We start from the raw sequence: 57,671 nt of genomic DNA on the forward strand, positions 1-57,671 counted from the left end.
AAACGCCCGGTTACATTCCGAACCCGGAAGCTAAGCCTTACAGCGCCGATGGTACTGCAGGGGGGACCCTGTGGGAGAGTAGGACGCCGCCGAACAATCATTGAGAGAGCTGGTCCCCGAATTTCGGTTCGGGGACCAGCTCTTTTTTGTTGTCCGTCACTTGGCGTTCACGTTGCGCGACGAGCATCCGCACCATGGGTACCGTTGGAATGCTCAAGGCGGCAGGCGTCGGAGTCGGTGACGAGGTGGTCGTGCCGGCGTTCGGCAACCCCGAGGTCGCCCAGGCAGTGAGCCTGACAGGGGCAGCGCCGGTCTTCGCGGACATAGACCCGCTGTCGTACTGCCTGGACGCGGCTGCCGTCGAAGCCGTGGTGACGTCGCGGACGGTTGCGGTAGTCGCCGTGCACCGCTTCGGTCGGTCGGCGGACATCTCGGCACTGCACCAAGTGGGGCAGCGGCACGGCCTGTTGGTGCTGGAACAAGGCGAGTCGCAGACGCCGTACAGCGAGGTCGGAGTGCGCAGGGAGCGAGCCGCGTACCTCAATACCAAGTTGAAGGGCGTACGGACGCCGGAGGGATGTGACGGGCACACCTTCCAGCAATACGTCGTACGGGTACCGGGCAACGGGCGGCCGGACCGGGACGCATTCGCGCGGGCCGTACGGGCCAAGGGAGTTGACTGCAACGTGCCGGTGAAGACGCCGGTGCACCGTATGCCGGGATTCCGGCGGGACATATGTCTGCCGGAGACCGAGCGGGCCGCTGACGAGACGCTCGCCTTGCCCATCGAAGGGGATATGTCACGGCGCGAGCTGCACCGCCTGGTGTCGGCCTGCAACGCCCTCGGTGGGCTGCTCCAGCCGGCGTTCTGAGGGCGGTGGCCGGGGCCGTGAGCTTGGTTTGGGAGCACGGCTCTGTTCGGGGTATGATCTATTCCGTTGCCGCGAGGGAAACCTCAAAAAGCCACAGGCCCCTATAGCTCAGTCGGCAGAGCGTCTCCATGGTAAGGAGAAGGTCAACGGTTCGATTCCGTTTGGGGGCTCAGCAAAAAGACCCCGCCCACCAGGGCGGGGCCTTTTTCATGCCCTCTCGGGTCGCCCGCCCGCTCAGTCCTTGTGCAGGCCCGGTACCCGCATCGCCAGGATGGCCATGTCGTCCGACGGGGCGTCCGAGGCGAAGCGTTCGACCGCGCGCATCACACGCGCCGCCACGGCGCCGGCCGTGAGGCCCGTACAGGTGGTGAGAACCTCGGTGAGGCCGTCGTCGCCCAACATGCGGGTACCCTCGCGGCGTTCGGTGACGCCGTCCGTGACACAGAGAAGGACGTCACCGGGATCGAGGGTGACCGTCTGCTCGTACAGCTCAAGGTCCTCCATGACGCCGAGGAGGGGCTGCGGCTCGGCGGCGGGCTCGACGGTGCCGTCCTGGCGAAGGCGGAGCGGGAGCGGATGCCCGGCGCACACGACCTTCAGTACGGCGCTGCCGTCCTCCTGGGGCCACAACTCGCCGTACAGGAGGGTCAGGAAGCGGCTGCGGGCGCCCTCGTCGATGATCGCCGAGTTGAGGCGTTCCAGGACCGCGGGGCCGCCGTAGCCCTCGCGCGCCAGGAGGCGCAGGGCGTGGCGGGCCAGTCCGGTGACCGCGGCGGCCTCCGGGCCCGTTCCGCACACATCACCGATGGCGAAGCCGTACGCGCCGTCGCGGATGGGAAAGAGGTCGTAGAAGTCGCCGCCCACCTCGTTGCCCTCGCCGGCCGCGCGGTAGATGACCTCCACCTCGACGCCCTCGATGTCGGGAAGCTCGGGCGGGAGCAGGCTGCGCTGGAGGGACTGGCTGATGGCCATGCGCTCCGAGTACAGGCGGGCGTTGTCCAGGGCGAGGGCGGCCCTGCGGGACAGGTCCTCGGCGAGTTCGAGGATCTCCTGGCGGAAGTGCTCGTCCGTGGGCTTGCCGAGCGTGAGCATGCCGATGACGCGGTTGCGGGCCACCAGGGGCAGCACGACCGTCTCTCCGCCCACCGCCGAGGCCGTCGCCAGGGTCGTGCCGATGCCCGAGCTGACCGTGGCCGGCTCGCCGAGGCCCAGGCTGCGCATGGAGGTGCGCAGGGCCGCGCGGTGGCCCGCTTCGGCGGGGGCCGTCCAGACGCGGGCGCCCGGGGTGGGGATCGGCTCGGGCGGCGGGATCTTGGAGAGGAGGGCCTTGAGACCGTCGATGAGGTCCTCGTCCTCGTGGAGCACGTAGGAGAGGTAGGGGTCGGAGGCCTGGTCGGCGATCGTGTAGACCGCGCACCAGGTAGCGAGGGTCGGAATGGTCATCTGGGCCATCAGGGCCAGGGTCTGGTCGCGGTCCAGGGTGCCCGCGAGGAGGTCGGAGGCCTCGACGAGGAACGACAGGGAGCCGCGGCGCAGACGCTCCAGCTCGCCCAGGCGGGCCGATTCGACGGCGAGGGCGATGCGGTCGGCGGCGAACTGGAGGCGCAGGGCCTCCTCGTTGGAGTAGCGGCCCGCGGCCTCGGCGGCGACGCCCAGGGAGCCGGTGAGGCGGCCCTCGACCTTGAGCGGGACGGTGACGACCGAGCGCATGCCCGTGCCGTTGAGCAGGGGAACGGCGCCGGGGACGGCCGCGAGGTCGTCATGGACGGCGGGCATGCGGGCCGAGCCGTAGCGGCCGGGGCCGGCCTCGACGGGGACGCGGGCGAAACGCTGGCGGGCCGAGGGGAGGCCGGTGGAGGCCCGTACCTCCAGCTCGGTCTCGTCATCGGTGGCGAGGAGCAGGAACGCGGAGTCGCCGTCGAGCATGTCGCGGGCGCGCTCCACCGTGCGCTGGAGGAGACCGTCGAGGTCGTCAGGGGCGGGGGAGCCGATGAAGACCTCGAAGGGGTCCGTGGCCTGGCCGCTGTCGCCGGAGCCGGTCGACTCGCCGGCCGGGACACGGATCGGGGTCTGCAGGACGGCGCGCTCGTGGTCCCGTACGAGCAGGCAGACCGTGGAGGGTTCGCCGGCCGTGTCGCGCACCCGGAGGTGGGAGGCGTAGACCGGCGTTACCCGGCCGCTGGCGCCGCGGATGCCGTAACTGCCCTCCCAGCGGGAGAGTTGGAGGGCCTCGGCGACGCCGGTGCTGGTGCCGGGGGTGTGCGGCCAGGCGGCGAGGTCGGTGAGGGGCTTGCCGATGACCTGGTCGGGGGCGTAGCCGAAGAGTTCCTCGGCGTCCTCGTTCCACGCGTTGATCGCGCCCGCGCGGTCGATCTGCACGACGGCGACGCGGACCCGGCCGTCGGCGAGAGGCAGCAGATCGGCGGGCAGGGAGGGACCGGCGGTGCGGGTGCCCACGGGGCGGTCGGGGAGGTCGAGTTGGAACCAGACCTGCTTGTGCGTGGGGGTGTACTCGACACCCCATCGGCCGGCCATCGCCGCGCACAGCTGGAGACCGCGGCCGCCCTCGCGGTCGGGGCTGCCCATGTTGACGGGGCTGGACTGGAGGGGGATCTCGCGCTCGGGGTATCTGTCGGCGACCTCGATGCGTACGCCGTCCTCCGAGCGCAGACACAACACGTCGGCGGAGGTGCCCGCGTGGACGACCGCGTTGGTGACCAGCTCGCTGGTGAGGACCACGGCGTCGTCGACGATGTCTGCGAACCCCCAGCCCTGCAGGGTGTCGCGGACGAACGAGCGGGCGGTCGCGACGGATCGCGAGACGGGCTCGAAGCTGGCGGCCGCGCGCGCGGTGATCACAGAACTCCTTGTCCGGTTCTCGTTGTGCGAGGACCCGCGACCGACCTCCTGCCTGGGCAGAGGCTGATTATCCGTCGGCCTGGGGTCCTGGGGGGCTTCCCCAGGATGCAGTCCGGTGGTCATGGTGCGGCCGCCCCTCCGATGCCTGCCCGCTCGTGCTCGTGCGCCACCGCCCAGGCCGGACGGGACCGGCATGGCTGGACAGCCGCATGCAAGGTTACTTACCTTCGCCGTCCATGCGGATGCCGGTCGTCTGTGTTTCCGTCCGTAGGTGTGCGGACCGTGTGCGAAGCTGCCGAACTGTTATGGCCTGGTTCAGCCATGGTGAAACACTGGGCAGGCTTCCAGGAGAAGGCCGGCTCGGACCGCGTTCTGCCAGGTGCGCCGGGGAGTGGTGTCCGGCTCACCGAGCAGAAGTACCCGCGTACGAAGTAGTACGAGTGGTACGAGCAGTGCGAAGCGTCCGAGTACGGCGAAGTACGTCCAGCAGGAATGGTCGACCCTTGCGGGAGGGACACAGTGGAGTCTGGCGCAGCGACGCGAGGCACTGAAGCGCGCGCGAAAGGCGGACAGTCCCGGAACAAGCAGCGCAAACCGCGCAATGGGACCACCACCGTGGACACGGCTGCCCTGGATCGGCTGCTGACGGCGCTGGAGGCCATGCGCGACGGCAACTTCCGCAAGCGGCTCACCGTCTCGGGTGACGGTGTCATGGCTGAGATCGCCGCCGTGTTCAACGAGGTGGCGGACCGCAATCTGCATCTGACCGGCGAGTTGTCGCGGGTACGGCGCATGGTGGGGCGCGAGGGGAAGCTCACCGAGCGGCTGGAGACGGGGGCGACCGAGGGGTCCTGGGCCGCCGCGATCGACGCGTCGAACGCGCTGGTCGATGACCTTGTGCGGCCGGTTTCGGAGGTCAGCCGGGTGCTGTCGGCCGTCGCCGAGGGTGATCTGTCGCCGCGCATGGAGCTGCGGACGCACGCGCCGGACGGGAGCGGGCATCCGCTGCGCGGGGAGTTCCTGAAGGTCGGGCGGACCGTCAACAACCTGGTCGACCAGCTGTCGACGTTCACCGACGAGGTCACCCGTGTGGCCAGCGAGGTGGGCACCGAGGGCAAGCTGGGCGGGCAGGCGCGGGTGCGCGGGATGTCGGGCTCGTGGAAGGACCTGACCGAGTCCGTCAACACCATGGCGTACCGGCTCACCGCGCAGGTGAGGGACATCGCGCTGGTGACGACCGCGGTCGCCAAGGGCGATCTCTCCCGGAAGGTCACGGTTCACGTGGCCGGCGAGATGCTGGAGCTGAAGGAGACCGTCAACACGATGGTCGACCAGCTCTCCGCGTTCTCCTCCGAGGTGACGCGAGTCGCCCGGGAGGTGGGTACGGAGGGCCAGCTCGGCGGTCAGGCCGAGGTGCCGGGCGTGGCCGGTGTGTGGAAGGAACTCACCGATTCGGTGAACACCATGGCCGGCAATCTGACGGCGCAGGTGCGCGGGATCGCCCAGGTCACCACCGCCGTCGCCAACGGTGATCTGTCACAGAAGGTGACCGTCCCGGCCCGTGGCGAGGTCGCCAAGCTCGCCGAGACGATCAACCAGATGACCGAGACGCTGAGGATTTTCGCCGACGAGGTCACCCGCGTGGCCAACGAGGTCGGTGCCGAGGGGCGCCTCGGCGGCCAGGCGCAGGTGCCGGGCGCGGCGGGTACGTGGAAGGACCTCACCGATTCGGTGAACACGGTCTTCCGGAACCTCACGATCCAGGTGCGGGACATCGCGGCCGTGACCACCGCCGTGGCCAACGGCGACCTCTCGCAGAAGGTCACCGTCGACGTGGCCGGCGAGATGCTGGAGCTGAAGAACACCGTCAACGGGATGGTCGACCAGCTGTCCTACTTCGGTGCCGAGGTCACCCGCGTGGCCAACGAGGTGGGTGCCGAGGGGCGTCTCGGCGGTCAGGCGAAGGTGCCGGGCGCGGCCGGTACGTGGAAGGACCTCACGGACTCCGTCAACACGGCGTTCCGGAATCTCACCGGACAGGTGAGGAACATCGCGGCGGTCACCACGGCCGTGGCCAACGGCGACCTCTCGCAGAAGGTCACCGTCGACGTCGCGGGCGAGATGCTCGAACTGAAGAACACCGTGAACACGATGGTGGACCAGCTGTCGTCGTTCGCCGACCAGGTGACCCGGATGGCCCGTGACGTGGGCACGGAGGGCCGTCTCGGCGGTCAGGCCCGGGTGGACGGTGTCTCGGGCACCTGGAAGGAGCTCACCGACTCCGTCAACTCGATGGCCGGCAACCTCACCTCCCAGGTGCGCAACATCGCGCAGGTGACGACAGCCGTGGCCCGCGGAGACCTCTCGCAGAAGATCGACGTCGACGCGCGCGGCGAGATCCTGGAGCTGAAGAACACCATCAACACGATGGTCGACCAGCTGTCCTCCTTCGCCGACCAGGTGACCAGGGTCGCCCGCGAGGTGGGCACCGAGGGCCGGCTGGGCGGACAGGCGAGGGTCCCCGGCGTCGCCGGCGTGTGGCACGACCTCACCGAGTCCGTGAACGGCATGGCCGGCAACCTGACCGACCAGGTGCGCAACATCGCCCAGGTCGCCACGGCGGTCGCCCGCGGTGACCTCTCGCAGAAGATCACCGTGGACGCGCGCGGCGAGATCCTGGAGCTGAAGAACACGCTGAACACGATGGTGGACCAGCTGTCGTCGTTCGCGGAGGAGGTCACCAGGGTCGCCCGCGAGGTGGGTACGGAGGGCATCCTCGGCGGCCAGGCCGAGGTGCAGGGCGTCTCCGGCACCTGGAAGGACCTCACGCAGTCGGTGAACGGCATGGCCAACAACCTGACCATGCAGGTCCGCAACATCGCCGAGGTCACGACCGCGGTCGCCAAGGGCGACCTGTCGAAGAAGATCACCGTCGATGCCAAGGGGGAGATCCTCGAACTCGTCACCACGGTGAACACGATGGTCGACCAGCTGTCGTCGTTCGCCGAGCAGGTGACCCGGGTGGCCCGCGAGGTGGGCACCGAGGGCATCCTCGGCGGCCAGGCGCACGTGCCGGGTGTCACCGGCATCTGGAAGGACCTCAGCGGCAATGTGAACCTGATGGCCAAGAACCTGACCATGCAGGTGCGGAACATCTCCCAGGTGGCCGCGGCCGTCGCCAACGGCGACCTCACCCGTACGGTGACGATCGAGGCGCGCGGCGAGGTCGCGCAGCTCGCCGACACCTTCAACAGCATGGTCAAGACGCTGAGCTCCTTCGCGGACCAGGTCACCAAGGTGGCCCGCGAGGTGGGCACGGACGGCATCCTCGGCGGGCAGGCGCACGTACCGGGTGTGGCGGGCACCTGGAAGGACCTCACCGAGTCCGTGAACTCGATGGCGTCCAACCTGACGGGGCAGGTCCGCAATATCGCGATGGTCACGACCGCCATCGCCAAGGGCGACCTCACCAAGAAGATCGACATCGACGCGCGCGGCGAGATCCTGGAGCTGAAGACCACCATCAACACGATGGTCGACCAGCTGTCCTCCTTCGCCGAGGAGGTCACCCGAGTGGCCCGCGAGGTGGGCACCGAGGGGCAGCTGGGCGGTCTGGCGCGCGTGCGGGACGTCGACGGCACCTGGCGGGACCTCACCGAGTCGGTGAACGAGATGGCCGGGAACCTCACCCGGCAGGTACGCGCCATCGCGCGCGTGGCCACCGCGGTGACCCGTGGTGACCTGAATCTCAAGATCGACGTGGACGCGTCGGGCGAGATCAAGGAGCTGCAGGACTACATCAACAAGATGATCGCCAACCTGCGCGACACCACGATCGCCAACCAGGAGCAGGACTGGCTCAAGGGCAACCTCGCCCGGATCTCCGCCCTGATGCAGGGCCGCCGGGACCTCGACGACGTGGCCTCCCTGATCATGAGCGAGCTGACCCCGGTGGTCTCCGCGCAGCACGGGGCGTTCTTCCTGGCGATGCCGCTGGTCGACGGCAAGGACCTCGGCCCGGACAACGAGGACCAGTACGAGCTGCGGATGCTCGGCTCGTACGGCTACTCGATGGGCTCGATGCCGACGTCGTTCCGGCCGGGGGAGGCACTGGTCGGGACGGCCGCGCAGGAGAAGCGCACCATCCTGGTGGAGAACGCGCCGAGCGGTTATCTGAAGATCTCCTCCGGGCTGGGTGAGGCGCCCCCGGCGCAGGTCATCGTGCTGCCGGTGCTCTTCGAGGGGACCGTGCTCGGTGTGATCGAGCTGGCGTCGTTCACGCCGTTCACGCAGATCCAGAAGGACTTCCTCAACCAGATCGCCGAGATGATCGCGACGAGCGTCAACACCATCTCCGTCAACACCAAGACGGAGGTACTGCTGAAGCAGTCGCAGGAGCTGACCGAGCAACTGCGGGAACGGTCGGACGAGTTGGAGAACCGGCAGAAGGCGCTCCAGGCGTCCAACGCCGAACTGGAGGAGAAGGCCGAGCTGCTGGCCCGGCAGAACCGCGACATCGAGGTCAAGAACACCGAGATCGAGGAGGCGCGGCAGGTCCTGGAGGAGCGTGCCGAGCAACTCGCCGTCTCGATGCGCTACAAGAGCGAGTTCCTGGCGAACATGTCGCACGAGCTGCGCACACCGCTCAACTCGCTGCTGATCCTCGCCAAGCTGCTCGCCGACAATGCCGAGTCGAACCTGACGCCCAAGCAGGTCGAGTTCGCCGAGACCATCCACGGGGCGGGTTCCGACCTGCTGCAGCTGATCAACGACATCCTGGACCTGTCGAAGGTCGAGGCGGGCAAGATGGACGTCTCGCCGACCCGGATCGCGCTCGTCCAGCTCGTCGACTACGTGGAGGCCACCTTCCGGCCGCTGACCGCCGAGAAGGGCCTGGACTTCTCCGTACGCGTCTCGCCGGAGCTGCCGGCCACGCTGCACACGGACGAACAGCGGCTGCTGCAGGTGCTGCGGAACCTGCTGTCGAACGCGGTGAAGTTCACCGACTCGGGGGCCGTGGAGCTGGTGATCCGGCCGGCCGGCACGGATGTGCCGGTGGCCATCAGGGAGCAGCTGCTGGAAGCGGGCTCGCTGAGCGACCCGGACGCCGACATGATCGCGTTCTCGGTGACGGACACCGGGATCGGCATCGCGGCCAGCAAGATGCGGGTGATCTTCGAGGCCTTCAAGCAGGCCGACGGCACCACGAGCCGCAAGTACGGCGGTACGGGTCTGGGACTGTCGATCTCGCGGGAGATCGCTCGGCTGCTGGGCGGCGAGATCTACGCCCAGAGCGAGCCGGGACGTGGCTCCACCTTCACGCTCTATCTGCCGCTGCACCCGAGCGAACTCCCTCCGCAGGGGTACGCGAGCAACGGGCCGTCCTCGCTGGAGGCAGGTGAGCTGCTGGCCTCCGAGGCGGAGCTGAGCGAGCCCACGGAGACGCCGGCCGAGGTGAAGTCGTACCGGGAGACGCAGAACGGGGCCGCCGCGCTCTTCAGGCGCCGGCGCAGGTCCGTGCCGGCCGGTTCGCCGTCCGCGCCCGGCCAGGGCGACGGGCGGGCGCAGGAGCACTGGGCGCAGCAGTCCGCACAGGAGGCGGCGCCCCAGGCACGCCGTGCCGCCCGGTTCGACGGTGAGAAGGTGCTGATCGTCGACGACGACATCCGCAACGTCTTCGCGCTCACCAGCGTCCTGGAGCAGCACGGTCTGTCGGTGCTGTACGCGGAGAACGGCCGTGAGGGCATCGAGGTCCTGGAACAGCATGACGATGTGACAGTCGTCCTGATGGACATCATGATGCCCGAGATGGATGGGTACGCGACGACCACGGCGATCCGTCGGATGCCTCAGTTCGCCGGGCTGCCGATCATCGCGCTGACGGCGAAGGCGATGAAGGGTGACCGGGAGAAGGCGATCGACTCGGGAGCCTCCGACTATGTGACGAAGCCGGTCGATCCGGATCATCTGCTGGCGGTCATGGAGCAATGGATGCGGAGTGAGTGACGGGGCGGGCCACGGGCGGTCACAACCAGGTGAGCGGGAAGCCCAGTTGTTGACGGAGTGTGCCCGAGGCCGTGTAGAAACGCGGAAATCGGGGAACCTTCTGGTCTCCTGCCGCGTTTCTGCTATGAGCACAGTGACATCACGGTGACAGGGTGTGGCGACAGGCGGGGTGCGGCTACGATGACCGGCACAAGGATGGGCGGCGCAAGGGAGTCGTCCCCTGGGGTGACGCCCGGCGGTGTCACCTCGGATCCTGAGGACAGGGGAGGCCCCAAGCCGGGGCGAGGAGGGCGGGCCATGGTGCAGAAGGCCAAGATCCTCCTGGTCGATGACCGGCCGGAGAATCTGTTGGCGCTGGAGGCCATCCTCTCCGCGCTCGATCAGACGCTGGTGCGGGCATCGTCCGGGGAGGAAGCGCTCAAGGCGCTGCTGACGGACGACTTCGCGGTCATTCTGCTGGACGTCCAGATGCCGGGTATGGACGGATTCGAGACGGCCGCGCACATCAAGCGGCGTGAGCGGACGCGGGACATCCCGATCATCTTCCTCACCGCCATCAACCACGGCCCGCACCACACCTTCCGGGGTTACGCGGCGGGCGCGGTCGACTACATCTCCAAGCCGTTCGACCCGTGGGTGCTGCGTGCGAAGGTCTCCGTCTTCGTCGAGCTGTACATGAAGAACTGTCAGCTCAGGGAGCAGGCGGCGCTTTTGCGGCTCCAGTTGGAGGGCGGCCCCAAGGGAGCGGCGGGTGGAGTGAAGGAGCCCTCCGGCGGCATCCTCGCCGAACTCTCCGCGCGGCTCGCGGCTGTGGAGGAGCAGGCGGAGGCCCTCTCCAAACAGCTCGACGACGACTCGGCGGACGCGGCGGCGGTGGCGACCGCGGCCCATCTCGAGCGCAAACTCACCGGGCTGCGCAGGGCGCTGGACGCCCTGGAGCCGGGCACGGGCGGACCCGCCTCGGTGCCCTCGCAGAACTGAGCGGAGACCCGCTGCCGAAACGGTCGGGTCCCAGCATCTGTAAGTGACCGGGTCCAAGGCGCGAAAGTGGCCGGGGCCCGGGCGGAGTTGTGCCCTGATGGGATCAGGACTGACAGGCCGTCAGGGTCGGTCAATCCGGCGGCTCCGGGTGTGCGACACGAACGGGTGAAGCAGTAGGCACACGTGTCGGCTGTGGCCTCCACCGGTAACCTCACACTCATGGCCTCACGTCAGTCCGCTGCGAAGAAGTCGCCCGCGAAGAAGGCGGCCGCTCCGACGAAGGCTCCGGCGAAGAAGGCCCCCGCGAAGAAAGCCGCCGCCAAGAAGGCACCCGCCAAGAAGGCGGCGGCGAAGAAGACGGCCCCTCCGAAGCCGGCGCCCAATCCGACCGGGGGCGTGTACAAGCTCGTACGCGCCGTCTGGCTCGGAGCCGCGCACGCCGTCGGTGCCGTCTTCCGCGGCATAGGGCAGGGCGCGAGGAATCTCGACCCGGCGCACCGCAAGGACGGCGTCGCGCTGCTGTTGCTCGCCCTCGCCCTGATCGTCGCCGCAGGCACCTGGTCCCATCTGCGCGGTCCCGTCGGCGACCTCGTCGAGATGCTCGTGACCGGCGCTTTCGGCCGGCTCGATCTGCTCGTGCCGATACTGCTCGCGATCATCGCCGTGCGATTCATCCGCCACCCCGAGAAGCCCGATGCCAACGGCCGCATCGTCATCGGCCTGTCCGCGCTCGTCATCGGTGTGCTCGGACAGGTCCACATCGCCTGCGGGTCGCCCGCCCGCAGCGCCGGCATGCAGCCCATAAGGGACGCCGGCGGGCTCATCGGCTGGGGCACGGCCACCCCGCTGACGTACACCATGGGCGAGGCGCTCGCCGTGGCCATGCTCGTGCTGCTCACCGTCTTCGGGCTCCTCGTCGTCACCGCGACCCCGGTCAACGCGATCCCGCAGCGGCTGCGGCTCCTCGGGCAGAAGCTGGGCATCGTCGCGGCCGACGTGGACGAGGCATACGGCGACGACGACGCGCGCTACGACGAACAGTGGCGTGAAGCGCTCCCCGCGCGCTCCCGCAGGGGCGGATCCGCCCCCCAGCCGTACGACCCCGACGACGCCGAGCAGGAGGCCCTCTCCAAGCGTCGCCCCAGGCGCTCCGCCGTGCGGCAGCCCGACCCCGACCGGCCGATGGACGCAGTGGACGTCGCCGCCGCGGCGGCCGCCGCCCTCGACGGGGCCGTGCTCCACGGGATGCCGCCCTCGCCGGTGGTCGCCGACCTCACCCACGGGGTGAGCGCAGGGGACCGCGAGGAGACCACGCCCGTACCCGCCGCGCGCACCAGGACGCCCCAGCAGAAACCCCCGGCCGGCAAGGCGGCCAAGGCCCCGCAGCAGGAAGGCCTGGTGCCGGACCTCACCAAGAAGGCCCCCGACGAGCCGCGTGACCTGCCGGCGCGCGCCGAGCAGCTCCAGCTCTCCGGCGACATCACCTACGCACTGCCCTCGCTCGACCTGCTGGAACGGGGCGGCCCCGGCAAGACCCGCAGCGCCGCCAACGACGCCGTCGTCGCCTCGCTCACCAACGTCTTCACCGAGTTCAAGGTCGACGCCGCCGTCACCGGATTCACCCGTGGGCCCACGGTCACGCGCTACGAGGTCGAACTCGGCCCCGCCGTGAAGGTCGAGCGGATCACCGCGCTGACCAAGAACATCGCGTACGCCGTCGCCAGCCCGGACGTACGGATCATCAGCCCGATCCCCGGCAAGTCGGCGGTCGGCATCGAGATCCCCAACACCGACCGCGAAATGGTCAACCTCGGTGACGTCCTGCGCCTCGCGGACGCGGCCGAGGACGACCACCCGATGCTGGTGGCGCTCGGCAAGGACGTCGAGGGCGGCTATGTGATGGCCAACCTGGCGAAGATGCCGCATGTGCTGGTCGCGGGCGCGACCGGCTCGGGCAAGTCGTCGTGCATCAACTGTCTGATCACGTCGATCATGGTCCGTGCGACCCCCGAGGACGTGCGGATGGTCCTCGTCGACCCCAAGCGCGTCGAGCTGACCGCGTACGAGGGCATCCCGCACCTCATCACGCCGATCATCACCAACCCCAAGCGGGCCGCCGAGGCGCTCCAGTGGGTCGTACGCGAGATGGACCTGCGCTACGACGACCTCGCGGCCTTCGGCTTCCGGCACATCGACGACTTCAACGAGGCCATCAGGAACGGCAAGGTCAAGCTGCCCGAGGGCAGCGAGCGCGAGCTCCAGCCCTATCCGTACCTGCTGGTCATCGTGGACGAGCTGGCCGACCTGATGATGGTCGCGCCGCGGGACGTCGAGGACGCCATCGTGCGCATCACCCAGCTGGCCCGCGCGGCCGGCATCCATCTGGTGCTCGCCACGCAGCGGCCGTCGGTCGACGTCGTCACCGGTCTCATCAAGGCCAACGTGCCGTCACGCCTCGCCTTCGCCACCTCCTCGCTCGCCGACTCGCGCGTCATCCTCGACCAGCCCGGCGCCGAGAAGCTGATCGGCAAGGGTGACGGACTGTTCCTCCCGATGGGTGCGAACAAACCCACCCGAATGCAGGGCGCGTTCGTGACCGAGGACGAGGTCGCCGCGGTCGTCCAGCACTGCAAGGACCAGATGGCGCCCGTCTTCCGTGACGACGTCACCGTGGGCACCAAGCAGAAGAAGGAGATCGACGAGGAGATCGGCGACGACCTCGACCTGCTGTGCCAGGCGGCCGAACTCGTCGTCTCCACGCAGTTCGGCTCCACCTCCATGCTCCAGCGCAAGCTGCGCGTCGGTTTCGCCAAGGCCGGACGGCTCATGGACCTCATGGAGTCGCGGGGCGTCGTCGGACCGAGCGAGGGCTCCAAGGCGCGTGACGTGCTCGTGAAACCGGACGAGCTGGACGGAGTGCTGGCGGTGATCAGGGGGGAAACTGAGGAGTAGGGACTCGTTCCGAAAGGCCCCCATGCGGGTGGAAGACGTAGGGAACACGGGTGGACTCACGGCATCCGGGTATTCGAACGTGACCCAGCCGTAAGGAAAAAGTGAGCAACCGTTTCCCCTCGGCGTACGTCAAGTTGGAGGAGGGGAAAGCACCGTGCCCCACCCTCACCACCAGCAGGATGACCGGCCATTCTGATGGCGTACAAACACTCACCGCCCGGTTGCCCCACCCTTTCGCACCCCCCCTAGACTGAACTTCCAGCACAGGTGGCTACACGCTCGAAAGGCGCCCCCGTGTCCATCGGCAACTCCCCTGACGGCAACTTCCCCGAAGACGAGCGTCCGTTCGAAAACGACCGAGATGAACGTGCGGCGGAACGACCCTCGATCGGCCATGCCCTCCGGCAGGCGCGCATCGCGGCCGGGCTGACCGTCGACGACGTCAGCACTGCCACCCGGGTGCGCATCGCCATCGTGCAGGCGATCGAGAAGGACGACTTCACCACCTGTGGTGGCGACGTCTACGCGCGCGGTCACATCCGCTCGCTCGCGCGCGCGGTGCGCATCGACCCCGCCCCGCTGCTCGCCCGGTACGACGAGGCGCACGGCGGGCGTCCCGCGCCGACCCCGGCGGCCCCGCTGTTCGAGGCGGAACGCATCCGCCCCGAGCGCCGCGGCCCCAACTGGACCGCCGCCATGGTCGCCGCGATCGTCGCGGTGATCGGCTTCGTCGGCTTCACCGCGTTCGACGGCGGGCAGGACGACGCCTCCACCCAGGCCGTCGAGGGCTCCACGGCGACCGCCGGCAAGTCCCCCTCTCCCACGCCCAAGGCCGACAAGCCCGAGGCCGACCCGAAGCCGGACCCCTCCGACAGTGCCATCGCGGCCGCACCCCGCGACAAGGTCACCGTCCGGGTCAGCGCCTCCGACGGTCGCAGCTGGATCTCCGCCAAGGACCACAACGGTCAGCTGCTGTGGGACGGCCTCCTCCAGCAGGGTCAGTCCAAGACCTTCCAGGACAGCTCCAAGATCGACCTCGTGCTCGGTGACGCCGGTGCCGTCCAGCTGTACGTCAACGGCAAGAAGATCGAGGACGACTTCCGTCCCGGCCAGGTCGAACGCCTGACGTACACGAAGGGCGACCCGGAGGTCGGCTGACCGACCTGTGCGCCGCGGCGGAGCCGTCCGGTCCGCCCGCAAGGCCCCGTCCGGTCCGCACAGAAGGCGCAGAGGGAAACGCACGCACGGGGTTGGCCAGGATCGGCCAACCCCGTCGACGTGGGCTGTCACTGGGACGAAGTAGTCTTGAGCCCATGCCTGAACGCCGTACCGTCGCACTCGTCACTCTTGGCTGCGCCCGTAACGAGGTGGACTCGGAGGAGCTCGCAGGCCGTTTGGAGGCGGACGGCTGGGAGCTCGTCGAGGACGCCGAGGAAGCGGACGTCGCGGTCGTCAACACCTGTGGCTTCGTCGAAGCCGCCAAGAAGGACTCCGTCGACGCGCTCCTCGAGGCCAACGACCTCAAGGGCCACGGCAGAACCCAGGCCGTCGTGGCGGTGGGCTGCATGGCCGAGCGGTACGGCAAGGAACTGGCCGAGGCCCTGCCCGAGGCCGACGGCGTGCTCGGCTTCGACGACTACGCGGACATCTCCGACCGTCTCCAGACCATCCTGAGCGGCGGTGTCCACGCCTCGCACACCCCGCGCGACCGCCGCAAGCTGCTGCCGATCAGCCCGGCCGAGCGCCAGGACTCGGCGGCCGAGGTCGCGCTCCCCGGGCACGCCCCCGCCGATCTTCCGGACGGACTCGCCCCGGCCTCCGGCCCGCGCGCACCCCTGCGCCGCCGGCTCGACGGCTCGCCCGTCGCCTCCGTGAAGCTCGCCTCCGGCTGCGACCGCCGCTGCTCCTTCTGCGCCATCCCGTCCTTCCGCGGCTCCTTCATCTCCCGCCGCCCCTCGGACGTGCTGAACGAGACCCGCTGGCTCGCCGAGCAGGGCGTCAAGGAGATCATGCTGGTCTCCGAGAACAACACCTCGTACGGCAAGGACCTCGGCGACATCCGGCTGCTGGAGTCGCTGCTGCCCGAGCTCGCCGAGGTCGACGGCATCGAGCGGGTGCGCGTCAGCTACCTCCAGCCCGCCGAGATGCGGCCCGGCCTCATCGACGTCCTCACCTCCACCCCCAAGGTCGCGCCCTACTTCGACCTGTCCTTCCAGCACTCCGCTCCCGCCGTGCTGCGCTCGATGCGCCGCTTCGGCGACACCGACCGCTTCCTGGAACTGCTCGACACCATCCGAAGCAAGGCCCCCGAGGCCGGTGTCCGGTCCAACTTCATCGTCGGCTTCCCCGGCGAGACCGAGGACGACCTCGCGGAGCTGCAGCGCTTCCTGAACGGCGCCCGGCTGGACGCCATCGGTGTGTTCGGGTACTCAGACGAGGAGGGCACCGAAGCGGCCACCTACGACAACAAGCTCGACGAGGACGTGGTGGCCGAGCGCCTTGCGCACGTCTCCCGGCTGGCCGAGGAACTGGTCTCGCAGCGCGCCGAGGAGCGCGTCGGACAGACGGTCCGCGTCCTGGTCGAGTCGGTCGACGGCGACGAGGGCGCCTACGGGCGCGCCGCCCACCAGGCGCCCGAGACGGACGGCCAGGTGCTGTTCACGAACGGCGAGAACCTGACGGTCGGCCTTATGGTCGACGCGAAGGTGGTCGGCACCGAAGGCGTCGACCTGGTGGCCGAGGCGCTTCCGGGCTCCCTCGCGTGTACTGAGGAGGCGGCCAGATGACGGGTGTCCCGGCATCCGCGGCGGGCGGCTCCCCCGGTGCCAAGAGCGCCCCGAGTGCCCCCGGCGCTCCCGGCGCCCCGGGCATTCCCGGAGACGCCAGGCCCGTGCGTGGCGGGAAGCTCGGCGCTGCCGCCGTCAACCAGGCCAGCCTCTGGAACATCGCGAACATCCTGACCATGGTCCGCCTGGTTCTCGTCCCCGGCTTCGTCGTGCTGATGCTCATGGACGGCGGATACGACCCCGTGTGGCGTGCCTGGGCCTGGGCCGCTTTCGCCGTCGCCATGATCACCGACATCTTCGACGGCCATCTGGCCCGGACCTACAACCTCGTCACCGACTTCGGGAAGATCGCCGACCCCATCGCCGACAAGGCGATCATGGGCTCGGCGCTGATCTGTCTGTCGTACCTCGGTGATCTGCCCTGGTGGGTGACGGCGGTCATCCTCGGCCGGGAACTCGGCATCACCCTGCTGCGCTTCGTCGTCATCCGGTACGGGGTGATCCCGGCGAGCCGCGGCGGCAAGCTGAAGACGCTCGCCCAGGGCACCGCCGTCGGGATGTACGTCCTGGTCCTGGAGGGCCCCCTGGCCACCCTGAGGTTCTGGATGATGGCCGTGGCGGTCATTCTCACCGTCGTCACCGGACTCGACTATGTGAGACAGGCCATTGTGCTGCGCCGGCGCGGAATCGCCGAGCGCCAGGCCGCGGCGGAGGGAGCGGAACGGTGACGTCCACAGCCGCTGACGTGCTGCGACTACTGAAGGTGAGGGGCGAGACGCTCGCCGTCGCCGAGTCGCTCACCGGCGGTCTGGTCGCGGCCGCGATCACGGACGTCCCCGGCGCCTCCCAGGCCTTCCGAGGCTCGGTGACCGCCTACGCGACCGAGGTGAAGTACCAGCTGCTGGGCGTCGACGCCACCCTCCTGGACCAGCGCGGAGCGGTGGATCCGCAGGTCGCGGCCCAGATGGCGGACGGCGTACGCAAGGCGCTCGGCGCCGACTGGGGAATTTCGACCACCGGGGTCGCGGGCCCCGAACCACAGGACGGACAACCCGTCGGCACGGTCCACGTAGCCGTCGCGGGGCCCCTCAGCGCGGGTTCGGGCGCATTCAATGGCGGGAAAGTGGCGTCGTTGAGGTTGAACGGCGGCCGGGCGGAAATTCGTATGGAGAGTGTACGGAGCGTGCTCGCACTCCTCCTCCAGGAGCTCGCGGGCGAACAGACCGGGAATGAGCGGGCACAGGATACGGAACAGAACGGGGGGACTTGATGTTTGCAGCCCTGAGTGAACACAACAGCGCTCCCCGCACGGCCGCAGCGCGAGGCGGTACGGTGGGGCGTGAAGGATGCGGCTACACGGTCCGAGGAGGGAGCCACCGATGATTCTGCTCCGTCGCCTGCTGGGTGACGTGCTGCGTCGGCAGCGCCAGCGCCAGGGCCGTACTCTGCGCGAAGTCTCCTCGTCCGCCCGAGTCTCACTCGGCTATCTCTCCGAGGTGGAGCGGGGGCAGAAGGAGGCTTCCTCCGAGCTGCTCTCCGCCATTTGCGACGCGCTGGACGTACGGATGTCCGAGCTCATGCGGGAAGTGAGTGACGAGCTCGCCCTTGCCGAGCTGGCCCAGTCCGCAGCGGCCACCGAGCCGGTGCCAGCACCAGTGCGTCGACCCATGCTCAACTCCGTGTCGGTGGCCGGTGTGCCACCGGAGCGGGTCACGATCAAGGCGCCCACCGAAGCGGTGGACGTCGTGGCGGCGTGACTGCCGCAGGTGTGTGCGTGTGAGGTTGGGCGTGCACCGCTGAAGTAGTAGAAGCGAAGCGGAAGCCCCGGGCGGGGCCCCCAGGGAGACCTGGGGGTGCCGACCGGGGCTTTTGTGTTGCGGCGCCGGAGGGGAAGGGGCGGCGGCCGCTGGTGTGGGAGGCGCGCCCGGTCCCCCGCGGGGTACGGAGGATGTTCCCGTTTGCCGGGGTGGTGGTGTGCGGTCATGGTGGAGGGGCGGGCTCGGGGGCGTGCGCGCGAGATGTTCGTGCGTCCGCACACTGTCGCCAGGGGGCGTACGGCCGGCCAGGTCGTACGTCCGTACGTCCCATCGAGAACCGGAGCGTGCCGATGTACGTCGTGAAGAGCCCGCTGTCCGACGCCGATCTCAGAACCGTCTCCGAGGCTCTGCAAGGCGCCCTGGTCGATCTCGTGGACCTGTCCCTCGTGGCCAAGCAGATCCACTGGAACGTCGTCGGGCCCCGTTTCCGTTCCGTCCATCTGCAGCTCGACGAGGTCGTGGACACCGCGCGACTCCACTCCGACACGGTCGCGGAGCGAGCGGCCACGCTCGGGGTCTCGCCGGACGGTCGGGCCGCGACGGTGGCCGGGAGCAGCGGCATCGGCAAGGTCCCGGACGGCTGGGTCAAGGACACCGACGCCGTCGGGACACTGGTGGACGCGCTCAGCGCGGTGATCACCCGGATGCGGACGAGAGTGGAGAGCACCGCGGAGGCGGATCCCGTGAGCCAGGACATCTTCATCGGGATCACGGCGGATCTCGAGAAGCACCATTGGATGTTCCAGGCGGAGAACGGGTAGCGCCGTTGCGGCGGCGGGGGCGTCGTGCCCGGCCTGGCGGTTGGGATTGCGCTTGCGGTCGAGGTTGTGGCTGCGGTCCCTGCCGTAGTGGTTCCTGGAGCCCCGGCGGGTGCGGTCGGGTGGGTGCGCCGGGTGCGTGCGGGGAGCGGTGTGAGGCTGCGGGGCGCGCCGGGCGCCGTGTGGGTGCCGTCCCCGTGAGTGAGTCGTGCGTCCCTGTGCCGGTGGTGCGCCCTCCCGGCCGTGTCGAGGGCCGTCTAGCGTCGTTCTGGTGGGGCCCGAAGGCCTGGAGGTGGCGGCTATGCGGATAGTGCGCTGGGGGGCGACTCTGGGGCTGGGTGCGCTGTGGTGGTGGGGTGTGCTGCGACTCGCTGTCGCGCCGGATGCCGGCGCGGTGGAGGGGGCGGTCGTGGCCGGGGGGTGGGGGTTGAGTCTCCTGCCCGTGCACTGCGTGCCGAAGGGGTGTGGGGGCGAGGGGGCGGGTGAGGAGCGGGGCGGGGGCTCGGGCGGGGATGCACAGGGCGGTACGGGCGATTCGGAGCTCTAAGTCGGAGAGGGTGTTCGGCTGCGCCGGGGCGCGCCGCTGAGCGGGGCGCGTGGCGGGGGCGGTTGGGCGCGTGGATGGGGCTCCTACCGGGGGCGGGCGGTCGCGCGGCCGACTCCTTGGCGGCCTCCGAGTCACCAGGGCATCGCGACACCGCCGTTCGGGCGGATGATCTGGCCCGTGGTGAATGACGAGGCGTCGGAGGCGAGGTGCAGTACGGCGTGTGCGATGTCGTCCGGCTCGCCGACCCGGCCCAGCGGTGACAGGCGAGCCATGAAGGATTCCGTCCGTGCCTGAGCCTCACTGTCATGCCGGTCGGTCATGGGGGTGCGGGTCCACCCGGGTGCCACCGCGTTGACGCGGATGCCGTGCGGGCCCACCTCGGTGGCCAGGGTCTTCGTCAGTTGGACCACGGCCGCCTTGGCCACGCCGTAGCAGAGAAGTCCGGGGCCTCCGGTGTCCACCGCGCCGGAAGCCATGGTGACGATGCTGCCCCGTGTCCCCTTGGCGATCATGAGGCGGGCCGCCGCCTGGCAGGCGTACAGCACTCCCTTGAAGTTGACGCTCCACAACCGGTCGAGGTCCTGGTCGTGGGTCTCCAGGACCGGGCTGCTGTGCATGATCCCGGCGATGGCCGCCATCACATGGAGGTCCTCGCAGGAGGCCACCGCTTGTGCGAGCCGGGCGCGGTCGGTGACGTCGAGGGGGTGGGTGTGGGCGGTACCGCCCGCTTCCTTGATCGACGTCGCCGTCTCGTGCAGGCCCTGTGAGTCGAGGTCGGCGCAGTGCACGGTGGCTCCAGCCTCGGCGAGCAGGACGGCCGAGGCGCGGCCGATGCCGCCGGCGGCGCCCGTGACGAACACGGTGCGGCCGGTGAGGTCGTACGCCTGGAGGGGCATGAGGAGACGGTACGAGCGTTTCTGACGGATCGTCAATTAGTTGTGATGGGGGGCGTGGAGCCGGCGTGGGGTCGCATGGGCTGAGGGTGCGGGGTGGGGCACGTGGTCAGTTGGGTGTGCGGCGCTGGGGGCGCGGGCGGGCTGCTCGGGGGGTGCCCGGTGCCGGTGCCGGGCCCTGCTGGCAGGTCGGGCACCAGTAGGTGGGGCGTTCACGGGACCCGTCGCCCTGGTCGCCGGCCCGGATGGGGGTGTTGCAGCGCAGGCAGGGGCGAGATGCGCGGCCGTACACGAACAGGTCGTGGAGGCGGAGGCCCGTGGTGCTGCGCATCGGGCGGTCGCGGTTGGCTTCGAGGAGCTTCTTGGCGAGGGCCGGAAGCTTGGCGGCGCGGTCCTGCGGGAGCGCGCCGACGGGGAGCCACGGAGTGACGCGGAGCAGGAAGCAGAGCTCGCTCTTGTAGACGTTGCCGATGCCGGCGAGATTGCGCTGGTCCAGAAGGGCCTCGCCGAGGGGGCGTGCGGGGTCGCTCCGGAGATTGGCGAGGGCCAGGCCGGGGTCCCAGTCGGGGCCGAGGAGGTCGGGGCCCAGATGGCCGACGGCACGGTGTTCGTCGGTGGTGCGGAGCAGTTCCAGTACGGGGAGGCGGTAGCCGACGGCCGTGCGGTCGAGGGTGCCCAGGATCGCGCGGATCTGGTGCGCCGGGCCGCCGGTCCAGCGTTCGCCGTTTCCGTACACCTTCCAGGAGCCGTCCATCCGCAGATGCGAGTGCAGCGTGAGGCCGCCCTCGATCCGGGTCAGAAGGTGCTTGCCCCGTGGAGTGACGTCGAGGACGGTGCGGCCGGTGAGGTCGGCCGTGGCGTACTTCGGCACGCGCAGGTCGGAGCGGTACAGCACCTTACCGGCGAGGGCGGCGTGCAGCCGCTTCGCCGTCTGCCAGACGGTGTCACCTTCGGGCATGGGTCAAGGGTGGCACGAGGGAGGGGGTGGGGGTGGTCCTGAGGCACGCCATCGAGGTTCAGGGTGGTTGATCGGGGGCCCGCCGGTTGATCGGTGGCCCGCCGTGGTGGCTCAGGCGCGGATGCGCAGACCGCGGGGGGTCGCGATGAAGCCTGCTCCTTCCAGGAGGGGGCCGTGAGGGGACGTGAGGGCGGAGGTGCCGTTCACGCGTTCCACGGTGACTGTGCCGAGGGAGCCGGCCCGGGCGGCGGCGGCCAGGGCCTCGGCGGCCGGGCGGAGGCGTGGGTCGTCCAGTGGCCTGGCGTCCGGGTCGGCGGGCCAGGCCAGGAGGGTCTTGCCGCCCCGCTCCATGTAGAGGGTGAGCTCGCCGTCGACGAGAACGACCAGTGAGCCCGCCTTGCGACCCGGCTTGTGCCCGGCGTCGGTGGGCGGGTCGGGCCAGGAGAGGGCGGCGCCGTAGGCGTTCGCCGGGTCGGCGGCGGCCAGGACCACGGCTCGGGGGGAGGGGGTGCTGCGGGTGCGGTTCGGGGGGCCGTTTCGGCCTTGCGGCCCTTGGGTGCCGTAACTGCCGTACCCGCCATGGCCGCCGTAGCCGTCGGACGACGGGAAACGGGAGGCGGAATCCAGAGGTGGCGGGGGCTCGGAGGGGGCGGCCCCGGTGGAGGTCGTCCCGGTCCCGAAGGTGTCGTCCATGGTGGGGAAGGCGTCGTCGGTGAGCCAGTCGGGGAGGCCCGGGTCGGCCGGGGCGGTGAGGGAGCCGGGTGCCGGGGTGAGTCCCTGGGCGTGGCCGTTCGGGCCCGTGCCCGGGAGTGCCTCGCCTCTTTCGCGGGCGTTGGCCACCGCGCGCAGACGGTCCACCGCGCCGTCCATGGCGAACTGGGCCGCGCCGAGTCCCTCGACCACATAGCCGCGGCGGGCCTGGCCGCTCTCCTCGAAGACGGACAGGACGCGGTACGCCGCCGAGAAGCCGCCCTCGACCCCCTCGGCGGAGACGGCGCCCCGGGTGACCACGCCGTGCCGGTCGAGCAGTGTGCGGGCGAGGGCGTGGGCGCGGACGGTGGGATCGGGCTCGTGGGCGGGGAGCAGGGACCAGCGACCCGCGACGGTGGGCGGGCCCGTACGGGACTGGTGGCGGGCGGCGGCCGCCAGGGAGCCGTAGCGGCCGCGCGGGACGGTGCGCTTGGCGCGGTGAGCCGTGGAGCCCGCCGTTCGGCCCGAGCCTAGCAGGGAGCGCATCGGGGCGAGGGTGTCGTTCGTGAGGCGGCCGGACCAGGCCAGGTCCCAGATGGCGTCGGCCAGTTGAGGGTCGGTGGCGTCCGGGTGGGTCGTGGCCCGGACCTGGTCGGCGATTTGGCGGAAGAACAGACCGTAGCCCCCGGACAGGGCGTCCATGACGGCCTGGTGAAGCGCGGTCAGCTCCAGCGGGTGCGGGGACGGCAGGAGCAGCGGGGCTGTGTCCGCCAGGTACAGCGACACCCAGCCGTCCTTGCCGGGGAGAGCGCCGGCGCCCGCCCACACCACCTCGCCGGCGGCCGTGAGCTCGTCGAGCATCGCGGGGGCGTAGTTGGCGACCCGGGACGGAAGGACCAGCTTCTCCAGGGCGGACGCCGGCACGGAGGCGCCCTGCAACTGTTCGATCGCGCGAACCAGGCCGTCGATGCCGCGCAGCGTGTGTCCGCCGCCCACGTGCTGCCACTGGGGCAGGAACTGGGCGAGCGCGGCAGGTGGCACCGGCTCCAGCTCGTGCCGCAGCGCGGCGAGGGAGCGGCGGCGCAGTCGGCGCAGCACGGCCGCGTCGCACCATTCCTGGCCGATGCCCGCCGGGTGGAACTCGCCCTGCACGACCCGGCCGTTCGCGGCCAGCCGGTGCAGGGCGCCCTCGGTGACGGCCACTCCGAGGCCGAACCGGGCGGCCGCCGTGGCGGAGGTGAACGGCCCGTGGGTGCGCGCGTACCGGGCGAGGAGGTCGCCGAGCGGGTCCTTGACCGGTTCGGTGAACGCCTCAGGTACGCCGACGGGAAGGGCTGTGCCGAGCGCGTCGCGCAGGCGGCCGGCGTCCTCGATCGCCGCCCAGTGGTCGGCGCCCGCGATCCGGACCCGGATGGCGCGCCGGGCCCCGGCCAGCTCCCGCGCCCACTGCGGCTCGGCGCCACGCTCCGCCAACTCGGTGTCCTGGAGCGGCCCGAGCAGACGGAGCAGGTCCGCGACGCCCTCGGCGTCCTTGACCCGCCGGTCCTCGGTGAGCCACTGAAGCTCCTGCTCCAGCTCGGCCAGCACCTCGGCGTCGAGCAGCTCGCGCAGCTCCGCCTGGCCCAGCAGCTCCGCGAGCAGGCGGGAGTCCAGCGACAGGGCGGCGGCGCGACGCTCGGCGAGTGGTGAGTCGCCCTCGTACAGGAACTGGGCCACGTAACCGAACAGGAGCGAGCGGGCGAACGGCGACGGTTCCGGGGTGGTGACCTCGACGAGGCGGACCTTGCGGGACTCGATGTCGCCCATCAGCTCGGCGAGGCCGGGGACGTCGAAGACGTCCTGGAGGCACTCGCGGACCGCCTCCAGGACGATCGGGAACGAGCCGAACTCGCTCGCCACCTGGAGCAGCTGGGCCGCACGCTGCCGCTGCTGCCACAGCGGGGTGCGCTTGCCGGGGTTGCGGCGGGGCAACAGGAGCGCCCGGGCGGCACACTCACGGAAACGGGACGCGAACAGCGCCGAGCCGCCCACTTGGTCAGTGACGATCTGGTCGACCTCGCTCTTGTCGAAGGCGACGTCCGCCGCGCCGACCGGCGCCTGCTCGGAGTCGTACTCCGTGCCGGCCTTCATGGGCTCCATGTCGAGGAGGTCCATGCCCATCAGATCGGCGTCCGGCAGTCGCAGCACGATGCCGTCGTCGGCGTGCATGACCTGGGCGTCCATGCCGTACCGCTCGGACAGGCGGGCCCCCAGGGCGAGCGCCCACGGAGCGTGGACCTGGGCCCCGAACGGCGAGTGGACGACGACCCGCCAGTCGCCCAGCTCGTCCCGGAAGCGCTCGACGACGATCGTGCGGTCGTCCGGGACATGGCCGCAGGCCTCGCGTTGTTCGGCGAGGTAGGAGAGGACGTTGTCCGCGGCCCAGGCGTCCAGGCCGGCGGCCAGCATGCGCAGTCGTGCGTCCTCCTGGGACAGGGATCCCACCTCGCGCAGGAACGCGCCCACCGCGCGGCCCAGTTCGAGCGGGCGGCCGAGCTGGTCGCCCTTCCAGAACGGCAGACGGCCCGGAACACCCGGTGCGGGGGAGACCAGGACCCGGTCGCGGGTGATGTCCTCGATACGCCAGGAACTGGTGCCCAGGGTGAAGACGTCCCCGACCCGCGACTCGTACACCATCTCCTCGTCCAGCTCCCCGACCCGGCCGCCGCCCTTCTTGGGGTCGGCACCGGCGAGGAAGACGCCGAAGAGGCCGCGGTCCGGGATGGTGCCCCCGGAGGTGACCGCGAGGCGCTGGGCGCCGGGGCGGCCGGTGACGGTGCCGGCGACCCGGTCCCACACCACGCGCGGGCGCAGCTCCGCGAAGGCGTCGGACGGATAGCGGCCCGCGAGCATGTCGAGGACCGCCGTGAAGGCCGACTCCGGGAGCGAGGCGAAGGGCGCGGCCCGCCGGACCGTGGCGAGCAGGTCGTCGACCTGCCAGGTGTCCATCGACGTCATGGCGACGAGTTGCTGGGCGAGTACGTCCAGAGGGTTGCCCGGGATCCTCAGGGACTCGATGGAACCGGTGCGCATCCGCTCCGTGACGACGGCCGCCTGCACCAGATCGCCGCGGTACTTCGGGAAGACCACGCCCGTGGAGACCGCGCCCACCTGGTGCCCCGCACGCCCCACGCGCTGCAGCCCGGAGGCGACCGACGGCGGCGACTCCACCTGGACGACGAGGTCCACGGCACCCATGTCGATGCCCAGTTCGAGACTGGACGTGGCCACCACGGCCGGCAGCCGGCCCGCCTTGAGGTCCTCCTCGACCAGGGCACGCTGCTCCTTGGAGACCGAGCCGTGGTGGGCGCGGGCGAGGACCGGGGGCGCTCCCTGGGCCGCCCCCGACCCGCCCATCAGCTCGGCCGGGGCGTGGTGCTCGTCCAAGGGCTCGCCGGTGGCCCGCTCGTATGCGATCTCGTTCAGCCGGTTGCACAACCGCTCCGCGAGGCGGCGGGAGTTGGCGAACACGATCGTGGAGCGGTGGGCCTGGACCAGGTCGGCGATCCGCTCCTCCACATGGGGCCAGATCGACGGGCGTTCCGCTCCCTCGTTGCCGTCGGCGACCGGGGAGCCGCCCAGCTCGCCCAGATCCTCCACCGGGACGACCACGGAGAGGTCGAACTCCTTGCCGGACGGGGGCTGGACGATCTCCACCCTGCGGCGTGGGGAGAGGTAGCGCGCCACCTCGTCGACGGGACGCACGGTGGCGGACAGGCCGATGCGGCGGGCGGGCTTCGGCAACAGCTCGTCGAGCCGCTCCAGGGAGAGCGCCAGATGCGCGCCGCGCTTGGTGCCCGCGACCGCGTGCACCTCGTCGAGGATCACCGTCTCCACGCCCGTCAGGGCGTCGCGCGTGGCCGACGTCAGCATGAGGAACAGCGACTCGGGGGTGGTGATCAGGATGTCGGGCGGACGTGTGGCCAGGGCGCGGCGCTCGGCGGCCGGGGTGTCGCCCGAGCGAATGCCCACCTTCACCTCGGGCTCGGGCAGTCCCAGGCGGACGGACTCCTGGCGGATACCGGTCAGCGGACTGCGCAGGTTCCGCTCCACGTCCACCGCGAGGGCCTTCAACGGTGACACGTACAGCACCCGGCAGCGCTTCCTCGGGTCCGCCGGGGGTGGGGTCGACGTCAGCTGGTCCAACGCGGCGAGGAACGCGGCCAGGGTCTTGCCGGAGCCGGTCGGGGCCACCACCAGCACGTCCGAGCCCTCGCCGATCGCCCGCCACGCCCCGGCCTGGGCCGCGGTGGGCGCGGAGAAGGCCCCCGTGAACCAGCCGCGGGTCGCGGGGGAGAAGCCGTCGAGGGCTCGATCTGCGGAGCTGACCATGCCCCCATCCTGCACCCGCCCACTGACAATGACGCTGACCTGCGGAAACGGCGGCGCCGCGGGATGACCGCACCGTCGAGCGAGCAGCGCACAAACCCTGTCTGACCTGCACATGTCGACGAGGGCCGGGTGCCGCACGACGCAGAATGGAGGCATGGCGGATTCGAGGGAGCGGGCACGGCACTGGCAGTACGCGGAACTGCCCGGTGTCGACCTGCTGCGCGCCCGATACGTCGAGAAGAGGTTCGTCCGGCACACCCACGAGAACTTCGTGATCGCTGCCATCGCCGACGGGCTCGAGGTCTTCCACCACGGCGGCGCCGATCAGTACGCGGGCCCGGGTGCTCTGGCCCTGGTCAACCCGGACACCCCGCACACGGGCCGAGCGGGCGGACCCGAGGGCTGGCGGTACGGCGCGGTCTACCCGTCGCCGGACGTCGTGGCCGAGATCGCCGCGGAGACCACCGTGATCCGCGGTACCCCCGGCTTCACCAATCCCGTGCTCTTCGATCCCTACGCCGCCGGTCTGGTCCACCAGGTATTGCGGGCGGCCGACGAGGGCAACGCCCTCGCCGCCGACACCCTGCTACGGGTCGCCGTGACCCGGCTGCTGCGTCTCAACGGAGGCCCGCTGCCCCGCCGTACCGCCCGCGCGGCCGGTGGCTCCGTAGCGGCACGCGCGCGTGCGGTGCTCCAGGAGCGGATGACGGACCCACCCACCCTGGAGCGACTCGCCGCCGACCTCGGCACCAGCCCCTTCGCCCTCCTGCGGGCCTTCCGCAACGCCTACGGCATGCCTCCGCACGCCTGGCTGACCGACGCCCGCGTCCGCCGGGCCAGGGTCCTGCTCGACGCGGGCACCGCGCCCGCCGAGGCAGCGGCCGCCGTCGGCTTCACCGACCAGCCGCACCTCAACCGCCACTTCAGCCGGATCGTGGGCGTACCTCCGGGTGCGTACCAGCGGGAACGCAGAGGTGGCACCGACAACCCGCGGGGACGTGAGGGCGGCTAGGGACACGAGGCAGGGGTCAAGGGGGCCAGCCAAGGGGGCCAAGGGGGCGAAGGGGGTCAAGGGGGCGACGGGAGCGAGGGGGGGGCGCCGAGGCCACGTGCACGAGCGCAAGAACGTACAAGATTCCCAGGGGCCGCCGGCCCTACCGTCCGAGGCGTGGCAGAACAGACAGCTTTCGCAGGCACACACCACGAAGGGGGCGTCAAGCCCGACCGGGCCGTGGTCCGGGACGCCCTGGCGGTCGGGGTGGCCGTCGGGCTGTCCGGGTTCGCTTTCGGAGTGACCTCGGCCGGCAGCGGGCTCAGTCTGCCCCAGACCTGCGCATTGAGTCTCCTCGTGTTCACCGGAGCCTCCCAGTTCGCGCTGGTGGGCGCGCTCGCGGCCGGCGGCAACCCGCTCACGGCGGCGGCCGGGGCCTTCTTCCTGGGGGTGCGCAACGCGTTCTACGGACTGCGCCTGTCACAGCTGCTGGCCCTCCCGCGTGCGGTACGGCCGTTCGCCGCGCAGTGGGTCATCGACGAGACCACGGCCGTCGCACTCGCCCAGTCCACGCGCCGGGCCGCCCGGATCGGCTTCACCGTCACCGGCCTCAGCCTCTATCTGCTGTGGAATGTCACCACGCTCCTCGGCGCGCTCGGTGCGGAGGCCATCGGCGACACCGAGGCATGGGGACTCGACGCGGCCGGGCCCGCCGTCTTCCTGGCGCTCCTTGCCCCCATGCTCAAGGCCACCGGAGAGCGGGCCGTGGCCGGCGTCGCGGTCCTCCTCGGGCTCGGTCTGCTGCCCGTACTGCCCGCCGGAGTGCCGGTGCTCGTGGCCGCGGCGGCCGCTCCGGCCGTCCTGTGGGCGCAAGGGCGCCACAAGGCCGGCGACCGACAGAACGGCCCGCACGACGTCTCCGCGAACCACTCTCAGCGCGTCCCAGAGCACGGCCTGCAGGAGGAGGACCGATGAACGTCTGGATCGCGATCGGCGTGACCGCCGTCGGCTGCTACGCCGTCAAGCTCATCGGTCTGCTGGTTCCCGAGGGTGTTCTGGAACGCCCGCTCGTCCAACGCCTGGCCGCCCTGCTTCCCGTCGCGCTGCTCGCCGCCCTCACGGCCCAGCAGACCTTCGCCGACGGACGCGCGCTCGTGCTGGACGCGAGGGTGGCAGGAGTCGCCGCAGCCGCTGTCGCGCTCCTCCTGCGCGCCCCGTTCCTGCTCGTGGTTGCCGCCGCGGTGATCGTGACGGCCGGGGTGAGGGCGTTCACGGGCTGACGCGGCCATACGCGTACGCGCGCGTGGATGTGGAAGCGGGTGGCCCGGGCCTCCTCAGCCGATCGGCCGCCCGTACGCCCGCAAGGTGCGCAGTGCCTCGATCGTCACGATCGGCCGGCTCTCCAGGGCGGTTCCCGGTGCCCACTGGCGCCAGCGGACCGGCCAGCCGCCGTCGTCGCGCTGCTCGCTCTGAAGGAAGTCGAGCGAACGGGCCATCTCCTCGTCGGTGAACCACGCGCGAGCGAGCGACTCCGGCGCCCGCGCGAAGTCGAACGGGAAGTGGTGCTCACCCGGTGCGTAACCGGGTGCCACCGGATACGCCTCCAGCCGCTCGGGATCCAGCGCCGCCAGCCGGTGTTCGCGCACCAGCCGGCCGAGCCGGTCGGCGGCCGACTGCGCACGCGGGCGGTCGGGCACGGAGTCCAGGAACGCCACGGCGGCCTGGACCTCGTACGGGTGCGACTTCTCCAGGGACTCGACCGCCTGCCAGCAGAAGTCGGTCGCCCGGAACAACCACGCGTGCCACACATGGTTGCGGTGCAGCAACCCCACCACGGGCCCGGTGGACAACAGCTCGCTGGGCGGGTCGTCGACGATCGGTACGAAAGGGGCCGCTGGATAGCCGCGCTGACCGGGGTGCACGGCGGGCAGGGCGCCGTCCGGGTTCGACACCGACGTCAGATAGCGGCACACGCGCTCCACCCGCTGTCCGGAACACCGCCCGATCGAGTCCAGGACCCGTAACGCGTGCGCTGTGTGCAGCGGCTGGCTCACCGGCCCGCGCAGATCCGGTTCGAGCGCGTGCCCGTACCCTTCGTCGGCGGTGCGGTAGGCGGCCAGCGCGGCCTCCACCGCGTCGGCGCTCCCGCCCAGGAAGTGATACGCGAAGCGGCGCTGCTCCAGCACCCGCGCGGTCAGCCAGACGAACTGCTCGGCGCGGGCGAGCGGAGTGTGCGCCGGGGGCGATGAGGGGAGTGGGGATGCTCCGTTTTCGGCCATGCGTCAGACCGTAGGGCGGAAAGCGGTATCGACAAGCCGTCCCGGGCGGGCCCACCCCCTGGGGCGGGATACTGGGGTCATGCGGTTGACGGTCTTCTGGCAGCGGATGGCGGAGCACTTCGGTGAGGGGTACGCCGAAACCTTCGCGCGCGATCATGTGATGTCCGAACTCGGCGGACGGACGGTGCACGAGGCGCTGGACGCCGGCTGGGAGGCCAAGGACGTGTGGCGCGTGGTGTGCGCGACGATGGGCGTTCCGGCCGAGAACCGCTGAAATCGGCCGTACGCTTCGCGCGGCCGGCGGCTGCCTGCGGGACCGGAAGGTGCGGGCGTGGGACCGATTGTCGGTGGTGTGGGCGAAACTTGGTCCGTGGCCCCCTCAGACGAGACCGCGCAGGTCGAGCCCCAGGCATCCCCCTCCGGTACGGCGCCGCCCACCGGGCCCCCGGTCGGCACCACGCCGAGTTCGGGCATGCCCCGCTGGCTGCCGCGCGCCATGGTGCTGGCGCTCTCACTGGTCGCCGTCTTCCAGCTGGGCAGTTGGGCGTTCCACCAGCTCATCGGGCTGCTGGTCAACATCCTCATCGCGTTCTTCCTGGCGCTCGCGATCGAGCCCGCGGTGAGTTGGATGGCCTCGAAAGGGCTGCGCAGGGGCTTCGCCACCTTCCTCGTCTTCCTGTTCACACTGATCGCGGCCGCCGGCTTCGTCACCCTCCTCGGTTCGATGCTCGCCGGCCAGATCATCAAGATGGTCGAGGACTTCCCGGCGTACCTTGACTCGGTCATCAGCTGGATCAACACCACCTTCCACACCGAGCTCAGACGCGTCGACATCCAGGAGGGGCTGCTCCGCTCCGACTGGCTGAAGAGGTACGTCCAGAACAGCGCCACCGGCGTCCTGGACGTCTCCGCACAGGTCCTGGGCGGCCTGTTCCAGATGCTGACGATCGGCCTGTTCTCCTTCTACTTCGCCGCCGACGGCCCCCGGCTGCGGCGGGCGCTGTGCTCCGTCCTGCCGCCCGCCAAGCAGGCCGAGGTGCTGCGCGCGTGGGAGATCGCCGTCGACAAGACCGGCGGTTATCTGTACTCCCGCGGTCTGATGGCCATGATCTCCGGCATAGCCCACTACATCCTGCTGGAGTACCTGAACGTGCCGTACGCCCCCGCACTCGCGGTCTGGGTCGGCCTGGTCTCCCAGTTCATCCCCACCATCGGCACCTACCTGGCGGGCGCCCTGCCGATGCTGATCGCCTTCACGGTGAACCCCTGGTACGCGCTGTGGGTCCTCGTCTTCGTGGTCATCTACCAGCAGTTCGAGAACTACGTGCTGCAGCCCAAGCTGACCGCCAAGACCGTGGACATCCACCCGGCCGTCGCCTTCGGGTCGGTCGTGGCGGGTACCGCCCTCCTCGGCGCCGTCGGCGCGCTCATCGCCATCCCCGCCGTCGCCACCCTCCAGGCGTTCCTCGGGGCGTACGTGAAGCGGTACGACGTCACGGACGACCCCCGCGTCCACGGCCACCGCAGACGCGGTTCCGGCAACCTCCTCGCCCGTCTCCGGAACCGGCCGCACGCGGCACGGGACGATGACGGTTCCGGCGGCGACATCCTCACGCGCATGCGCGAGCGGCTGGAGCACACGTGGGGCAGGAAGCGGCCGTCGGACGACGCCACGCAGGAGAAGGGCGGTTCGCAGGGGCCGCGACGGGACGCGGGTTCGGAGGGGAGCGAGGGTTCGGAGGGGAACGAGGGTTCGGAGGGGAACGGCGGGTCCGAAGGCGGCCACCCGCAGGACTGAGGTCCCGCTCCCGGAGCTCCGCCAACCCGTGCGGGCCCGGTGACGAGCTCTGTCTCCCCGCCGTCGTCGGCGAACTGAATCCGGCCTTCCGGAAGCCACCGGAGACCATGCGGCGAGCTTGACACCAAAATCGAACATCCATTCTTATGGAGGCTCCGGCGGGCCCCTCGGCGGGGAGTTCGACAGGGTTTTCGTGGAGAAACACCCGAGTTATCCACAGGTCGGACGGGCGTCGGGGCCCATTGTCAGTGGCAGGCGCTAGCGTCTTTCACGTGAAGCGATCGACTCAAGCAAATCGGGTGGAACCCATGGCAGGAACCGACCGCGAGAAGGCGCTCGACGCCGCGCTCGCACAGATTGAACGACAGTTCGGCAAGGGCGCGGTCATGCGCATGGGCGAGCGGTCGAAGGAGCCCATCGAGGTCATCCCGACCGGGTCGACCGCGCTGGACGTGGCCCTCGGCGTCGGCGGCCTGCCGCGCGGCCGAGTGGTGGAGATCTACGGCCCCGAGTCCTCCGGCAAGACGACCCTGACCCTCCACGCGGTGGCGAACGCGCAGAAGGCCGGCGGCCAGGTCGCGTTCGTCGACGCCGAGCACGCCCTCGACCCCGAGTACGCGAAGAAGCTCGGCGTCGACATCGACAACCTGATCCTGTCGCAGCCGGACAACGGCGAGCAGGCCCTGGAGATCGTGGACATGCTGGTCCGCTCCGGTGCCCTCGACCTCATCGTCATCGACTCCGTCGCCGCGCTCGTCCCGCGCGCGGAGATCGAGGGCGAGATGGGCGACAGCCACGTGGGTCTGCAGGCCCGACTGATGAGCCAGGCCCTGCGGAAGATCACCAGCGCGCTCAACCAGTCGAAGACCACCGCGATCTTCATCAACCAGCTCCGCGAGAAGATCGGCGTGATGTTCGGCTCGCCGGAGACCACGACCGGTGGCCGCGCGCTGAAGTTCTACGCCTCGGTGCGTATCGACATCCGTCGCATCGAGACCCTCAAGGACGGTACCGAGGCGGTCGGTAACCGCACCCGCTGCAAGGTCGTCAAGAACAAGGTCGCGCCGCCCTTCAAGCAGGCCGAGTTCGACATCCTCTACGGCCAGGGCATCAGCCGCGAGGGCGGCCTGATCGACATGGGCGTGGAGCACGGCTTCGTCCGCAAGGCCGGCGCCTGGTACACGTACGAGGGCGACCAACTCGGCCAGGGCAAGGAGAACGCACGCAACTTCCTCAAGGACAACCCCGACCTCGCCAACGAGATCGAGAAGAAGATCAAGGAGAAGCTGGGCGTCGGCGTGCGGCCCGAGGAGCCCACCGCCGAACCGGGCGCTGATGCCGCGGCCTCCGCCGCACCCGCCGACGACGCGAAGACGGTTCCGGCCCCCGCTGCGAAGACCGCCAAGACCAAGGCCGCGGCGGCCAAGAGCTAGTCCGTGACACGCAGAACGGACTGGGGCGAGTACGCATACCCCACTGCCCCTGAGAGCCGGGGGCGCGGGGGTACCGGGGGATCCGCCGCAGAGAGGTTCGGGCCGTACGCCGGCGACATCGGCGACGAGGACAGCACCGGGCGACCGGAGGAGGGCCGGCCCTCCGGTGACGGTTCGCCGCGCGGCGGGCGTCGCCTCGGTGGCGACGCCTCACGGGGCGCGGCCGCTGAGGCTCGTGGCCGACGAGGGCGCGCAGGGCGACGGCGCGGTTTCGGAGAGCCGGTCGACGAACCGCATGACGACGGGGGGCCACAGGACGGGGGTTCGTCTTTCTCGTCGAGGGCCGAGAAAGGGGAGTCCTCAGGGGACCCGGCTGAGCGGGCACGGGCGATCTGCCTGCGCCTGCTCACCGGGACCCCGCGGACCCGCAAGCAACTCGCCGACGCCCTGCGCAAACGCGAGATCCCTGACGACGTGGCGGACGAGGTGCTGTCACGGTTCGAGGAGGTCGGACTGATCAACGACAGCGCGTTCGCGGATGCCTGGGTGGAGTCCCGCCACCACGGCCGGGGCCTGGCCCGTCGGGCCCTCGCCCGGGAGCTGCGCACCAAGGGCGTCGACTCGGCTCTCATCGACGAGGCCGTCGCACAGCTCGACTCCGACCAGGAGGAGGCCACGGCGCGCGAGCTCGTGGCCCGCAAGCTGCGCTCCACTCGGGGCCTCGACCGTGACAAACGCCTTCGCCGTCTCGCGGGCATGCTCGCCCGCAAGGGCTACCCCGAGGGCATGGCCCTCCGCGTGGTCCGGCAGGCGCTGGAGGAGGAGGGCGAGGACACGGAGGGGCTGGAGGAACGGTACTGAGCGGAGGCGCGACAGTGCTCAGCGGTCGCTCCGCGGCGGTTCGAGCGGGTGCTCACTGCCAGTCCTCCGGGCGTTCGACATGCTCGAGGCGCAGTACCCGCCCCGTGCGGCTGTAGCGGCGGATGCGGGGCAGGGGCGGATAGTAGGCGTGCACCGAGATGGCGTGTTCGCCGGCGGACTCGTTGAGCACTTCATGCACATGGTGGCGGCCGAAGGAACGGCCCTCGCCGCCGGGCAGCCGACGTTCACGGTCGACGCCTTCGGTGAGTTCGAGAGTCTTCCAGCCGTCGGTGGGCAGCCGGGCGGCGAGGGAGTGCTCCTTCAGCTCACCCGCGGCGGTGACGAACGCGCCCACCGAGTCGGCGTGGTCGTGCCAGCCGGTGCCGGAGCCGGGCGGCCAGCCGATGAGCCAGGCCTCGCTGCCGCCGGGCCCCTCGAGCCGCACCCAGGTGCGCCCTTCGAGGTCGAGCGGAAGCGAGGCGATCAACTCGGCGTCGGCAGCCGTCCGGCGCGCGAAGTCGAGCAGCTCGGACTGCGTGGGAGCGGAAGAATCCGGAGCGGGGGAAGCCGGTGCGGAGGCAGCGCGGCAGAGGGAGACAGCGGGTACAGCGGACACGGGGACCGTCCTGACGAGGGTTCGCGGGAGCGCGCGCAGCACACCGGCGGCGCGCGGGAAAGGGAGATGCGAATCAGCAGGACGGACGACACACGCAGCCCGCGTAGCGGACGAGGTCCATGTGGACCCTCCGCCACAGGCGCGTAGAGGTGTCGATCACGGTCGGGAGTACACCACGACCGCCCGGACCGGTCAACCGACCGTCACTATGTGGACACAGTGACGGTCGTCCCCGGGAGCGGCCGGACAAGAGCCCGCCGGCACAGCGACTCAGCGCGAAGCCGCGGTCGCCTCCGTGGTCTCGGGCTGCTCCTTCGCCCCGCCCAGGGCCGCCTCAGCCGCCGCGTACAGGTCGGCCGGGCGCACCCCGCTGAGCGCGGTGACGAGGTGACCGTCGGGCCGTACGAGAAGCACGGTGTGGGCGGCCGCACCCGGGTAGCTCTCGGCGACCAGCAGCTCCGCGGAGTGCGGCAGGGCGGACACGGCGGCCGCGAGCCGGGGCATGATCCCGGCGCTCACCCAGTGCTTGCGCTCCCACACGCCGGTACCCGGCGCGATCAGCACCACCAACAGCGCCCCGCGCCCGAGCCGGTCCCGCAGCGGTACGAACGTGCCGTCCTCGGCGGTCACCTGGACATCGACGACCTGGGCACCCGGCAACGTGTCGACCGGTGCCTCGGAAGCAGCGGGCGGAGCCATGAGCGGCGAATCGGTGTACGCGCCCGGCGCGCCCAGCGGGCCGCGCCCGAGGTGCCCGTCGGCGAGCAGCGCGTCGTGGCCCCGGCCGGAACCGGGGACGTACGAACGCAGCCCCTTGCCGCCGCGCAGCAGGGGCAGCGCCTGGTCGGCGGCGCGCAGCCGGGCGGCGACGACCGCGCGGCGTTCCGCCTGGTAGCTGTCGAGCAGCGCCTCGTGCGGGCCGTGGTGCCAGGCCAGCGCCAGTTTCCAGGCGAGGTTGTCGGCGTCGCGCAGCCCTTCGTCGAGACCCTGGGTGCCGAGCGCGCCGAGCAGATGGGCGGCGTCACCGGCCAGGAAGACGCGGCCGACCCGCCACCGCCGGGCGAGCCGGTGGTGAACGGTGTGCACACCGGTGTCCAACAGGTCGTACGGCGGTGTGGAACCCCCCGACCAGCCTGCGAGGGTCTCCCGGACGCGGGTCACGAGGAGTTCGGGGGTGACGAGGTCCTTGCCCGGCGGCAGCAGCCAGTCCAGGCGCCACACCCCGTCGTCGAGCGGCCGGGCGGCCACCTCACCGCCGGAGGGGCCCGAGGTCCGCCACGGCGGCATACGGTGCAGCAGCGCTTCGCCGGGCCAGGGCAGTTCGACGCGCAGGGCCGCCACGGCATGCCGCTCCACGGCCGTACGGCCCGGAAAGCGGATGTCCTGGAGTTTGCGCACGGTGGAACGCGGTCCGTCGCACCCCACCAGGTAGCTGCCCCGCCACCAGGTGCTCTTGGGGCCGCGGGTGTGGACGGTGACCCCCGACGCCTCCTGCTCGATGGCGTCCACGCGGCTCTCCACGGCGACCTTGACGAGCCGTTCCCCGGCGATGGCGTCGCGCAGCGCGGTGGTCAGGACGTGCTGCGGGATGTGCAGCGGGGGAGGGCCGGCGAAGCCCTCGACCGTGTCCTCGACGCCGTTGCGGGAGCCCCTCGCCCCGTCCCGGGCGGAGCCGTCCGTCTCGTCGGAGCCGACTTCCCCGAACGTGACCTGACGCACCGTCTGCTTGCGCCGCATCGACCGCCATCCGGCCCAGCGATGTCCCACTTCCGTGAGCGGGACGCCGGACAATCGTTCCAGCAGGGCTGTCGTGTCCTCCTGCAGTACGACCGTGCGCGCGAGCCGCTGCTCGTCCTTCCCCGGTCCCTCGTCGAGGACCACGGAAGGCACCTCCTGACGCGCCAACGCCAGCGCGAGCGCAAGCCCCACGGGCCCCGCCCCGACAATGATCACCGGGTCCACGGCGCGGCGCCCCCTGCCCGCAGCGGCGTCCCGGAGGACGTAGGTGAACAAGAAGTTGGAGCAGGGTGCACGATCACAGAACGTATGCAACCCATTGCCGGTGCTTGCGTCAAGTGACGGCGACGGTGGCGGGCCGAACCCCGTCGAGGATGCGTGGAGGGAGGGACACGTGGCGGGCCGTCGAAGGGCCTGCGCTACGTGGACCGGGGGCTGATCGCGCGAGCGTCGCCGCTCAGGCGGGGGACGGGACGACGCCGGCCTGCCAGGCGATTCGAGCCGCCTGGATGCGGCTGGTCGCGTGGAGTTTGCCGCACAGGGCGCGCACGTGGTCCTTGACCGTGTCGGGGCTGATGTGGAGTGTCTCGGCGATGGCGCGGTTGGGAAGACCGTCGCCGATCAGGGCGAGGACTTCGAGCTCGCGCGGGCTGAGCCTGCCGAGGCGTTCCCCGTGCGTGCCCGGGCAGCGCGGCGAGGGGACATGTCCGTTGATGACCGCGTCCGCGAGTTCGGGGGACAGGGCGCGGCTGCCTTCCATGACGGCGGCGAGTGCCCAGGCGAGGTTCCTGGCCGCAGAGCGGTGCAGCAGGACGCCCGCGGCGCCGTGGCAGAGGAGGGTGCGGGCCTCCTTCTCCGAGACGCGTTCGCCGATGACCAGGACCAACGGCGGTCGTGCCAGGCGTGTGAGGGACTTCAGGAGCAGGAGTGAGGACTGGCCGCAGGTGTCACCGCTGACCAGGAGATCGGGGCGGGTGACGCGAACGAGGGCCGCCGCCTGGTCGACCCGTCCCTCGCACACGACACTGCTGCGCAGTCCATGCGCCGTCTCCTGAGTCAGGGCCTGGAACATCCCGCGCAGACCTGCGCGCGAGAGCGATCTGTCGTTGATGATTCCCACCCGTAGCATCCGGTCCCCGTTGTGGTCGTCATGTGCGTGATGGCACCTGAGCCGCCGTCAGCAAGCGGGTCGGCCATCGCCGCGGGCTTCGTGGCCCGATCCTCCGGCTCTCGCGAGTACACGTCAATCGGCCCTTGGGGAGGGTGCGTACCGCCAAATGCTCCAGCGCACCCCGGTCGTCACCCTGCCTGTCAATCCCCTTTCCGGGGGTGGCCTTTCGGGCTCCCCCCTGCTGGGGAGATTCCCTCACTTGCGTCTGGGCCACAGTGATGGCCGTACACAACGTCCTGGATGAGAAGGGAACGTCATGACGGGGAACAGGACGAGCAACAGGGCGGGGCGTGCGGTTGCCGCAGCCGCCTGCGCACTGGCGATGGGCGTCATGGCAGCGCCCGCCGCGGACGCGGCGCCTGTCGCGGCGCCGACCGCAGCCGCGGCGGTCAAGGCCAAGTGCGGGGCTCCGGAACTTAAGGCGTGGTACGACTCGGACCAGTTCGGCACCTACCTCAAGGTGTGGTTCCAGACGGCGAAGGGCTGCAAGAAGGGCCGGAAGATCGCCAACTTCAGCGGTGACATCTACTGCACCACCACCAAGAAGCGCGTCTACCGGGTCAATGTGGCGAGCAAGAAGGCGCCGTACTCGACCCTCATCAAGGGGATGCCGCCGAAGAACAAGTGCAAGCAGTTCTGGGCCACGTCGACCATCGTCTACAGCGATGCCAAGAGGACGCCCTTCAAGGACACCTGGCGCTGGAATTGGGGCGACTACCCCGCCTGAGGCACGCAATCTTGCAAGATCACACGATTGTTCAGGCGAGAGGCTTCTGAAGGGAGCCAGTTTATGTACGGCAAGGGAATGGGCGGAGCGGTGCGCCGTGGCGCCATGGTGATGGGAACGGCGGTGCTTGCTTCCGCACTCGCCGTTCCGGCGGCGACCGCTGACGGCCCCACCGAGAAGTACCTGGGCAAGCGCCAGGGCAAAATCAAGATCATCGTCTACCCGTACACATGGGTCGACAAGCAGTACCGCAGCACCTCCCTCAAGAACCTGCGGAAGCACTCGATCCGCATCACGTACAAGAAGTGCGCATGGTGGAAGGCGCGTGCCTCCGTCAAGTGGGGGAAGACGGTTGACACGGTCGAGACCACCGTCAAGGGCTGCAACAAGTCGGTGGTGCTGTCGCCCATGGGGAACCTGAAGGCGAATGTCACCCTGACCATCCACCAGCTCAACGCCGAGGATGCCTCCGGCAGCACGTCCATCAAGCCCATCGGCTGACACGACACGGAGCGGTCTTCGGTCCTTCCCGGGCGGGAAGGACCGAAGACCGCTCCGTTCTGGGCTGCGCGGACCGATCACTCGACCGCGGCTACGGCCCCCTCTTCTTGTCCGTGGTCGGCTCGGGCCCGACCGTCTCCAACTCGTCGAGCTGAGCGGCGCCCACCACGGCACCGGTGGACCGCTTGCCGCCGCGGATCCTGCGCTCCAGCCAGCTGGCGAAGCTGGTGAGCAGGAAGTTCAGCACGATGTAGATCACGGCGACGACGATGAAGGTGGGGATGACGTTCGCGTAGAACCCGCTCAGCGTCCGAACGGAGCGAAGGAGCTCCGCGTAGCCGATCAAGGCGCCACCCAGGGCGGTGTCCTTCACGATGACGACGAGCTGACTGACGATGGCCGGCAGCATCGCGGTCACGGCCTGCGGCAGCAGCACGTTCGTCATTGTCTGGCCCTTGCGCAGGCCGATGGCCTGAGCCGCCTCGGTCTGCCCCTTCGGCAGGGACAGGATGCCTGCCCGCACCACCTCGGCGAGCACCGAGGCGTTGTAGAGGACCAGGCCGGTGACCACCGCGTAAAGGGGCCGGATGTCGCTACTGATGTCGGTGAACGTCGCGTAGAGCTCGTTCGCGAAGAGCATGAGGATCAGTACGGGGATGGCGCGGAAGAACTCGACCACCACACCGGCCGGGACCCGTACCCACCTGTGGTCGGAGAGCCGTGCGATACCGAAGAGCGCACCGAGCGGAAGGGCGATGACGAGAGCGAGCGCCGCCGCCTTCAGCGTGTTGCCGAGCGCGGGAAGCAGATAGGTTTCCCAGGCTTCGGAGGTGGTGAACGGCTTCCACTTGGCCCACTCGAACTGGCCCTTGTCGACCATGACCGCGATCACCCACCAGGCCACCAGGGCCATGACGGCGATGAAGATCACGGTATAGATGACATTGCGCGCCCTGGCCCGGGGGCCTGGAGCGTCGTACAGAAGGGAAGTCATCGCTTCACCGCCACTCGCTTGGCCACCCATCCGAGGATCAGACCGGTCGGCAGGGTGAGGATCACGAAGCCGAACGCGAAGATCGCGGAGATGAGGAGCAACTCGGCTTCGTTCTCGATCATTCCCTTCATCAGGTAGGCCGCCTCGCCCACACCGATGACCGCCGCGACGGTGGTGTTCTTTGTCAGAGCGATCAGTACGTTGGTCAGGGGTGCGACGACCGAACGGAACGCCTGAGGAAGCACGATCAGGGTGAGGACCTGGGTGAACGACAGGCCGATGGCGCGTGCCGCTTCCGCCTGACCGACGGGCACGGTGTTGATGCCTGACCGCAGCGCCTCACAGACAAAGGCCGCGTGGTAGGCCACCAGGCCGAGGATGGCCAGCCGGAACACCCTCGTCTTGACGTCGTCGGGTGCGCCCATGGAGACACCGAACGTGTCGGCCAGACCCAGCGAGGTGAAGAGGATGATGACGGTGAGCGGGATGTTCCGCACCAGGTTCACGTAGGCGGTGCCGAAGCCCCGCATCAGAGGGACGGGGCTGACCCGCATCGCGGCCAGCAGTGTTCCCCAGACAAGGGAGCCGATGGCCGAGAACACGGTGAGCTGCACCGTCACCCAGAAGGCGCCCAACAGACTTGGGTTGTCATAGTCAGAAAGAAAGTCGAACACGATCTCCCGCGCTTCCGCGTGTGTCGTTGACGGGACGCGCCGCCCCGAGGTGGGGCGGCGCGTCGCCGAGCCGGTGGCCCCCCGTCAGGGAACCGTCAGCTCTTCTCGGTGATGGTCGGGGCAGCCTCGTACTTGTACTTGGCCGGGCCGAAGTGCTCCTTGACGGACTTCTCCCAGGCACCGTCCTTGACCATCTTCTCGAGGGCGGCGTTGATCTTGCCCTGGAGTTCCGTGTCGCCCTTCTTGATGCCGATGCCGTAGTTCTCGTCGCTCAGGCTGAGCCCGGCGAGCTTGAACTTGCCCTTGTACTGCTCCTGGGCCGCGTAACCGGCGAGGATCGAGTCGTCCGTGGTGAGCGCGTCGACGGCGCCGCTCTCCAGGCCGCTCAGGCACTCCGAGTAGCCGCCGTACTCCTGGAGCTGGGCCTTCGGCGCGATCTCCTTCTTGACGTTCTGCGCGGAGGTGGAACCGGTGACCGAGCAGAGCTTCTTGCCGTTCAGGTCCTCGCCCTTGGTGATGTTGTCATCAGCGCGGATGAGCAGGTCCTGGTGGGCGAGGAAGTACGGGCCGGCGAAGGAGACCTTCTCCTTGCGCTCGGGCGTGATGGAGTAGGTGGCGACGATGAAGTCCACGTCACCGCGGCGGAGCAGGTTCTCGCGCTCCGCGCTCGGCGCTTCCTTGAACTCGATGTCACCCTCGTCGTAGCCGAGTTCCTTGGCCACGTACTTGGCGACGTCGACATCGAAGCCCGCGTAACCGTCCGGGGTCTCCTGGCCGAGGCCCGGCTGGTCGACCTTGATACCGATGGTGACCTTGCCGTTGCCGTCACCGCCGCTGCCGTTGTCGTCCTTGTCGCCGCCGCCGCACGCGGTGGCGGTCAGGGCGAGGACGATCGCGGCGGAGGCGGCGGCGCTTGCCTTGCGAAGCTTCATGGTGAACATCCTTTGACTGGTGAAGATGCGGACCGTCGTGGTGCGGGTGCCTGTGGCCGGGACCGGCCTCGTCGGGCGGTCAGTGGTGCAGGATCTTGGAAAGGAAGTCCTTGGCCCGGTCGCTGCGGGGGTTGCTGAAGAACTGGTCCGGCACAGCCTCTTCGACGATGCGGCCGTCCGCCATGAACACCACCCGGTTGGCGGCCGAACGGGCGAAGCCCATCTCGTGGGTGACCACGACCATGGTCATGCCGTCGCGGGCGAGCTGCTGCATGACCTCCAGGACCTCGTTGATCATCTCTGGGTCGAGGGCCGAGGTCGGCTCGTCGAAGAGCATGACCTTCGGGTCCATCGCCAGCGCCCGGGCGATCGCGACACGCTGCTGCTGACCACCCGAGAGCTGCGCGGGGTACTTGTCCGCCTGGGTTCCGACGCCGACGCGGTCGAGCAGGTTCCGCGCCTTCTCCTCGGCCTGCTTCTTGTCGGCCTTGCGGACCTTGAGCTGCCCCAGCATCACGTTCTCGAGCACGGTCTTGTGCGCGAAGAGGTTGAACGACTGGAACACCATGCCGACGTCGGCCCGCAGTCGCGCGAGCGCCTTGCCCTCGGCGGGCAGCGGCTTGCCGTCGATGAGGATCTCGCCGGAGTCGATCGACTCCAGCCGGTTGATGGTGCGGCACAGGGTGGACTTACCGGACCCGGAGGGTCCGATCACCACGACGACCTCGCCCCTGGTGATCGTCAGATCGATGTCCTGGAGTACGTGCAACGCGCCGAAGTGCTTGTTGACGCTCTTCAGGACGACCAGGTCGTCGGCCGCGGGCACCGCGTCCTTGACCACCGAAACTTCGGTCATCGCTTTCTGGCTCCGTCCTCCTCGGTTTCGGAGGACAGTAGTGACCGGCGACGACCAGCGTCATTACATCTGAGGGGAAATTGAGCATAACGATCTGGTAGCAGTCGGACACTGCGCGTAGCGGACCCGCGCGGGGGCGTTTCGGCTGGGTAACGGGACCCTCGCGGAACCTGTACGGCCTTGACGGCGTCCTCAGTCATCGGTGTCACTGCCCAGGGGGGCGGGCCACAGCGGCCGGGTCCCCGCAAGCCTGCTCGTCACACCCGTAAGCGTTCGGGAACTCGACGTCGGCCAGGGTGCGCGTAAGGTGTGCCAGCCGAGACCGTATGTATGACCGAACGTACGCCCGGCAATCGTATGCCCGACTGAACCGGAGGGGGCCGGAATGAGGCTGCTCCTCGTCGAGGACGACAATCACGTCGCGGCCGCGCTGTCCGCGGTCCTGGCCAGGCACGGCTTCGACGTCACCCATGCCCGCAGCGGTGAGGAGGCCCTCCAGGCGCTCGTCCCGGAAGGCGCCGGCTTCGGCGTCGTGCTGCTCGACCTCGGCCTGCCCGACCAGGACGGCTACGAGGTCTGCGGCAAGATCCGCAAGCGGACCAGCATTCCTGTGATCATGGTGACCGCCCGCTCCGACGTGCGCTCCCGCATCCACGGCCTCAACCTCGGGGCCGACGACTACGTGGTCAAGCCGTACGACACCGGCGAGCTGCTCGCGCGTATCCACGCCGTCGCCAGGCGCCGGGTCCCCGACGAGTCCGCGACCCCCGGCGACACCGGGCTGCGCCTCGGGCCCGTGCTCATCGAGCTGCCCACCCGGCAGGTCAGCGTGGACGGCTCGGTCGTCCAGCTGACCCGCAAGGAGTTCGATCTCCTCGCCCTCTTGGCCCAGCGCCCCGGGGTCGTGTTCCGCAGGGAACAGATCATCAGTGAGGTGTGGCGCACCAGTTGGGAGGGGACCGGGCGCACCCTCGAAGTACACGTCGCCTCCCTGCGGTCGAAGCTGCGCATGCCCGCCCTGATCGAGACCGTGCGCGGGGTCGGCTACCGGCTGGTGACCCCGACGCCGTAGCGTTCCCGCGTGCGCACTCGTCTTCTTCCGCTGCTCATCGTCCTGATGGCCGCCGTGCTGCTGGCACTCGGCATCCCTTTGGCGGTGAGCCTGGCGGCGGCGCGCCAACAGGAGGTGGTCGTCGACCGCATCGACGACACGGCGCGCTTCGCGGCCCTCGCGCAGTTCGTCACCGAGTCCCCGAGCCGGTCCCGGACGGACACCTCGGGCGACGGCCGCCGGGAGACCCTCCAGCGTGAGCTGGAGCAGTACCACAGCGTGTACGGCATCAAGGCCGGTGTCTTCTACCGCGACGACAACCGGGGCCCCATGGCCAACGCCCCCTCAGGGTGGGACGTGCCCGAGGCCGGCGAGGGGCAGGACGCGTTCGAAGAGGCGCTGCTGGGGCGGCGACCGCACGACCCGAAGCAGGTGTGGCCGTGGCAGCGCGGCCGTCTCGTGGTCGCCTCGCCGGTCATTCACGACGGTGACGTCGTCGCCGTCGTCGTCACCGACTCGCCCACCGGCCAGATGCGCTCCAAGATCCTTCACGGCTGGCTGATCATCGGCGCCGGCGAGATCGCCGCGATGCTCCTCGCTCTCGGCGCCGCCCTGCGTCTGACGGGCTGGGTCCTCAAACCGGTGCGCGTCCTCGACACCACCACCCACGCCATCGCCTCCGGACGGCTGAAGTCGCGGGTCGCCGTCGCCAGCGGACCGCCCGAACTGAGGCGCCTGGCACGGTCGTTCAACGAAATGGCCGACAACGTCGAGGACGTCCTGGAGCAGCAGCGTGCCTTCGTCGCCGATGCCTCCCACCAGCTGCGCAACCCGCTGGCCGCGCTGCTGCTGCGCATCGACCTGCTGGCCCTCGAACTGCCCGAGGGCAACGAGGAGATCGCCTCGGTCCGCACCGAGGGCAAGCGCCTCGCACAGGTCCTCGACGATCTGCTCGACCTGGCGCTCGCCGAGCACGCCGAGTCCGATCTTCGGCTCACCGATGTGGGGGAGCTGGCCGCCGAGCGGGTCGCCTCCTGGTCACCGCTCGCCGAGGACAAGGGCGTGACGCTGGTCGGCACCTGCCCGGCCACCACCGCCTGGGTCGACCCCGTCGCCCTGTCCAGCGCCCTGGACGCGGTGATCGACAACGCGCTGAAGTTCACGCCCGCCGGGGAACGCGTCGACGTCGTGGTCGCCCCGAACGGCCCGGACTGCACGGTCGTCGTCACCGACGGCGGCCCCGGCCTCAGCGACGAGGAGCTGGAGCGCGTCGGCGACCGCTTCTGGCGCAGCACCGCGCACCAGAACATCAAGGGCTCGGGCCTCGGGCTCTCCATCTCCCGGGCCCTGATAGCCGCGGGCGGCGGCTCCATCGCGTACGCCCACCACAAGCCGCACGGCCTCGAGGTGACGGTGACGGTGCCCAGGTCACGCCCGCAGGGCTGACCGGCACGGCGCGACGGGTGGCCCGGTCACGGCCCGGCCGCCCTGTGGGGCTCACCGCCCGCGCGGCTGGGCGCCCTGGTCCGCACGGCCGCCAAAACCCTCGCGGCGGTGGTGGCGGCAAGCGCGGCTACGGCTTGACGGACTGGTAGTACTGCTTCGCACCCTCGTGGAGCGGCAGCGGATTGGTGTAGATCGCGGTGCGCAGGTCCACCAGCTGGGCCGCGTGCACCTTCTTGCCGATCTTGTCCCGGCTCTTGATGACCATGCGGGTCAGCCACTGGGTCAGCCGCGGGTCCATGTCCTCACGCGTGATCAGCAGGTTCGCCACGGTGATCGTGGGCACCGTCGAACCCCTGAGGATGGTCGGGTAGGCGTCGGCGGGCATCACCGATGCGCGGTAGTGGCTGTACACGGAACCCTGGGCGTGCAGCTTCGCCACGAGTTCGCTCTCGATCGGCACGAAGCGGAACTCGTACTCGTACTTCCTGGCCAGGTCGGCGAGGCCCTTCGTGGGCAGCCCGCCCGACCAGAAGAAGGCATCGATCCTGCCCTCGCGCAGCGCGTCGGGTCCCGTGCGAATGGTGTCCGTGCGCGCGTCGATGTCCTTGTCGATGTCCAGTCCGTCGGCGGCGAGGACACGCCCGGCTATCAGCCGCACCCCGGAGCCCTCGGGTCCGACGGCCACCCGCTTGCCCTTCAGGTCGGCGACCCGCTGGATGGGCGAGGTGGCGGGGACGACCAGCTGCACATAGTCGTCGTACAGCCGTGCGAGACCGCGCAGCTTGTCGGCGCCGGGCCGGCCCTGGTCCACATAGGTCTGCACGGCGTCGGCGGCGGCGATCGCGAAGTCGGCCTTCCCGGTGGCCACGCGGCTGACGTTCGTCTGGGAGCCGTTGCTGCTCTTCAGGGCGATCCTCAGATCGGGCGTGTCCCCGCCGATCGAGTCCCGCAGCAGCTTGCCGTACTCCTGGTAGACGCCCTGCGGGGCGCCCGTGCTGAGTGTGATCGTCCCGCTCGGTGGTGCCTCACGCGGCCAGAGCCACCACGCCAGCAGCCCGAGGACCACCAACGAGGCCGCCGAGCCCAGTAGCGCGCGACGCCCGCCGATGCGGGGGAATACCTGGACCATGCGCGAGATCCTGCCAGGTCACCGGACGGGCGGCCAGGATCGGGACCATCCGGTGCGAGCTCGTGACACGGGGTGATGCGGGCGCCCTCCCGCAGACCCCTCGGGCGGGCCGCCCCGCCCCGTGGCAGCCGAGCCGTGCGACGCACCGGCGGCCGCCGGTGCCGGACCCGCGGGGCGGGGAGCCCCGCACCGGCGGCCTTGAGGGGCGGGTCAGCGGAGGGAGGCCACCGCCGAGCGGAGCTGGTCCAGCTCCTGGTACATGACTGCGCCCGGGCACTCGGTGGCCATCCAGTCCCGGTGGCCGCTGATCTCCGGGACCTCCTTCTGCACGCCGTTGACCGGGTTGGTGTACGTCACCCGGGCCTGCGGGTCGACGCCGTGCAGCCGGACCAGCGCCCGGACCAGCCGGGTGAGCGCCTCGCGGGCCGGCTCCTTCGGACCCTGTTCGGTGAAGGTGCCGAGCAGCGCGATGCCGAGGTTCCCGGAGTTGAAACCGCCGACGTGGAAGGCGGTCACCACCTTGCCGTCCTTGTCGTGGGCGGGCATGCCGTCGTCACCGGAGTAGCGGCCCTCGTAGATGCGTCCCTCCTCGTCGATGAGGAAGTGGTAGCCGATGTCGCCCCAGTCGTTGGTGACCGCGTGCAGCTGGTAGATCGCGCGGACCGTGGCGGCCGGGTCCGGGTCGTCGTTGGCCATGGCCGTGTGGTGCACGGTGATCGTCTGGAACGGGTAGAACGCGGTCGGTGAGTTCTCCGTGCCGTCCGGCTTGAACCGCAGCTTCTCGTCGGCACCCCATGCGGCCCGGGAGAGGTATTCGACACCTCGGACCCGGGTCGGGTCGGTCGGCACCCGCACTCTCCGGCCCGGCCCGTGCCGGGTGTCGAGCGCCAGCGAGCGCAGGCCGGTGGCGCCGTCGGGCGCCCTCAGCTCGTAGCCGGCGGCCTGGCCGGCGGCGATCAGCACACCGCCGCCGTTGGCGACGGAGCAGCCGCCGTCGCCGAGCGGCTTCCAGGCGCCCTGGCCGCCGTCGGCGTCCCGGAGCCGGATACCGCCGCCCGTGGTCTCGTCGGCGCCGCCCCAGGCGACACCGATGTAGCCGATGGGGAAGGCGGCCTCCACGGGCGCCTCACCCTTGGCGGCCTCGGCGCGGGTCCGGGGGAAGGTCTCGGTCGTCGTGCCGCTGCCCGCGTCGTCCGTGCGGTCGGCGGCGGGCTCGGAGTCATTGGTCGTGGCCATCACCGTCGGCGTGATCACGGCGCCGGCGGCGACCGCGCCGGCGGCGCCGAGCACGGTGCGACGGGCCACGCGGGACGTGGCCCGGTGGGAGGAAGAGGTGGGGGGAACGCTCACGTTCGGTCCTCAATCGTTCGGGGGGACTTGAAGACTCAACGGAGAGTACGGAGTGGGGACACCATCCCCGACACCACCCCCTGCTACTGATGCGGCATCAGGGCCCCTGGCGGGCATGCGAGTTGAAAGGTTCAGGACCGTACGAGACAGACAGGCCTGTCGAGCCGCCGACGGCGATGCAGACGTCCACGGTGGTCGAGGCGCCGGTCAGACGCCAGGCGTCGACCGGTGGTGCCGAGGAACCGGAGGTTCGGGTCCGTCGAACGGTGGTCGATAGGGTCGACGGATGAGTTCCTCTCCTGCCCGCCTGGTCCGCGAGTTCCATCGCGCCTTCGGTCTCGACGCCCGTACCGAGCCGACCGAGGTCTCACCCGAGCTGGCCGCCCACCGCGGTGAACTGCTGGCCGAGGAGGCGGCCGAGGTGGCCGAGGTGGCGGTCGAGGGCCCCCTCGACCGGCTGGCGCACGAACTCGCCGACGTCGTGTACGTGGCGTACGGCACCGCCCTCGTCCACGGCATCGACCTCGACGCGGTGATCGCCGAGATCCATCGCTCCAACATGACCAAACTGGGCCCCGACGGCCGCGTCGCCCGCCGCGCCGACGGCAAGGTCCTCAAGGGAGACCACTACCGGGCGCCCGACGTCGCCGCGGTACTGCGCGGGCAGGGCTGGACCGGCTGAGACGGGCGTGCACGGGGTGAGGGGCGGGGCGTACTCCGCGGAGCGCCTACCCTGGTGACATGACCAGCAGCGACCGGAGCCAGGCAGTGGGCGTCAAGACATACGAAGTACGCACCTACGGGTGCCAGATGAACGTCCACGACTCCGAGCGCCTGTCCGGTCTCCTGGAGGAGGCCGGGTACGTGCGCGCACCCGAGGACGCCGGCGAGGGCAACGCCGACGTCGTCGTCTTCAACACTTGCGCCGTACGCGAGAACGCAGACAACCGCCTCTACGGCAACCTCGGCCGCCTCGCCCCCATGAAGGCTTCCCGGCCCGGCATGCAGATCGCCGTCGGCGGCTGTCTGGCCCAGAAGGACCGGGACACCATCGTCAAGAAGGCGCCCTGGGTGGACGTCGTCTTCGGCACGCACAACATCGGCAAGCTGCCGGTCCTGCTGGAGCGCGCCCGGATCCAGGACGAGGCGCAGGTCGAGATCGCCGAGTCCCTGGAGGCGTTCCCCTCCACCCTGCCCACCCGCCGGGAGAGCGCCTACGCCGCGTGGGTCTCCATCTCCGTCGGCTGCAACAACACCTGCACCTTCTGCATCGTCCCGGCGCTGCGCGGCAAGGAGAAGGACCGCCGCACCGGCGACATCCTCGCCGAGATCGAGGCGCTGGTCGGCGAGGGCGTCTCCGAGATCACGCTCCTCGGCCAGAACGTCAACGCGTACGGCTCCGACATCGGCGACCGCGAGGCGTTCAGCAAGCTGCTGCGGGCCTGCGGGGAGATCGAGGGCCTGGAGCGTGTCCGGTTCACCTCCCCGCACCCCCGGGACTTCACCGACGACGTGATCGCCGCCATGGCCGAGACGCCGAACGTGATGCCGCAGCTGCACATGCCGCTCCAGTCCGGTTCGGACACGGTGCTGAAGGCGATGCGCCGCTCGTACCGCCAGGAGCGCTACCTGGGGATCATCGAGAAGGTCCGCGCCGCCATCCCGCACGCCGCGATCACCACCGACATCATCGTGGGCTTCCCCGGCGAGACCGAGGAGGACTTCGAGCAGACACTGCACGTGGTGCGCGAGGCCCGTTTCGCACAGGCGTTCACCTTCCAGTACTCCAAGCGCCCCGGCACCCCCGCGGCCACGATGGAGGACCAGATCCCCAAGGAGGTCGTGCAGAAGCGCTACGAGCGCCTGGTCGCTCTCCAGGAGGAGATCTCCTGGGAGGAGAACAAGAAGCAGGTCGGGCGCACCCTGGAGCTGATGGTCGCCGAGGGCGAGGGCCGCAAGGACGGCGCCACCCGCCGGCTGTCCGGCCGCGCCCCCGACAACCGCCTCGTCCACTTCACCAAGCCGGAGCAGGAGGTGCGCCCCGGCGACGTCGTGACCGTCGAGATCACGTACGCCGCCCCGCACCACCTCCTCGCCGAGGGCGCCGTCCTCGACGTGCGCCGGACGCGTGCGGGTGACGCATGGGAGAAGCGGAACGCTGCCGCCGAGGCCAGGCCGGCGGGCGTGCTGCTCGGCCTGCCGAAGGTCGGCGTCCCGGAGCCGCTGCCGGTGGCGACCACCGGTGGGTGCGGGGGGCACTGACAGCCGCCTGTCGTCGACGGGTTCCCGGCGGTGCCCGTACCCGGTCCCGCCGGTGGTCCTGGTGTCGTTCGCCGGCTGCCTGTGCCTGCGTGGGGGTGTGCGCGCCGTTGTCCGCGCCCCTTGTGGGGGCGCGGGTCAGTGGTGACGGTTACCCTGCGGATCATGCTTGTCGCCGCCGCTGTCTGTCCCTGCCCTCCGCTGCTCGTGCCCGAGGTGGCCGCGGGGGCCGCGCCCGAGCTGGACCCCGCGCGGGAGGCCTGCGCGGACGCGCTCGGGGTGCTCGCGGCGGCCCGGCCCGGGCGGCTGGTGGTCGTGGGGCCCGCCGAGCGGGACGGGCGGTACGCGCAGGGCGCACGCGGGTCGTTCCGCGGGTTCGGCGTGGATCTCGACGTCCGGCTGGGGCGGGGTGAGGGCGGGCAGGAGACACCGGAGGGCACTCTGCCGGCCTCCCTCGCGGTGGCCGCCTGGCTGCTCGACCGCGCCGACCGGTCCGCCCCCGTGGAGGGGGTCGCCGTGGCTGAACATCTCGCCCCGGAGCGGTGTGTTCAAGCAGGACGGGACATCGCCGGGGCCGCCGAGCGGGTGGCCCTGCTGGTGATGGGCGACGCCAGCGCGTGCCGGACCCTCAAGGCGCCGGGGTATCTGGACGACCGTGCCGCCGGCTTCGACGCGGGGGTCGCGCGTGCGCTCGCCATGGTGGACATCGCTGCCCTGAAGGCGCTGGACCCGGGGCTCGCCGGGGAGCTGAAGGTCTCCGGCCGTGCCCCTTGGCAGGTGCTCGCCGGCGCCGCAGAGGAGGCGGACCTGAGCGGCGGTCTGCTGTACGACGACGCGCCCTACGGCGTGGGCTACCTGGTGGCGACCTGGTCGTGACACGGCGGACGGCCGGGAGCCAGACGCTCCGCGGTCGTCCGCCGATGTGAAGGTTTCAGGAAGTCGGAGGCGGTGGTGGTGTCGCCCCACCGGCCGGAGGCGGCGGGGTGCCGCCGCCGTCTTCCTTGTGCGCGAGTCGGTCCATGGCGTGCTTCGCCTTGCCGGTGCCCGACTGGATCCTGTTGCTGTACTTGCCCTTGGTCTTCCTGTCGACCGCGTGCGCGGCCTTGTCGAGACCGTGCTGGATCTTGCCCTCGTGCTTCTGTGCGAGGTGCGAGACCTTCTCCTTGGCCGGGGAGAGTTTGGATTTCATATTGTGCAGAAGACCCATGGTTCACCTTCCCGCGCGGAGCATCACTTGCGGGCGCCCTCACTGTTCTCGTTGTCGGCGGCCTTCTCGGCGGTCTGCTGCTGGGGGATCTCGACGTCGTCCGCCGGGTCGGCCACCTCCGCCGCAGCGTCCTTCGACCCGTCCTCGGTGCCGGCTTCCAGCCGGGCGGCCTCAGGAGATCCCTTTGCCTCGTCCGACTCTTCCGTCGCGGTGTCGGTGGTCGCCACCTGGGTCGTCTCGGCGGCCTCCTCCGAAGCCTTCGCCTTGCGACGGAACAGTGAAAAAACGCCCATATCAACCTCAATGCTACTCATGCGGACTAATTCCCGCGCTTTCCGGAGCGTCCGATTGCGTCAGCCGGCTCACCGGCACTCGAAACCGGCGCGTAGAACACGCAACACGCAACGACCCCGCCCGCGTCGCGTCACGTAGCTCGTTCGAGACGAGGCCACGAGGTTTGCGAGACTGGGGCGGTGAGTAGCGCAGCTCCCGCCCCGCGGGTCATCGCCGTCGTAGGCCCGACCGCGGCGGGCAAGTCCGATCTGGGTGTCTTCCTTGCCCGTAGCCTCGGCGGCGAGGTCGTCAACGCCGATTCCATGCAGCTCTACCGGGGGATGGACATCGGCACCGCCAAGCTGACCCCCGAGGAGCGCGGCGGAGTCCCGCACCATCTGCTGGACATCTGGGACGTCACGGTCACCGCCAGCGTCGCCGAGTACCAACGGCTCGCCAGGGCCCGGATCGACGCGCTCCTCGCCGAGGGGCGCTGGCCGATCCTGGTGGGCGGCTCCGGCCTGTACGTCCGGGGGGCCGTGGACAACCTGGAGTTCCCCGGCACGGATCCCGAGGTCCGCGCCCGCCTGGAGGAGGAACTCACCCTGCGCGGCTCCGGCGCGCTGCACGCCCGGCTCGCCGCCGCCGACCCGGAGGCCGCCCACGCCATTCTGCCCAGCAACGGCCGCCGTATCGTCCGGGCCCTCGAGGTGATCGAGATCACCGGGAAACCCTTCACCGCCAACCTGCCGGGCCACGACTCGGTCTACGACACCGTGCAGATCGGCGTCGACGTGGCCCGCCCCGAGCTCGACGAGCGCATCGCGCGCCGCGTCGACCGCATGTGGGACGCCGGACTCGTCGAGGAAGTGCGCGCACTGGAGGCGCAGGGGTTGCGCGAGGGGCGTACGGCGTCGCGGGCGCTCGGCTACCAGCAGGTCCTCGCCGCGCTCGCCGGGCAGTGCACCATGGATGAGGCGCGGGCCGAGACCGTCCGTGCCACCAAGCGCTTCGCGCGCCGGCAGGATTCATGGTTCAGGCGCGACCCGCGGGTGCACTGGCTCAAGGGGGGCGTCGCCGACCTGGCGGAACTCCCGCAGCTCGCACTGGCGTTGATCGAACGACCGGTCACAGCCTGATCACGTCATGGCATCGGGTCGCCCCGGCGGTCATCCCGGCCTCCGGGGGCGTGCCATCATCGAGCTTCGATCGACCAAGTGGAGTCCGAGTTGGGAGGGCGCGTGGCGATGGAGGCCGGCCCTCGCGACACCGCACAAGGCGCGGAGCACGGCACCGCGGAAGACGCGGACCAGCTGGTTACCGAGGGGTACGCACTGGACCTCGACGGCGGTCCGCTGAGCCCCGACGGGCCGGACGACCAGACTCCGGACGGCGTGACCGACGACGGACCGGAACCGGACGAGATGTCCGCCCCGGAGGTCGAGGTCGAGCTGCGCCCCCAGCGCAGGCTGCGGCTGTGGCAGCTCGCCCCCATCGTGGGCCTCGGCGCGGTCGGCTCCCTGATGTTCGCCTTCCCTCTCGCCTTCGAGTTCGGCGACGGCGGTGCCGTGGTCGCCATGCTCGGTCTGCTGATCTGCTCCACCGCCGGCGGCTGGGGCATGATGGCGGCGCGCCGCGTGGGTTACACGTGGCCCGGCCTGCCGGCGCGGGGCTCCGGACGCCGCCCGGACTGGCGGGTCGTCCTGGGATACGCCCTGGTGCTGGCCGTCGTGGTCGTGCTCGCCGTGTGGCGCGTGGCCCGGCTGCGCTAGGGCCCCGAGCGGCCTGGCCCCGACTCCGGTGCCCGGCGGGGATGCCCCGTCCACCCCGTACGATCGAGGCATGAGCACGCGGATCGCCTTCCTCAAGGGGCACGGGACCGAGAACGACTTCGTGATCGTCCCGGACCCCGAGAACGCCATCGACCTCACCCCGGCCGCCGTCGCCGCGCTGTGCGACCGGCGCGCGGGCATCGGTGGCGACGGCGTGCTGCACGTCGTCCGTGCGGCCGCGCACCCCGAGGCCGAGGGGATGGCGGACGAGGCCGAGTGGTTCATGGACTACCGCAACGGCGACGGGTCGATCGCCGAGATGTGCGGGAACGGCGTCCGGGTCTTCGCGCGCTACCTCCAGCACGCCGGTCATGTCACCGAAGGTGATCTCACGGTCGCCACACGCGGGGGTGTGAAGAGCGTCCACATTGCCAAGGACGGTGACGTCACCGTCGGCATGGGCCGTGCCCGCCTCCCCGAAGGGGACGTCACGGTGAGCGTCGGCGAGCACAGCTGGCCCGCGCGCAACGTGAACATGGGCAACCCGCACGCGGTGGCCTTCGTCGACGACCTCGCCGAGGCCGGCGACCTGTACACGCCGCCGCCGTTCAGCCCGGCCGCCGCCTACCCGAACGGGGTCAACGTCGAGTTCGTCGTCGACCGGGGTCCGCGCCATGTGGCGATGCGCGTCCACGAGCGCGGCTCCGGCGAGACCCGGTCGTGCGGCACGGGCGCGTGTGCCGTCGCCGTGGCCACCGCACGCCGGGACGGCACCGACCCGGCCGTGACGGGCACCCCGGTCACGTACACGGTCGACGTACCCGGCGGAACCCTGGTCATCACCGAACGGCCCGACGGCGAGATCGAGATGACCGGCCCCGCCGTGATCGTCGCCGAAGGCGAGATCGACGCCAACTGGCTGGAAAGCGCCCTGCGTTGAGCGATGTGAGGCTCGACACAGTGGTATGCGGCTCCCGGATGCCCCGCGTGTACCGGTCGAAGTGCTGATCAGAGGTGCGAATCCCAGGCAGGGCCGGGGTCGAGTGGCTCGAAACCGCAGACGCCAGAACCTTCGCTCGAATGGGTGATCCGTTTCACGCTGGGCGAGAGGCGGTCTGGCGGGCGTGGTGGGCTCGGTAGCATCAAGCACCGGCACGGACGGGGGAACGACACGATCCCTGAGCCGCCGCACGCCATGGGGCACCCGTCCGCCGGTCCACGCAGCCGGAGGTGCCCATGAGCGCGGAGGCCTCGAACCCCGCCGTATCGCCCGCCCCTGCGCCGCCCGCAGCGCACCGCAGGAAGGGCCGACCTCGTATCGACCTGCGCCGTCTGGGCCGTGCCGCACTGCTGGGGCCGGCCACCCGTGACCGGTTGCCCGACGCGATCAGCCATGTCGCCGAGGCCCATCGCGCCCACCACCCCGACGCCGACCTGGAACCGCTGCGCCGGGCGTACGTCCTCGCCGAGTCCTCGCACCGCGGCCAGATGCGCAAGAGCGGCGAGCCGTACATCACCCACCCGCTCGCCGTGACCCTGATCCTCGCCGAACTCGGCGCCGAGACCACGACCCTGACGGCCTCTCTGCTCCACGACACCGTCGAGGACACCGACGTGACCCTGGATCAGGTGCGCGAGCAGTTCGGTGAGGAAGTGCGGTATCTCGTCGACGGCGTCACCAAGTTGGAGAAGGTGGACTACGGCGCCGCCGCGGAGTCCGAGACCTTCCGCAAGATGCTCGTCGCCACCGGCAACGACGTCCGCGTGATGTCGATCAAACTCGCCGACCGGCTGCACAACATGCGCACCCTCGGCGTGATGCGCCCCGAGAAGCAGGAACGCATCGCCAAGGTCACCCGCGACGTGCTGATCCCGCTCGCCGAACGCCTCGGCGTCCAGGCACTCAAGACCGAACTGGAGGACCTCGTCTTCGCGATCCTCCACCCCGAGGAGTACGCGCACACCCGCGAACTGATCGCGGGCAACGCCGCCCAGAAGAGCGATCCACTCGCCGAGATCTCCGAAGAGGTGCGCGGGGTCCTGCGCGAGGCCGGAATCCAGGCCGAAGTCCTCATCCGGCCGCGGCACTTCGTCTCCCTGCACCGGGTCTCGCGCAAGCGCGGGCAGTTGCGCGGCACCGACTTCGGACGGCTCCTGGTCCTCGTCAACGAGGACGCCGACTGCTACGCCGTCCTCGGAGAACTGCACACCTGCCTCACCCCGGTGGTCTCGGAGTTCAAGGACTTCATCGCCGTACCGAAGTTCAACCTGTACCAGTCGCTGCACACGGCCGTCGCCCGCGGCGACGGACAGGTCGCCGAAGTCCTCATCCGCACCCACCAGATGCACAAGGTCGCCGAAGCCGGCGTCGTCGCGCTCGGCAACCCCTACGCCGCCCCCGTCGAGGATCAGATCGACGGCGAGCGGGCCGACGGCGACGGCGAGCGCGCCGACCCCACCCGCCCCGGCTGGCTCTCCCGCCTCCTCGACTGGCAGCAGGCCGCGCCCGACGCCGACATGTTCTGGTCCACCCTGCGCGAGGACCTGGCCCAGGACCGTGAGATCACCGTCTTCCGTCCCGACGGGGGCACCCTGGGCCTGCCCGAGGGCGCCAGTTGCGTGGACGCCGCGTACGCGCAGTACGGCGAGGACGCGCACGCCTGCATCGGCGCCCGTGTCAACGGCCGTCTGGCGACGCTGAGCACGGTCCTGAAGGACGGCGACACCGTCCAGCTCCTCATGGGCCAGGACCCCGCCTCCGAGCCGTCCAGGGAGTGGCTGGAGCACGCCCACACCCCGGCCGCGCGCATCGCCATCCAGCGCTGGCTCGCCGCCCATCCCTCGTCCGCCGCCGACGAGCCGGACGCACTCGACGCCGCACACAAGGGCGAGGCGCCCGCCCCCCGCCCCGCCCACGACGAGACCGCCGCCCCCTCGGCCACCGCGAACGCCGTGGTCGTCGCCGACCAGCCCGAGGCGAACGTCCGCCTCGCCGGCTGCTGCACCCCCGTACCGCCCGACGAGGTCACCGGCTTCCCCGTGCGCGGGGGAGTGGTGACCGTGCACCGGGTCGAGTGCGCCGCCGTGGCGCGTATGAAGGGCCTGGGGCGCGCGGAGATCGCCGTGCACTGGGGGGACACCGCCGAGTTCCGGGTCACCCTCGTCGCCGAGTCGTTCCAGCGCCCCCACCTGCTCGCCGACCTCACGGAGGCCATCGCGCTGGAGGGCGTCGCCATCGTCTCCGCCACCGTCGAGCCGCCGACCCAGCAGCGCGTGCGGCACACATACACGGTGCAGCTCCCGGACGCGGCCCTGCTCCCGAACCTGATGCGCGCCATGCGCAATGTGGCGGGCGTGTACGACGTCGCCCGGCCCCAGCACCAGGCGGCCGCCCGGTAGCCACCCAAGGGCCGGGCGGCTCGGCGGAGCGCCGGGCCGCTCGTTCGGGTGGGACCGCTGCGCGTCGGCCACGTGGGGCCCGGGCGCGCTGGTAGCGGTGGTCCATGCCGCTCATCCCACGCCCGAGGGCCCGCCGTACCAAGGCGGCGCTGCTCACCTCCGCCGTCTCCGTCTGTCTGATCGCCGCGAGCGCGCCCTCGCCGGCCGTTCCCCTCGGCATCGGCGACCGTCTCTTCCCGCATCTCGGCAACCCGGGCTACGACGTGGAGTCGTACGACCTCGCGTTCACCTACGCCGGTGACAACCGCAAGCCCCTGTCGGCCGTCACCACGATCGACGCCCGGACGACCTCCCCGCTGGACGTGGTCAACCTCGACTTCACCCAGGGGAAGGTGAGCTCCGTCGAGGTCGACGGGACGCCCGCCGCCTTCACCACCGCGGGCGAGGACCTGGTGATCACACCCGGGGAGCCGCTCCGCGAAGGCAGCCGGATGCGCGTCACCGTGCGGCACACCAGTGCCCCCGTGTACACCGAGGACCAGGAGGGCGGCTGGGTCCCGACCGCCGACGGGCTCGCCATGGCCAACCAGGCCGACGCGGCGCACACGGTGTTCCCCTGCAACGACCACCCGTCCGACAAGGCCATGTTCACCGTCCGCGTCACCGTGCCCGACGGCTACACGGCCGTCTCCAACGGTCTCGACACCGGGACGGACCGCGGCTCCGGCACCACCACCTGGACGTATCGCACCGCCCACCCCATGGCCACCGAACTGGCCCAGGTGTCCATCGGCCGCTCCGCCGTGCTGCGCCGCTCCGGTCCGGACGGTCTGCCCCTGCGCGACGTGGTCCCCGCCAAGGACCGTGAACGGCTCGAACCGTGGCTGAGGAAGACCCCGGCCCAGATCGCGTGGATGCAGCGCCAGGTCGGCCGGTACCCGTTCGAGACCTACGGGGTGCTCGTGGCCGAGGCGCAGACCGGGTTCGAGCTGGAGACCCAGACCCTCTCCCTCTTCGAGAGGGAGCTGTTCACCAGCCCCGAGTACCCGGAGTGGTACGTCGAGTCGATCATGGTGCACGAGCTGGCCCACCAGTGGTTCGGAGACAGCGTCAGCCCGCGCACCTGGTCCGACCTGTGGCTGAGCGAGGGGCACGCCACCTGGTACGAGGCCCTCTACGCGGAGGAGACGGCAGGCATCTCCATGGAGGCCCGGATGAAGGACGCCTACGGTGCCTCCGACCGCTGGCGTGCCGCCGGGGGACCCCCGGCGGCCCCCAAGGCGCCCGAGACCGACCACAAGATCGGCATCTTCCGGCCGATCGTCTACGACGGTGCCGCGCTCGTCCTGTACGCCCTGCGCCAGGAGATCGGCCACCCCGCCTTCGAGCGGCTCCAGCGCTCCTGGGTCACCGTCCACCGCGACGGCGTCGCCTCCACCGCCGACTTCCAGCGGCTCGCGTCCCGGATCGCCGGGCGTGACCTGGACGCCTTCTTCCAGGAATGGCTCCACGGGGAGAAGACGCCGCCGATGCCGGGGCACCCGGACTGGAAGACGGCTCCCGTCGAGGCTTCGGCGAAGCCGGATGCGGGAAAATAACCCGCGTGACGAGACGAGGCGTGCCGTGCGACCATCTTCGGGTCGGCGGCGCGGCCCACCCCCGGTCAGCCGGGGACCGGCCCTCAGGGGCGGGTCCAGGGCCGGCCGAGGCCGCATCCGGGAATCT

At 70.5% G+C, this 57,671-nt stretch carries 46 protein-coding genes, 1 tRNA gene and 1 rRNA gene; 31 read left to right on the forward strand and 17 right to left on the reverse strand.

Features of this window, described 5'->3' with window-relative positions:
• The 3 genes from rrf to ACZ43N_RS00015 all read left to right on the forward strand — a co-directional run.
• A 5S ribosomal RNA gene (gene rrf, locus ACZ43N_RS00005) occupies window positions 1-95 on the forward strand; the annotation flags it as partial.
• Window positions 96-194: 99 nt separating this feature from the next.
• Window positions 195-872: a DegT/DnrJ/EryC1/StrS family aminotransferase gene (locus ACZ43N_RS00010; protein WP_468094038.1), complete on the forward strand. Its 678-nt coding sequence runs from the start codon at window positions 195-197 to the stop codon at window positions 870-872.
• Between the two features lie 97 nt (window positions 873-969).
• Window positions 970-1,042, forward strand: a tRNA-Thr gene (locus ACZ43N_RS00015).
• 64 nt (window positions 1,043-1,106) lie between these two features.
• Here ACZ43N_RS00015 and ACZ43N_RS00020 read toward each other — a convergent pair.
• Window positions 1,107-3,854 carry a SpoIIE family protein phosphatase gene (locus tag ACZ43N_RS00020; protein WP_468094039.1) on the reverse strand — a complete coding sequence of 916 codons (2,748 nt, stop codon included), beginning with the start codon at window positions 3,852-3,854 and terminating at the stop codon, window positions 1,107-1,109.
• A gap of 396 nt (window positions 3,855-4,250) precedes the next feature.
• On the opposite strand from ACZ43N_RS00020, the gene ACZ43N_RS00025 reads away from it, so the two are divergent.
• The 9 genes from ACZ43N_RS00025 (at window position 4,251) to ACZ43N_RS00065 (ending at window position 19,034) form a co-directional block, all read left to right on the forward strand.
• Window positions 4,251-9,737 (forward strand): HAMP domain-containing protein, encoded by a 5,487-nt coding sequence (locus ACZ43N_RS00025; RefSeq protein ID WP_468094040.1) that lies wholly within the window; start codon window positions 4,251-4,253, stop codon window positions 9,735-9,737.
• Between the two features lie 297 nt (window positions 9,738-10,034).
• Window positions 10,035-10,718, forward strand: a complete 684-nt coding sequence (locus ACZ43N_RS00030; RefSeq protein WP_468094041.1) for a response regulator — start codon at window positions 10,035-10,037, stop codon at window positions 10,716-10,718.
• Window positions 10,719-10,937: 219 nt separating this feature from the next.
• On the forward strand, window positions 10,938-13,670 hold the full coding sequence (locus tag ACZ43N_RS00035; protein ID WP_468094042.1) for an FtsK/SpoIIIE family DNA translocase: 2,733 nt from the start codon (window positions 10,938-10,940) through the stop codon (window positions 13,668-13,670).
• Between the two features lie 294 nt (window positions 13,671-13,964).
• Window positions 13,965-14,828 carry a helix-turn-helix domain-containing protein gene (locus ACZ43N_RS00040; protein WP_468094043.1) on the forward strand — a complete coding sequence of 288 codons (864 nt, stop codon included), beginning with the start codon at window positions 13,965-13,967 and terminating at the stop codon, window positions 14,826-14,828.
• A 155-nt stretch (window positions 14,829-14,983) separates the two neighbouring features.
• A complete protein-coding gene (gene rimO / locus ACZ43N_RS00045) occupies window positions 14,984-16,456 on the forward strand; it encodes a 30S ribosomal protein S12 methylthiotransferase RimO (RefSeq protein ID WP_468094044.1) in 1,473 nt (490 codons plus the stop codon).
• The gene (gene pgsA, locus ACZ43N_RS00050) at window positions 16,453-17,184 is read left to right on the forward strand and encodes a CDP-diacylglycerol--glycerol-3-phosphate 3-phosphatidyltransferase (protein ID WP_468094045.1); all 732 of its coding nucleotides are present in this window, start codon (window positions 16,453-16,455) and stop codon (window positions 17,182-17,184) included. Before rimO ends, pgsA begins: the two co-directional genes overlap by 4 nt.
• Window positions 17,181-17,726 (forward strand): CinA family protein, encoded by a 546-nt coding sequence (locus ACZ43N_RS00055; RefSeq protein ID WP_468094046.1) that lies wholly within the window; start codon window positions 17,181-17,183, stop codon window positions 17,724-17,726. Before pgsA ends, ACZ43N_RS00055 begins: the two co-directional genes overlap by 4 nt.
• Window positions 17,727-17,835: 109 nt before the next feature.
• On the forward strand, window positions 17,836-18,213 hold the full coding sequence (locus ACZ43N_RS00060) for a helix-turn-helix domain-containing protein (protein WP_055511872.1): 378 nt from the start codon (window positions 17,836-17,838) through the stop codon (window positions 18,211-18,213).
• Window positions 18,214-18,563: 350 nt separating this feature from the next.
• Entirely contained in the window at window positions 18,564-19,034 is a 471-nt protein-coding gene (locus tag ACZ43N_RS00065; RefSeq protein WP_468094662.1) for a Dps family protein, read from the forward strand.
• A gap of 675 nt (window positions 19,035-19,709) precedes the next feature.
• On the opposite strand, the gene ACZ43N_RS00070 is transcribed toward ACZ43N_RS00065, so the two are convergent.
• The 3 genes from ACZ43N_RS00070 to ACZ43N_RS00080 all read right to left on the reverse strand — a co-directional run bounded on the left by ACZ43N_RS00070 (window position 19,710) and on the right by ACZ43N_RS00080 (window position 26,490).
• A complete protein-coding gene (locus tag ACZ43N_RS00070; protein WP_468094047.1) occupies window positions 19,710-20,474 on the reverse strand; it encodes an SDR family NAD(P)-dependent oxidoreductase in 765 nt (254 codons plus the stop codon).
• 106 nt (window positions 20,475-20,580) lie between these two features.
• A complete protein-coding gene (locus ACZ43N_RS00075) occupies window positions 20,581-21,429 on the reverse strand; it encodes an Fpg/Nei family DNA glycosylase (protein ID WP_468094048.1) in 849 nt (282 codons plus the stop codon).
• A gap of 111 nt (window positions 21,430-21,540) precedes the next feature.
• The gene (locus tag ACZ43N_RS00080; RefSeq protein ID WP_468094049.1) at window positions 21,541-26,490 is read right to left on the reverse strand and encodes an ATP-dependent helicase; all 4,950 of its coding nucleotides are present in this window, start codon (window positions 26,488-26,490) and stop codon (window positions 21,541-21,543) included.
• A 154-nt stretch (window positions 26,491-26,644) separates the two neighbouring features.
• Here ACZ43N_RS00080 and ACZ43N_RS00085 point away from each other — a divergent pair, with 154 nt between their 5' ends.
• The 3 genes from ACZ43N_RS00085 to ACZ43N_RS00095 all read left to right on the forward strand — a co-directional run bounded on the left by ACZ43N_RS00085 (window position 26,645) and on the right by ACZ43N_RS00095 (window position 28,761).
• On the forward strand, window positions 26,645-27,502 hold the full coding sequence (locus ACZ43N_RS00085) for an AraC family transcriptional regulator (RefSeq protein ID WP_468094050.1): 858 nt from the start codon (window positions 26,645-26,647) through the stop codon (window positions 27,500-27,502).
• Window positions 27,503-27,658: 156 nt separating this feature from the next.
• Window positions 27,659-28,456, forward strand: a complete 798-nt coding sequence (locus ACZ43N_RS00090; protein WP_468094051.1) for an AzlC family ABC transporter permease — start codon at window positions 27,659-27,661, stop codon at window positions 28,454-28,456.
• Window positions 28,453-28,761, forward strand: coding sequence for an AzlD domain-containing protein (locus tag ACZ43N_RS00095; RefSeq protein ID WP_468094052.1), 309 nt, complete (start codon window positions 28,453-28,455; stop codon window positions 28,759-28,761). The genes ACZ43N_RS00090 and ACZ43N_RS00095 overlap by 4 nt, the downstream gene beginning before the upstream one ends.
• A gap of 54 nt (window positions 28,762-28,815) precedes the next feature.
• Here the strand turns inward: ACZ43N_RS00095 and ACZ43N_RS00100 are convergent, their stop codons facing one another.
• Entirely contained in the window at window positions 28,816-29,760 is a 945-nt protein-coding gene (locus tag ACZ43N_RS00100; RefSeq protein WP_468094053.1) for a hypothetical protein, read from the reverse strand.
• 79 nt (window positions 29,761-29,839) lie between these two features.
• On the opposite strand from ACZ43N_RS00100, the gene ACZ43N_RS00105 reads away from it, so the two are divergent.
• The 4 genes from ACZ43N_RS00105 to recX all read left to right on the forward strand — a co-directional run bounded on the left by ACZ43N_RS00105 (window position 29,840) and on the right by recX (window position 33,852).
• Window positions 29,840-30,034, forward strand: a complete 195-nt coding sequence (locus ACZ43N_RS00105) for a DUF3046 domain-containing protein (protein WP_159773678.1) — start codon at window positions 29,840-29,842, stop codon at window positions 30,032-30,034.
• Window positions 30,035-30,232: 198 nt separating this feature from the next.
• Entirely contained in the window at window positions 30,233-31,558 is a 1,326-nt protein-coding gene (locus tag ACZ43N_RS00110; protein WP_468094663.1) for an AI-2E family transporter, read from the forward strand.
• Between the two features lie 308 nt (window positions 31,559-31,866).
• Window positions 31,867-32,991, forward strand: a complete 1,125-nt coding sequence (recA, locus tag ACZ43N_RS00115; RefSeq protein WP_468094054.1) for a recombinase RecA — start codon at window positions 31,867-31,869, stop codon at window positions 32,989-32,991.
• A gap of 3 nt (window positions 32,992-32,994) precedes the next feature.
• Complete coding sequence (gene recX / locus ACZ43N_RS00120) at window positions 32,995-33,852, forward strand: recombination regulator RecX (protein WP_468094055.1); 858 nt, start codon at window positions 32,995-32,997, stop codon at window positions 33,850-33,852.
• 52 nt (window positions 33,853-33,904) lie between these two features.
• On the opposite strand, the gene ACZ43N_RS00125 is transcribed toward recX, so the two are convergent.
• The 4 genes from ACZ43N_RS00125 to ACZ43N_RS00140 form a co-directional block, all read right to left on the reverse strand.
• Window positions 33,905-34,468: a cupin domain-containing protein gene (locus ACZ43N_RS00125; RefSeq protein WP_468094056.1), complete on the reverse strand. Its 564-nt coding sequence runs from the start codon at window positions 34,466-34,468 to the stop codon at window positions 33,905-33,907.
• Window positions 34,469-34,541: 73 nt separating this feature from the next.
• Entirely contained in the window at window positions 34,542-34,628 is an 87-nt protein-coding gene (locus tag ACZ43N_RS00130; protein WP_309474643.1) for a putative leader peptide, read from the reverse strand.
• A gap of 110 nt (window positions 34,629-34,738) precedes the next feature.
• The gene (locus tag ACZ43N_RS00135; RefSeq protein WP_468094664.1) at window positions 34,739-36,430 is read right to left on the reverse strand and encodes an FAD-dependent monooxygenase; all 1,692 of its coding nucleotides are present in this window, start codon (window positions 36,428-36,430) and stop codon (window positions 34,739-34,741) included.
• A 232-nt stretch (window positions 36,431-36,662) separates the two neighbouring features.
• Window positions 36,663-37,277, reverse strand: coding sequence for a helix-turn-helix transcriptional regulator (locus ACZ43N_RS00140; RefSeq protein ID WP_468094057.1), 615 nt, complete (start codon window positions 37,275-37,277; stop codon window positions 36,663-36,665).
• A 355-nt stretch (window positions 37,278-37,632) separates the two neighbouring features.
• On the opposite strand from ACZ43N_RS00140, the gene ACZ43N_RS00145 reads away from it, so the two are divergent.
• Both ACZ43N_RS00145 and ACZ43N_RS00150 read left to right on the forward strand, forming a co-directional pair.
• Window positions 37,633-38,103, forward strand: a complete 471-nt coding sequence (locus ACZ43N_RS00145) for a hypothetical protein (RefSeq protein WP_468094058.1) — start codon at window positions 37,633-37,635, stop codon at window positions 38,101-38,103.
• A gap of 63 nt (window positions 38,104-38,166) precedes the next feature.
• Window positions 38,167-38,604, forward strand: a complete 438-nt coding sequence (locus ACZ43N_RS00150; RefSeq protein ID WP_468094059.1) for a hypothetical protein — start codon at window positions 38,167-38,169, stop codon at window positions 38,602-38,604.
• A 91-nt stretch (window positions 38,605-38,695) separates the two neighbouring features.
• Here ACZ43N_RS00150 and ACZ43N_RS00155 read toward each other — a convergent pair whose 3' ends face one another.
• The 4 genes from ACZ43N_RS00155 to ACZ43N_RS00170 form a co-directional block, all read right to left on the reverse strand.
• The gene (locus ACZ43N_RS00155; RefSeq protein ID WP_468094060.1) at window positions 38,696-39,598 is read right to left on the reverse strand and encodes an amino acid ABC transporter permease; all 903 of its coding nucleotides are present in this window, start codon (window positions 39,596-39,598) and stop codon (window positions 38,696-38,698) included.
• Window positions 39,595-40,272, reverse strand: coding sequence for an amino acid ABC transporter permease (locus ACZ43N_RS00160; RefSeq protein WP_468094061.1), 678 nt, complete (start codon window positions 40,270-40,272; stop codon window positions 39,595-39,597). Before ACZ43N_RS00160 ends, ACZ43N_RS00155 begins: the two co-directional genes overlap by 4 nt.
• Before the next feature lie 95 nt (window positions 40,273-40,367).
• Window positions 40,368-41,204 carry a glutamate ABC transporter substrate-binding protein gene (locus ACZ43N_RS00165; protein WP_468094062.1) on the reverse strand — a complete coding sequence of 279 codons (837 nt, stop codon included), beginning with the start codon at window positions 41,202-41,204 and terminating at the stop codon, window positions 40,368-40,370.
• A gap of 79 nt (window positions 41,205-41,283) precedes the next feature.
• Window positions 41,284-42,060, reverse strand: coding sequence for an amino acid ABC transporter ATP-binding protein (locus tag ACZ43N_RS00170; protein ID WP_468094063.1), 777 nt, complete (start codon window positions 42,058-42,060; stop codon window positions 41,284-41,286).
• Window positions 42,061-42,445: 385 nt separating this feature from the next.
• Here ACZ43N_RS00170 and ACZ43N_RS00175 point away from each other — a divergent pair, with 385 nt between their 5' ends.
• Both ACZ43N_RS00175 and ACZ43N_RS00180 read left to right on the forward strand, forming a co-directional pair.
• Window positions 42,446-43,132 carry a response regulator transcription factor gene (locus ACZ43N_RS00175; protein ID WP_468094064.1) on the forward strand — a complete coding sequence of 229 codons (687 nt, stop codon included), beginning with the start codon at window positions 42,446-42,448 and terminating at the stop codon, window positions 43,130-43,132.
• Window positions 43,133-43,141: 9 nt separating this feature from the next.
• A complete protein-coding gene (locus ACZ43N_RS00180; protein WP_468094065.1) occupies window positions 43,142-44,557 on the forward strand; it encodes a HAMP domain-containing sensor histidine kinase in 1,416 nt (471 codons plus the stop codon).
• 127 nt (window positions 44,558-44,684) lie between these two features.
• Here the strand turns inward: ACZ43N_RS00180 and ACZ43N_RS00185 are convergent, their stop codons facing one another.
• Entirely contained in the window at window positions 44,685-45,686 is a 1,002-nt protein-coding gene (locus tag ACZ43N_RS00185) for a TAXI family TRAP transporter solute-binding subunit (RefSeq protein WP_468094066.1), read from the reverse strand.
• 210 nt (window positions 45,687-45,896) lie between these two features.
• Window positions 45,897-47,036 (reverse strand): peptidoglycan recognition protein family protein, encoded by a 1,140-nt coding sequence (locus ACZ43N_RS00190; protein WP_468094067.1) that lies wholly within the window; start codon window positions 47,034-47,036, stop codon window positions 45,897-45,899.
• 286 nt (window positions 47,037-47,322) lie between these two features.
• Here ACZ43N_RS00190 and ACZ43N_RS00195 point away from each other — a divergent pair, with 286 nt between their 5' ends.
• The 3 genes from ACZ43N_RS00195 (at window position 47,323) to ACZ43N_RS00205 (ending at window position 50,171) form a co-directional block, all read left to right on the forward strand.
• A complete protein-coding gene (locus ACZ43N_RS00195; protein ID WP_468094068.1) occupies window positions 47,323-47,718 on the forward strand; it encodes a pyrophosphohydrolase domain-containing protein in 396 nt (131 codons plus the stop codon).
• A 59-nt stretch (window positions 47,719-47,777) separates the two neighbouring features.
• Window positions 47,778-49,298: a tRNA (N6-isopentenyl adenosine(37)-C2)-methylthiotransferase MiaB gene (gene miaB / locus ACZ43N_RS00200; protein WP_468094069.1), complete on the forward strand. Its 1,521-nt coding sequence runs from the start codon at window positions 47,778-47,780 to the stop codon at window positions 49,296-49,298.
• A gap of 162 nt (window positions 49,299-49,460) precedes the next feature.
• On the forward strand, window positions 49,461-50,171 hold the full coding sequence (locus ACZ43N_RS00205) for a class III extradiol dioxygenase subunit B-like domain-containing protein (RefSeq protein WP_468094070.1): 711 nt from the start codon (window positions 49,461-49,463) through the stop codon (window positions 50,169-50,171).
• 55 nt (window positions 50,172-50,226) lie between these two features.
• Here the strand turns inward: ACZ43N_RS00205 and ACZ43N_RS00210 are convergent, their stop codons facing one another.
• Window positions 50,227-50,502 carry an antitoxin gene (locus ACZ43N_RS00210; protein ID WP_468094071.1) on the reverse strand — a complete coding sequence of 92 codons (276 nt, stop codon included), beginning with the start codon at window positions 50,500-50,502 and terminating at the stop codon, window positions 50,227-50,229.
• A gap of 23 nt (window positions 50,503-50,525) precedes the next feature.
• Window positions 50,526-50,816, reverse strand: a complete 291-nt coding sequence (locus tag ACZ43N_RS00215; protein WP_468094072.1) for a hypothetical protein — start codon at window positions 50,814-50,816, stop codon at window positions 50,526-50,528.
• A gap of 159 nt (window positions 50,817-50,975) precedes the next feature.
• Between ACZ43N_RS00215 and miaA the strand changes: the two genes are divergently transcribed.
• From miaA to ACZ43N_RS00240, 5 genes are all read left to right on the forward strand, one after another.
• The gene (gene miaA / locus ACZ43N_RS00220; protein ID WP_468094073.1) at window positions 50,976-51,914 is read left to right on the forward strand and encodes a tRNA (adenosine(37)-N6)-dimethylallyltransferase MiaA; all 939 of its coding nucleotides are present in this window, start codon (window positions 50,976-50,978) and stop codon (window positions 51,912-51,914) included.
• 108 nt (window positions 51,915-52,022) lie between these two features.
• Window positions 52,023-52,547 (forward strand): hypothetical protein, encoded by a 525-nt coding sequence (locus tag ACZ43N_RS00225; RefSeq protein WP_468094665.1) that lies wholly within the window; start codon window positions 52,023-52,025, stop codon window positions 52,545-52,547.
• Window positions 52,548-52,617: 70 nt separating this feature from the next.
• Complete coding sequence (gene dapF, locus ACZ43N_RS00230; protein WP_468094074.1) at window positions 52,618-53,487, forward strand: diaminopimelate epimerase; 870 nt, start codon at window positions 52,618-52,620, stop codon at window positions 53,485-53,487.
• 296 nt (window positions 53,488-53,783) lie between these two features.
• Window positions 53,784-55,946: a RelA/SpoT family protein gene (locus ACZ43N_RS00235; protein WP_468094075.1), complete on the forward strand. Its 2,163-nt coding sequence runs from the start codon at window positions 53,784-53,786 to the stop codon at window positions 55,944-55,946.
• A gap of 104 nt (window positions 55,947-56,050) precedes the next feature.
• Entirely contained in the window at window positions 56,051-57,544 is a 1,494-nt protein-coding gene (locus tag ACZ43N_RS00240; RefSeq protein WP_468094076.1) for a M1 family metallopeptidase, read from the forward strand.
• Window positions 57,545-57,671 lie beyond the last annotated feature (127 nt).

Source organism: Streptomyces sp. NPDC030814, assembly GCF_055572155.1.

Bases quoted from the DNA above. Each gene is read 5' to 3' on its own strand.
- ACZ43N_RS00080 (WP_468094049.1), bottom strand. From the start codon at position 26,490: ATGGTCAGCTCCGCAGATCGAGCCCTCGACGGCTTCTCCCCCGCGACC.
- ACZ43N_RS00170 (WP_468094063.1), bottom strand. From the start codon at position 42,060: ATGACCGAAGTTTCGGTGGTCAAGGACGCGGTGCCCGCGGCCGACGAC.
- dapF (WP_468094074.1), top strand. From the start codon at position 52,618: ATGAGCACGCGGATCGCCTTCCTCAAGGGGCACGGGACCGAGAACGAC.
- ACZ43N_RS00035 (WP_468094042.1), top strand. From the start codon at position 10,938: ATGGCCTCACGTCAGTCCGCTGCGAAGAAGTCGCCCGCGAAGAAGGCG.
- ACZ43N_RS00075 (WP_468094048.1), bottom strand. From the start codon at position 21,429: ATGCCCGAAGGTGACACCGTCTGGCAGACGGCGAAGCGGCTGCACGCC.
- ACZ43N_RS00235 (WP_468094075.1), top strand. From the start codon at position 53,784: ATGAGCGCGGAGGCCTCGAACCCCGCCGTATCGCCCGCCCCTGCGCCG.
- ACZ43N_RS00215 (WP_468094072.1), bottom strand. From the start codon at position 50,816: ATGAGTAGCATTGAGGTTGATATGGGCGTTTTTTCACTGTTCCGTCGC.
- miaB (WP_468094069.1), top strand. From the start codon at position 47,778: ATGACCAGCAGCGACCGGAGCCAGGCAGTGGGCGTCAAGACATACGAA.
- ACZ43N_RS00150 (WP_468094059.1), top strand. From the start codon at position 38,167: ATGTACGGCAAGGGAATGGGCGGAGCGGTGCGCCGTGGCGCCATGGTG.
- ACZ43N_RS00175 (WP_468094064.1), top strand. From the start codon at position 42,446: ATGAGGCTGCTCCTCGTCGAGGACGACAATCACGTCGCGGCCGCGCTG.
- ACZ43N_RS00165 (WP_468094062.1), bottom strand. From the start codon at position 41,204: ATGAAGCTTCGCAAGGCAAGCGCCGCCGCCTCCGCCGCGATCGTCCTC.
- ACZ43N_RS00070 (WP_468094047.1), bottom strand. From the start codon at position 20,474: ATGCCCCTCCAGGCGTACGACCTCACCGGCCGCACCGTGTTCGTCACG.
- ACZ43N_RS00155 (WP_468094060.1), bottom strand. From the start codon at position 39,598: ATGACTTCCCTTCTGTACGACGCTCCAGGCCCCCGGGCCAGGGCGCGC.
- ACZ43N_RS00240 (WP_468094076.1), top strand. From the start codon at position 56,051: ATGCCGCTCATCCCACGCCCGAGGGCCCGCCGTACCAAGGCGGCGCTG.
- ACZ43N_RS00020 (WP_468094039.1), bottom strand. From the start codon at position 3,854: ATGACCACCGGACTGCATCCTGGGGAAGCCCCCCAGGACCCCAGGCCG.
- recA (WP_468094054.1), top strand. From the start codon at position 31,867: ATGGCAGGAACCGACCGCGAGAAGGCGCTCGACGCCGCGCTCGCACAG.
- pgsA (WP_468094045.1), top strand. From the start codon at position 16,453: ATGACGGGTGTCCCGGCATCCGCGGCGGGCGGCTCCCCCGGTGCCAAG.
- ACZ43N_RS00100 (WP_468094053.1), bottom strand. From the start codon at position 29,760: ATGGCCGAAAACGGAGCATCCCCACTCCCCTCATCGCCCCCGGCGCAC.
- ACZ43N_RS00185 (WP_468094066.1), bottom strand. From the start codon at position 45,686: ATGGTCCAGGTATTCCCCCGCATCGGCGGGCGTCGCGCGCTACTGGGC.
- ACZ43N_RS00065 (WP_468094662.1), top strand. From the start codon at position 18,564: ATGTACGTCGTGAAGAGCCCGCTGTCCGACGCCGATCTCAGAACCGTC.
- ACZ43N_RS00140 (WP_468094057.1), bottom strand. From the start codon at position 37,277: ATGTTCCAGGCCCTGACTCAGGAGACGGCGCATGGACTGCGCAGCAGT.
- ACZ43N_RS00010 (WP_468094038.1), top strand. From the start codon at position 195: ATGGGTACCGTTGGAATGCTCAAGGCGGCAGGCGTCGGAGTCGGTGAC.
- ACZ43N_RS00210 (WP_468094071.1), bottom strand. From the start codon at position 50,502: ATGGGTCTTCTGCACAATATGAAATCCAAACTCTCCCCGGCCAAGGAG.
- ACZ43N_RS00105 (WP_159773678.1), top strand. From the start codon at position 29,840: ATGCGGTTGACGGTCTTCTGGCAGCGGATGGCGGAGCACTTCGGTGAG.
- ACZ43N_RS00030 (WP_468094041.1), top strand. From the start codon at position 10,035: ATGGTGCAGAAGGCCAAGATCCTCCTGGTCGATGACCGGCCGGAGAAT.
- ACZ43N_RS00195 (WP_468094068.1), top strand. From the start codon at position 47,323: ATGAGTTCCTCTCCTGCCCGCCTGGTCCGCGAGTTCCATCGCGCCTTC.
- rimO (WP_468094044.1), top strand. From the start codon at position 14,984: ATGCCTGAACGCCGTACCGTCGCACTCGTCACTCTTGGCTGCGCCCGT.
- ACZ43N_RS00145 (WP_468094058.1), top strand. From the start codon at position 37,633: ATGACGGGGAACAGGACGAGCAACAGGGCGGGGCGTGCGGTTGCCGCA.
- ACZ43N_RS00110 (WP_468094663.1), top strand. From the start codon at position 30,233: ATGCCCCGCTGGCTGCCGCGCGCCATGGTGCTGGCGCTCTCACTGGTC.
- ACZ43N_RS00225 (WP_468094665.1), top strand. From the start codon at position 52,023: ATGGAGGCCGGCCCTCGCGACACCGCACAAGGCGCGGAGCACGGCACC.
- ACZ43N_RS00205 (WP_468094070.1), top strand. From the start codon at position 49,461: ATGCTTGTCGCCGCCGCTGTCTGTCCCTGCCCTCCGCTGCTCGTGCCC.
- ACZ43N_RS00095 (WP_468094052.1), top strand. From the start codon at position 28,453: ATGAACGTCTGGATCGCGATCGGCGTGACCGCCGTCGGCTGCTACGCC.
- ACZ43N_RS00060 (WP_055511872.1), top strand. From the start codon at position 17,836: ATGATTCTGCTCCGTCGCCTGCTGGGTGACGTGCTGCGTCGGCAGCGC.
- ACZ43N_RS00085 (WP_468094050.1), top strand. From the start codon at position 26,645: ATGGCGGATTCGAGGGAGCGGGCACGGCACTGGCAGTACGCGGAACTG.